The organism is Cupriavidus sp. FW306-01-F10A (genome assembly GCF_058782785.1).
This window is the reverse complement of the sequence record NZ_JBYSYA010000003.1, coordinates 336,730-384,557: the sequence shown is the minus strand read 5'-3', so window position 1 is coordinate 384,557 and position 47,828 is coordinate 336,730. Positions and strand designations below refer to the sequence as shown.

The window sequence follows — 47,828 nt, the reverse complement described above, 5'->3', positions numbered from 1 at the left end:
AAAAGACACTGCCAGCCAGTCTAGTTGTGTTACCCATGTCCCCGAACAGGTGTTACCTATGTCCCCGGTCTATACACCGCAAGCGGGAGAGGGAGCAAACCACCGGCAAGCTGATTCTGCAGCAGCAAAGGCGCGCGGAACAAATGGCTGCAATTGCCCTCCACTGACTTGCCTGCAACAAGGGCAGGTAAGGAGCACAATGCATGGGATTGCCGCAGCATGTGTATCCAGCCACCTGCCCCATGACCTTTGATCTTTTCGACAGCCTCGACGGCCCGAACCCCGCTACACCAACCATCGAGCCCCTCGCCGACGGCGCCGTAGTCCTGCGCGGCCTGGCCCGTGCGGATGCCGAAGTGCTGCTGGCCGATGTCCAGGCCATCATCGCGCTTGCGCCCTGGCGGCACATGATCACCCCCGGCGGGCTGACAATGTCGGTGGCAATGGTCAACTGCGGCACGGTCGGCTGGGTCTCCGATGCGCGCGGCTATCGCTATGACCCCATCGATCCGCTGAACGGAAAGCCGTGGCCGGAGATGCCTGCGAGTTTCCGGCAGCTGGCCACCACCGCCGCTGCGCAAGCGGGCTTTGCCGGTTTCGAACCGGATGCCTGCCTCATCAATCGCTACGAGCCGGGCACCCGGCTCTCGCTGCACCAGGACCGCGACGAGCGCGATTTCAGCGCGCCCATCGTTTCGGTCTCGCTGGGACTGCCCGCGGTGTTCCTGTTCGGCGGCATGCGCCGCGCCGACCGCCCGCAGCGGGTGCGGCTGGCGCATGGCGACGTGGTGGTGTGGGGCGGGCCGTCGCGGCTGGCCTTCCACGGCGTGGCGCCGCTGGCCGACGGCGACCATCCGCTGCTGGGGCGGCTGCGCATCAACCTGACATTCCGCAAGGCGCGTTAGCCATCACCGCCGCCTTGGCACTTTGCCGGGGGTTTTCTACAGTCAATGGACTGTCCTGAACGCCACCGTGCAAAGGCCCATACCATGCATCTCGACGGCTCCTGCCATTGCGGCGCGGTCCACTTCTCGCTTGAATCCGATTCACCCAGTCCGTATATGCATTGCCATTGCTCGATCTGCCGCAAGACGGCCGGCGGTGGCGGCTACGCGATCAACATCGGCGGCGACGCGGCCACGCTGCGCGTGCGCGGGCGCAAGCACCTGGGCATTTACCACGCCGTGCTGCGCGAACCCGGCAAGCGCGCGCGGCGCTCGCCGGCGCAGCGGCATTTCTGCGTGAAATGCGGCAGCGCGCTGTGGCTTTGGGACCCGCGCTGGCCGGAGCTGGTATATCCGCATGCATCGGCCATCGACACGCCGCTGCCGCGCCCGCCGGAGGTGGTGGAAGCCTCGCTGGAATCGGTCGCGCCCTGGGTCGACGTGCCCAAGGGCAAAGGCCATGTGCACTGCGACACCTGGCCGGAGGAATCGCTGGCGGACTGGCACAAGCGGCACGGCCTGTCGTCGCGCTGAAAGGCTCCCGTTCGGCGTCAATGTGCGGCTCGATGCCGGCTTCGGGCGGCGCACGCGCGGGGTCTACTTCCAGATCAATGAAGCGTTCTGAGCGCCCGGGCCGCAAAGGCCGGGCGCTTGCGTCTGCTTAGGCGGGCAGGAACCCCTCGACGGTCAGGTAGCGCTCGCCGGTGTCGTAGTTGAAGCCCAGCACGCGCGCGTTGGCCGGCAGCTCGGGCAGCTTCTGCGCGATCGCGGCCAGCGTGGCGCCGGACGAGATGCCGACCAGGATGCCTTCCTCGCGCGCGCAGCGGCGTGCCATCTCGCGCGCGGGCTCGGCATCGACCTGGATCACGCCGTCGAGCAACGAGGTATCGAGGTTCTTCGGGATAAAGCCCGCGCCGATGCCCTGGATCGGGTGCGGCGCCGGCGCGCCGCCGGAGATCACCGGCGAGGCCACCGGCTCGACGCCAAAGACCTTGAGCTGCGGCCACTTGTCCTTGAGCACGCGGGCGCAGCCCGTCAGGTGGCCGCCGGTGCCGACGCCGGTGATCAGCACATCCAGCCCCTCGGGGAAGTCATTCAGGATTTCCTGCGCGGTGGTGCGCGCGTGCACGTCGACATTGGCCGGGTTCTCGAACTGCTGCGGCATCCATGCGCCCGGCGTGGCCGCAACCAGTTCCTCGGCGCGAGCGATCGAGCCCTTCATGCCCTTCTCGCGCGGGGTCAGGTCAAAGGTGGCGCCATATGCCAGCATCAGGCGGCGGCGTTCCACCGACATGCTGTCGGGCATCACCAGCACCAGCTTGTAGCCCTTGACCGCGGCCACCATGGCCAGGCCGATGCCGGTATTGCCCGAGGTCGGCTCGATGATGGTGCCGCCCGGCTTGAGCACGCCACGGCGTTCGGCGTCTTCCACCATCGACAGCGCGATGCGGTCCTTGATCGAGGCGCCGGGGTTGCTGCGCTCTGACTTGATCCAGACCTCGTGGCCGTTGCCGAACACGCGGTTGATGCGGATATGCGGGGTATTGCCGATCGTCTGCAGGATGTTCTGGACCTTCATGGTGTTCTCCGTGGCGGGCGCGATGCCGCAGGCCTGTAAGGCGCTGGTATCGCAGGATCGAATGACGGGACGATTCTAGAGCAAAGCGCCGTGCAGGCCGAATGCTGGCCAGTGACCGAAATCCCTCGCCCCTGCCTTAAATGGTCTTCATATCAGAAATAAACAACAACCGCCCGATGCGACATCGGGTCGTCAAAGAACTCCCTCTTATGGCACCATGCGGACTAGTCGGATGACTATGCCGACATGCTCTCCGCTTGTAGCTCGACGGGCACCGCGCCCAATGGAAGCCAACATGAAGACAGAGCAGCCCAAACGCTATATCGCCTGGCTAGTGGCCGTCTATGTGTCTTGCGGATTCGCGTATCTCGCCTGGCGCGTAGGAACCGTCAACATGGACGCGCCGTGGCTGTCTCTGCCGCTGTATGCCGCTGAAGTCTACGGATATCTGAGCGGCCTTCTGTTCGTGCTGATGACCTTCCGGCTCAGCGTGCGGGAGGTAGTACCGCCGCCAGCGGGACTGAAGGTCGATGTGTTCGTGCCCACTTATAACGAGTCCGTGGAGCTGCTGCGTCGTACGCTGCTGGCGGCCACGCGGATGGAGTACCCGCATGTTACCTGGCTACTGGATGACGGCCGGCGGCCAGACATGCGCAAGCTGGCCGAGGATCTTGGCTGCCGCTACCTCGCCCGCGATAACAACTCCCACGCCAAGGCCGGCAACCTGAACCACGCGCTGCAGTTCTGCGAAGGCGACTTCATTGCGATCTTCGACGCCGACCATGCTCCTCGCAAGGATTTCCTGGTGAAGACACTGGGATTCTTCCTCGATGCAGACGTTGCGTTCGTGCAGACACCGCAAGACTTCTTCAATATCGACTCGTTCAACCACCGCATCGGAAAGAAGCGGGTCTGGGATGAGCAGGCGCTCTTCTTCAAAGTCATACAGCGCGGCAAGGACGCACTGAATGCGGCCTTTTTCTGCGGCAGTTGTGCGGTTATCCGACGTTCCGCGGTGGAGAGAATCGGCGGCTTCGCCACCGAGACCGTTACGGAGGATGTCCATACGGCAGTCAAGCTGCACAAGCTGGGATTCAAGTCTGTGTACTACGCCGAATCACTTGCCTTTGGCCTGGCGCCGCACAGCATTGACACCTACCTGAAGCAGCGCATGCGTTGGGGAATGGGATCGATGCAGGTATTCCGGCGCGAAAGAATTCTTTTCAGCCGGGGCCTGACGCTGGGCCAGCGACTCAATTATTTCGCCTCGGCACTTTTCTTCTTCGAAGGTTGGCAGAAGCTTGTTTTCTTTCTGACACCGCCGGCAGTATTTCTCTCGGGCGACCTACCCATAGTCTCATCGCTCAACACCTTCCTGCTGCTGTTCTGCCTGTACTACCTGCTGTCGATGTTGGTTCACCTTGAGCTGGGACGCGGCTACAACTCGCTGCTTCTCAGCGAGCAGTACGCCATGACTCGATTCTTTGCCTTCATGTCAACGAGCGTTGGACTGTTTCGTCGCAACATCCCGTTTGCCGTGACCGACAAGCAGCTTTCCGATACAGGCAGGATGTGGCTCTGGATGTCGCCGGTGCTGGCGCTGGCGGGGATTACGGCAATCAGCGTGCCGATAGGCCTGTACCGGATGCATACAGGGAGCATTCCGGTCGGTGCAGGCGTCGTCACGCTCATATGGACCTGCGTGACCCTTCTCACGGCAGCGATGGTGACCGTCTACGCTCACCGCCATGCAAGCAACCGCCGCACCGAGTACCGCTTCCCGCTGCGGCTGCCGATCACGCTGACCCTTGATGGCAATTCATACCTCGGCTTGACATCGGACCTTTCCCCCAACGGCGCGCTTTACGTCGGGGAACCAATTCCAACGTTATCCCGCGGCGACACGGTAAACATGGCCATCCACCTGCCCAATCTGATCGTGTGCGATGCGGCCGTGGCGACCTTCGTCAACCGAGCTGCGGCGTGGGCGGGAAAGGCCGCGGCGGGCGTCGCCGGGGAGGCCACAGTGGGACTGCGCTTTAACTGGGATGCGCAGGGCAACACCGGCGCACTCGAGACGTTCCTGTACGGTAGTCGGCTGCAGCTCGAAATGGGCAACCTTTCTGAAACCGAGACTCCGCCTCTGACTCGCCTGGCTGAATTGCTGAGCCGCGACGAGGGCGCGCCACTGCTGACGCAGAACTGGGCGCCGGGACTGCTGATGCAGCCGCTGCGCGCCGGCGTGTTGCCGGTGGTCATCGCCACGATCGAGGGCGCGGCGCCGCTGCTGTTCAGCAGCATCGAACTCGATCTGGACACTGGTGCCACGTTGCGTCGTACCACGAAAGGCATGGCCACGGAACATACGGTCAGGCTGACGCCCACGGGCAGGCTAGCGACGCCAACCGGCGATTTCCACCTTTACAACATTACGCCGCACGCGACGACGGTATGAGAGAAAAAAGCCGAATGACGCAGGACACGCGCAAGAATATTCGGGCCGACCGTGCTCTCGCCATCGTGACCCTCTGTGGCGCGGCCATGGTCCCGTTGCCGGCCATGGCGGGCACGTTGTTCGGCGGGGCAAGCTTCGCCGGTGGAGGTGAGCGTAGCGAATACGCTGGTGTCACCGGCAATTGGCTGCCGGTGTCCTTCCTCACCCAGAAGCTCGTCGTCAGCGACTACCACTACAAGTACGGCTCGAACGGCACGACGGTGTCAGTGAACGGACAGTCGGCCGAGGCGGCGCTTGGCGTACAGAAAGGCTGGGAGACCGGCTGGGTTGAAGCCACGGCCGGTGCGCGCTATCGCTACAATCGCGTGTCGCCAGAAGGCGCCGATAACCGTGTCGACGGCGGCGAATGGGGCCTGGCATTGACAGTCCTCGGCCAGCAGGAGTTCGCGAAACACTGGGCCGTCAACGGGATCGCGAGCTACAACATCGGGCCCAAGGCGTATTGGGCGCGCGGCCGGATTCTCTACAAGATTTTCGGCGATGCGTGGGCCGGCGCGGAGATCATCAAGCACGGCGACCCGTTTTACCACTCCACGCAGGGCGGTCTGGTGCTGACCGGCATCTCGCTCGGCCAGACCGTGAAGCTTGGCTTCTACGGCGGTATCAAGAAGACCGGTGGGCAGCCGCGCGCATTCTATGGCGGGCTGGAAATCAGCAAGGCGTTCTGATGGCGCTGGTGCCGCACACATACGGCTGCGGGTGCGGCGCACGGCGTTGCTGCTGAAGAGAACGAGGGGCGCCGCTGAATCCGGGGAAGATCGTCGCAGGTGCCCCAAAGTGGCCCAACAATACGCTAACTATTTGATTCCATTGACATGGAACGTTAGGCTGAAGTTGTTGGCGGGCATTGGCACCGGCTCGTCGCAGCGCATGCCCTGCGCCTCGCCCAGCGCGATCACGGCTTCCATGTCGCGCACGCCCCAGTCGGCATCGGTGGCGCGCAGCTGCGCGTCGAAGGCGGCGTTGCTGGGCGCCGTATGCGCGCCGCCGCGGCGATAGGGGCCATACAGGAACAGCACGCCGCCCGGGCCCAGCAGCTTGCCGGCGCCTGCGAAGAGCGCCTCGGCCGCGGCCCACGGGGCGATATGGATCATGTTGATGCAGACCACCGCATCCGCGGCGTCGATGCCCCACGGCTGGCGGCAGACATCCAGCGCCAGCGGCGCGCGCACATTGGCCAGGCCCGCATGCGCGGTCCACGCGGCGATCGACGCGCGCGCGGCGGCTTCCGGATCGCTTGGCTGCCAGGTCAGTCCCGGCAACGCTGCCGCGAAGTGCACGGCATGCTGGCCGGTGCCGCTGGCAATTTCCAGCACCGTGCCGCTGGCGGGCAGCACTTTGCGCAATACCGCAAGGATCGGCTCGCGGTTGCGCTCGGTGGCGGGCGCCATGCGGCGTGCATCGGGGTCTTGGGTCGAGCCGGTCATGATGGCATGCTCAGCGGGGGAAAGCGCCTAGCGTAGCAGAATCGGCGCGCCGGGGGGCGCGCTGCCGCAGTGCGTCAACGGCGCCCCGGAATCCGGTAGATCAAGCGCTCGAACTTGCGCGTCGTGGCCTGGCCCACGACCGTGCCGCCAAGCGACTCTGCGATCCGGCGGCTGGGCCAGTTCGGTTCGGCCACGGGATAGACCAGGTGCGCCGGCGACAGGTTGTCCTGCGCCCATTGCGCCAGCGCAGTGACCGCTTCCAGGCCGAAGGCATGGCCGTGGCAGTCCTCGCGGATCCAGATGCCGAGTTCCGGCGCGGGCGTGTCGGCATGGTGCAATCCCGCCAGCCCCAGGAACAGCCCGTCGTCGGCACGCCGGATGGTGAGCACGAATTCCGAGCCTCGCGCCATGCCTGCCAGCCAGCCTTGCCACACGGCCTCGAAAGCCGCCGGCGAGGGCGACGGCTCCCAGTCCATGAATCGCGCAAGCGTCGGGGTGATGCAGGCAAACGCCTCGGCTGCATCGTCGCCACGAAAGGGCAGCAGGCTGAGGCGCGCGGAGCGGATGTGCGGAAGCTGGTCAGGCATGACGGGCGGGAGGCTGGGCGTGAACCGGAGTTGCCATGTTAGACGATCGCGCCCCAATAAAAAACGGCGGGCCGAAGCCCGCCGCCCTCATCCTGGCACTGCGCGACGCGTCAGGCCTTGGCCAGCCTGACGCCGGTCGGGTCGCCCGTCAGGTAACCCACGGCGGCACCGAAGCGGTCCTTGTAGTTGGCCATCACCTTGGCTTCAAGCGCCGGCCGCACCTTGTCGTGCAGCGGCGACTCCCAGTCGCCAACGTGCTGGAAGTTGCTCATCACATAAGTCCAGCCGTTGATCTCGTCCACCGCGTGCAGGCCGGTGGATTCGGCGCCGACCGGGCACGACAGCACGCGGCTGAGCACCTTGGTATCGACGTTGTACGCCCACAGGAAGTTGTTGACGTGGGTGTTGCTGTCCTCGCCGACAAACAGCGTGCGCAGCTTTTCCGAGAACTTCAGGTTGTCGGGCGTGGCCACCTTGTCCGGGTTGGCAAAGTTGCCCAGCGCATCCTGCTGCTTCATCTTGCCGCCGCCCAGGTCTTCGCTGACCAGCGCGGGCACCGCCGCCATGTCGACCGGCACCCATTCGCTGTTGATGGCCGTGCCGGTCTTGTCGGCCTGGCCGCCCTTCAGGTTCAGCTCATAGACCGCGCCGGAGTACGGGCCTTCCACCTGGATATCACCGGCGTTGGCGGCATTGCCCGTGAGCATGCTCGACTCGATGCGGGACATGGCCGAGTAGGCCTTCTTGTCCTTGATGTTGACCGTGGTGCCTTCCATCTTGGTAAAGCCCAGGCTGCCGCCGACCAGGGCGGCGTAGCGGTGCGTTTCCAGGAACGCCGCGGCCTTTTCCATGCCCGGCATCAGCTTCACCCAGTTCGGCTTGCCGTTGTAGATGATGCGGGTGTAGCTGACGTCAGCGGGATCGGTGGTCCTGACATCCATGATGTCGGCCAGCCTGATGCCGCCGTCGACCAGCGCGCGGATTTCGGCACTGGTGGCGCTGCCCAGCCTGATCCACGACAGCGTGGCGCTGCCCGGCCCCACGCCCGAGGTCTGGTGCCACTTGGCCACGTACAGCGTGCCGGACGACAGGTCGCGGGCGCGGTCGGCGATAAACAGGAACAGGCCGCCGTTGGTGGCATCGTCGCCCATCAGCACGGTGCGTTCGTCGGGCATGACCTGCACCAGCTCATGCGAGATGCGGCCCAGGCAGTAGTGCTTCTTGATGGTGCCGGTGCCGTCCGGGTTGACCGTGACTTCCGGCAGGTGGCCGTAGTTGTAGGCGTTGGCGCGGGCCGGGTCGCCGTACAGGTTCTGGCTGTAGCCCTGCAACTGCGTGACCGCGCTGGCGTTCAGCAGGTCGGTCTCGTACTCTTCGCTCGACAGGTGGGTGTTCCACGGCGACAGGCTGGCGCCGCAGGTGATCCACAGGCCGTTGACGCCCGAGGTATCGACATTGTGGTACTTGACCGGGGTCAGCTTGCCGGTGGCCGGGTCCTGGTCCAGCGTCACCACCGCGATCGGCGACGGCAGCAGGCCGTACATGCTGACATTGCCCTGGTTGCGCGTGGTGTACTCGAACTGCACCACCGCAAACACCGTCTTGCCCTTGATGCCGGGCACGGTCGGGTTGGCCAGGGTCAGCAGCGAGCTGCCGTCCGGCGCGTCGGAGAAGAACTGGCGTTCCTTGCCGGCCACGGAGGTGTCCATGATCGGCTTGTTGTTGATGTCGTAGTAGCCGCCGGCCAGGATGGTGCCGCCCTTGCCGTCGGGCAGGGTGTCGCCGGTGATGAAGAACGGCTGGTAGGCCAGCTTGTAGGTCTGGCTGCTGCCGTCGCTGAACGACACCTTGAGGCTGGAGCCCACCGTGGTGGTCGCCATGGCGTCGGGCGTTGCCAGCGTCGGCGCGCTCATGCCAACGAATTCGGCCGTGGTGAACGTGGCCGCCTGGGCCGGCGGAAGCGGCGCGGCGACAGCGTCGTCGCCACCGCCGCAACCTGCCAGCAGGCTGGTGGAGGCAAGGCCAAGCGGCAGCATCGGCGCGCCGGCCAGGAGCTTCAGGGCCTTGCGGCGGCCTGCATTGGGTTGTTCAAGCATGTTCTCGATCCGGGGAAAAGGAAGGGATATGTTGTTCACTGCGTATTTGCGCCGGTCCTGCGGGCGGGGCCGGGCACCAGTTGGCACAGGCGGGCGGCGGGCGGCATTGCGCATGGCCGTAGCGGATCGTAGGCGCCGTTTGTGACACCAAGTTGACGATACAACACAAAAGCGGTGCTATCGCCCTGGTCCCGGATGCCGCTGCGGTACACTTGCCCTTTGCATCCGCGGCTCCACAGGCGCGGATCCGTTGAATGCCGGCAGCCGCCGTTTCTGCCTCCTTCCGCCCTTCCGCTTGCCCACCTACACGCTAGCCAACCCCGTCCGGGCCGAGATCGAAATCCGCAAGAGCCGCTTCCTGGCGCTGGCGCTGCCCGTTGCCGACCGTGACGCCGCCATGGCGACGCTGCAGGCGCTTCGCGCCGAGCACCCCACTGCCACCCACGTGTGCTGGGCCTTGCTGGCTGGCGGCGCCTCGGGCATGTCCGACGATGGCGAACCTTCCGGCACCGCCGGCCGGCCCATCCTGGAAGTGCTGCGCCACCATGACCTGGACGGCGTGCTGGCGGCGGTGGTGCGCTATTACGGTGGCGTCAAGCTGGGGGCCGGCGGGTTGGTACGCGCTTACACCGATGCCATCGCGGCCGCGCTGAAAACGGCCGAGCGCGTGGAACGCATCGCCTACGGCACCCTGACGGTGTCAGTCGACTACGCCGACGAGCCGCGCGTGCGCCGGTGGCTCGACTACGATGCGCAGCCGGGATGCACGCTGGCCGACACCGCCTATGGCGCGCTGGCCACGCTGGTCCTGCGCATGCCCGCAACCCAGCTCGACGCCGCGCGCGACGCCCTGCGCGACGCGACCCACGGACGCGCCCAATTCCCGGAAGCGGAGGATGAGGACCATGGCTGAACGCGAGCCGGTGGCGCCCGACGACCGCGCGGAATTCACCGCAAGCGTCCTGCCAGGCAATACCCGCTTCGCCGCGCCGGCGGCGCTGAGCCTGCTGGAAGCTGCCTTGCTCGAAGGCGTGGCGCTGCCCAACTCCTGCCGCAACGGCACCTGCCGCGCCTGCGCCAGCCGGCTGCATGCGGGGACGATCCGCTATCGGATCGAATGGCCGGGGTTGAGTCTGGATGAGAGGGATGAGGGGCTGATCTTGCCGTGCGTGGCTTGTCCGGCCAGTGATGTGGTGATTGAGCCTGTCAGTTTGGGATAGGGCTCAGGCCTGAAGAGAGCCTTAATCACCGTTTGGCAGCGTCAAGACTACGCTCTCACCCCTCAACCGCCAGAAAAAACCGCAACGCCAGCTTCAACCCATCCGGCCCCGCCGGATCGGAAAACGCCTGCCCGCCTGCCCCGCCACTCCAGGCGTGACCCAGCCCCTCGATCCGCACCAGGCGCACGTAAGGCGACTTTCCGTCCATCCAGTCGAACACATCCATCGCATGGCGCATGCCGCGCTGGATGCGCCGTGCCGGCACCGCGGACAGCGCGTGCGCACCCTCCGGCTGCAGGTGCATCCACATGCCCGCCGCGGCGGTGGCGTTGCTGAAGTCGACCACGTGGTCGGCATCGCCATGCAGCAATAGCAACGGCGGCGGGCGGCGCCCTGCCAGCCCGAACCGCAGCGCCTGCATGGCCTTGGCATCGGCCCCACGCCCCCCGCGCATGGCGCGCGCTGCCTGGGCGGCATTGGTGGCGCTCCATGGCACCGCGCCGGAGTGCGACCCCACTGCGGCAAAGCGTTCCGGATAGCGCAGCCCCAGCATCAGCGCCATCGCGCCGCCCGCGGACAGCCCCAGCACGCTGATGCGGTCCGCGGCAACCGGATGGCGGCGGCAAGCCTGGTCGACCAGCGCCATCAGCAGCCCGGCTTCGACGCCGCCCTGCGCGGCGGGCCGGAACCAGTTCCAGCAGCGCTGTGCATTGGCCTGCGAGGTCTGCTCAGGCAGCAACACCACCCAGCCGGCTTCGCGCGCCACCGCGGCGGCGCGCGTGACCGCGGCAAAGCTGGCGGCGTCCTGGCCGCAGCCATGCAGCAGCACCAGCATTGGCGCGCGCCGCGACGCCGTGACGCCGGCCGGCACGAAGATGCGGTAGCGGCGCGGTGCCACTGGCGCGCCCCATGCGCATTCTTCCCAGCGCCCGCTGCCGCGGCTCTGCGGCGCCTGCACCGGCGATACCACGCCCGACAGTGCGCGCTGCGTAGCGGCCGTGACTGCAGCCGATTGCTTCACCGCGTTGCGCACGATGGCCTCGGTCATCGGCCTGGTCAGGTTCTGGTTGACGGCGCGCTGCATGCGGCGCGCATTGCGGGCAGCAGCCTTGTTCAGCGTGGACCAGAGTTTTGCACCGGATGAGCGGGGCATGCGGCGTCCTGTCGGCCTGGGTAACCCGTACATCATATGCGCAAGCCCAGGCCCACCTTGCATGCAACGCGTGCCGGATGACTGCCTACAATGCAAGGGCCGTGTCGCCCCGAGACATGGACAGGAGGCAAGCATGAGCGATGTGACAAACGAGTTCAGGCCTTTGGATCCTGGCCGCATCAACCTGATGGATCCGCTTGAAGTGCAGTACTGGTGCCGGGAGCTCGGCTGCAGCACCAGTGACCTGGAGAACGCCGTCGATGCCGCGGGCGACCATATCTCCGCGGTACGCGCGCAACTGGAATCGAACCAGGCCGGCGCGCGGCCTGGCTGAAATCCCGAGACAAACGGTGGCAGGCAGGCATCCCCGGCTGAGCGGGGATGCCTGTGGCGGCCTGCGCCTTCAGCGGCCACGTGAGATGTCGGCGCCGTCCATGACGGCATGCGCGGCACGCATCAATCGCATGCGTGCATGCAGTCCATACTCTTGTTAAGCGCTGTGCAGACCGGAATTCAGCAATACCTTATTCGCTGGACGGCGGTTTTGCTGCATGATTTCCGGCCCGGGCAAAAGACCCGGCACTCAAGACTGGGACAGCTTGATTACACCATGTCGGAAAACAAGGGGTTACCAACACTAGGACGCATCGACAATGAACACCAGGCTGCCGATTTTCACGGTTTGCACCGCCTTGCTTGCACCTGCCGCGTGGGCCGGCAATGACCCGCACTGGAGCTACACCGGACCGACCGGCGCCAGCCACTGGGCCAAGCTCGACCAGGACTACAAGACCTGTGCGCTGGGCAAGCACCAGTCGCCCATCGATATCCGCACCGGCAAGGCCCAACCTGCCGACCTGAAGCCGATCGGCTTTGGCTATGCCGCGGCGCCCGCCACCGTGGTCAACAACGGCCACACCGTACAGGTCAACCTGCCCGCAGCGGGGCAGATCGAACTCGACGGCGTGCCCTACAGGCTGCTGCAGTTCCACTTCCATACGCCCAGCGAAGAGAAGATCAACGGCAAGAGCTATCCGCTGGTCGCGCACCTGGTGCACCAGAATGCAGAAGGCAAGCTGGCGGTGGTGGCGGTGCTGTTCAAGTCCGGGCGGGAGAATGCGGCGCTGAAACCGGTCTTCGCGAGCCTGCCGGCCAAGGCCGGCGAGTCGCGCGAACTGACGGCGCCGCTGGATGTGGCGGCGTTGCTGCCGGCCCGGCAGTCGTACTGGGCCTTCTCCGGCTCGCTGACCACGCCGCCGTGCAGCGAGGACGTGCGCTGGCAGGTGCTGAAGACCCCGGTGGAAGTGTCGCCGGCGCAGTTGGCCGCATTCCGCCGGCTTTATCCGATGAACGCCCGTCCGGTGCAGCCGCTGAACGGCCGCACGGTGCAGGCCAGCCGCTAACTGCGCACTGTTTGCTCCCTCTTCCGCTTGCGGGAGAGGGAGCAAACCGGCAGCGTGCTTAGGACAGCCCGCGCAGCGCCAGCTCGCCGCCCAACACCAGCAGCCCGCAGAAGAACAGCTTGCGGAAGCGCTCGGCGCTGATCCGGTGGCGCAGCCACTGGCCCAGGAACATGCCGCCGAGCGCCGGCACCAGCGCCAGCGCCGAGGCGCCCAGCACCGGCATATGCAGCAGCGACCCGCCCATGGCCAGACTCACCGCCAGCGCAATGGTCGATACCGTGAACGACAGCCCGAGCGCCTGCACCAGGCTTTCCTTGTCCAGGCCGAGTCCCTGCAGGTAAGGCACGGCGGGAATCACGAACACACCGGTCACCGCCGTAATGCCACCCGTGACCAGCCCGGTCAACGGCCCCAGCCACCGCTCCGCCCCCGCCGGCACCACCAGCTTCACCGCTGCCAGCCCGACCACCGCGTACAGCACCAGCGCCACACCCAAGGCCGAGGTCGCGTGCGTCATCATGCCGGCCGGCACCCATGCCGCGCACAGCCAGGTGCCGGCGCAGATCGCCACCAGCATCGGCCACAGCCGTTGCATCAGTTGCCCGAAGCGCGGGCCGCTGAACAGCTGCACCACGTTGGTCACCATCGACGGCGCCACCAGCAGCGCCGCTGCCTGCGCGGGCGGCATCACCAGCCCCAGCATGCCCACCGCGACCGTGGGCAAGCCCAGGCCCACCACCCCTTTGACAAAGCCTGCCAGCAAGAATGTCAGGCCGATAAAGGCGGCTTGGGTGGCGATTGCTTCCATCGTCATCGCTGCTCCCCCTCAGCCCGCCTTGTGGTCATGCACCGCGCGGCTGTCCGCCGGCGCCTGGTCGCGCTCGTTCAGCCCGTAGTCGCGCAGCACCTGCGCCACGCGCAGCCGGTAGCCGGCAAACACGCCGCCGCGACCGGACGCCTGCGCCTGGCGATGCGCCAGCGTATTGCGCCAGGCGATCACCGCGGCCTCGTCGCGGAAGAACGACAGCGACAGCAGCTTGTTGGGGTTGGTCAGGCTCTGGAAGCGCTCCACCGAGATAAAGCCGTCGATGGCCTCCAGCTGCGGGCGCAGGTGCGCGGCGATGTCGAGGTAGTTGTCCTGCCGGCCCGGCGCGGGCTCGACTTCGAAGATGACTGCGATCATGTTGTCTCCTGGGGGCAATGGCGGGAATCAAAGGAAATGCGGAATGCGTGCGTTCAGCGACGGACGATAGCGGAATGCCTGCGCCAGCGCGGCCGGGTCGGCCCCACGCGCACGCAGCGCCGCCACCATGGCGGCAGCCAGCGCCTGCGCCAGGCGGTCGCCGGGACAGGCATGGCGGCCGTGGCCGAAGGTCCATGGCCGTTCGCCGGCCGCGGCACCACTGCACGACGCCGCGGCCAGCAGCACCAGCACCGCGTCGCCGGCCTTGACGGCGTGGCCGCACAGTTGCGCATCGGCGGCCAGGAAGCGCCGCGTATTCTGCACCGGCGGATCCTCCCGGGCGACCCGTGCCACCACGGCATCGAGCGGCAGCTCTGACTGCGTCGTGTCGCGACCCAGCCGCAGCAGCGTATTCCCGGCCAGCGCCGCGGTAGCTTCGCAGGCTTGCACCAGCAGGCCGATGATGTTGGCGGCGACCGCCTGCGCGTCGATGCCGGCGGCACGGGCTGCCTGCCGCAGCGCCGGCAGCGGCCCTGCGCCGTCCGCCGCATCGGCAAGCCAGTGCCCCAGCCATTGAGCGGCCTCGGCGCCTGCGCGCACGGCCGGTGCATCGGCCAATGGCGACTGCGCGCCGGCGAAGGCCGCAACCCGTTGTGCGGCTTCGGCCGCGCTGCTGCCTTCGTTGGCAGCCGGCAGGCCGAGCAGGTCGGCGACCGTGATGACCGGCAGCGTGAACAGCCAGCGATTGATGCACTCGCCGGACATGGCGGCCCAGGACGCTTCGCCGGCATCGAGCACCGCCGCCAGCACCGTCGCGCGCTGCGCCGCGGCGGCCGGGTCGATACCCGCCAGCATCGGCATCAGCAGGGCCTTGAGCGGCGCGTGCGCGGCGCCGTCGTTCATCCGGATCAGCCGGCCGAACAGCTCGCCGGCGGCGGTGCCGGCCAGCGCGGGCGGCACCGGCTGTGCGGGCGGCCGCACGCGGCAGTCGGGGTGGGCAAGCACGTCGGCCACTTCCCGCGCGCCGGCGGCAACCCACAGGCGCAGGCGGTCATCGCGGAAGAATGGCTGGCTGGCGGCCAGCTCCCGGTAGTACGGGTACGGGTCGGGATGGGTGACGGCGCTGAGCGGATCGATATTGGTATCGGGCATGGCGGCACAGTGGATGGAAGTGCTGAGTCCTTGCAGCGAACCCAGCGCCCGGGGGCGGGCGGACAGTCGCATCATGCCCCTGCGGCGCAGGCCGAAGGTTCATGGTGACATGAACTATCGAATGCAATGGCGCAACACCGCCGCACCCTGGCTCACGCATCCATTCGCGCCAGCTCCCCTTCCCCTTGCGCCGCTTGCGTCGCCGCCTCGTCGTTCCGGTGCGCCAGCCGGTACAGCACCGGCAACACCAGCAAGGTCAGCGCCGTCGACGACAGGATGCCGCCGATGACGACCGTCGCCAGCGGGCGCTGCACCTCGGCACCCGTGCCCGTGGCCAGGGCCATCGGCACGAAGCCCAGCGAAGCCACCAGCGCCGTCATCAGCACGGGGCGCAGGCGCGTCAGCGCGCCGTTGCGAATGGCATCGTCAAGGCCATGGCCTTCCTCGCGCAGCGAGCGGATAAACGACAGCATCACCAGCCCGTTGAGCACCGCAACGCCGCACAGGGCGATAAAGCCCACTGCCGCCGAGATCGACAGCGGGATACCGCGCAGCCATAGCGCCAGGATGCCGCCGGTCAGCGCGAACGGGATACCGGTGAAGACCAGCAAGCCGTCCTTGACGTTGCCGAACATGGCGAACAGCAGCACGAACACCAGCCCCAGCGCCAGCGGCACCACTACGCGCAGCCGCGCGGTGGCCGACTGCAGCTGCTCGAAGGTGCCGCCCCAGCTGGTCCAGTAGCCCGCCGGGATCTGCACGCGCGCGCGCATGGCGGCCTCAGCCTCGGGCACGAAGCTGCCGATATCGCGCCCGCGCACGTTGGCGCTGACCACGATGCGGCGCTTGCCGTTCTCGCGCGAGACCTGGTTGGGGCCCGGCGCGATCTCCACGCTGGCGACTTCGCTCAGCGGGATATAGCTGGTGCGCGCCGCGGCTTCCTTCGGCAGCGGCACCGGCAGCCGCCGCAGCGCTTCCACGTCCTCGCGCACGGCATCGGGCAGGCGCACCACGATGTCGAAGCGCCGGTCGCCGCTGAAGAAGGTGCCCGACACCTTGCCACCGATGCCGATCGCCACCGCATCCTGGATATCGCTGAGGTTCAGGCCGTAGCGTGCCGCCTTGTTGCGGTCGATCTGCACCGTCAGCATCGGCAGGCCGGTGGTCTGCTCGACCTTCACCTCGGCCGCGCCGGGGATGCCCTGCAGCACTGCCGCGATGCGATTGGCGGTCTGCTCCAGCACCGCGTTGTCGTCGCCGAACACCTTGACCGCCACGTCGGAGCGCACGCCCGAGATCAGCTCATTGAAGCGCAGCTGGATCGGTTGCGAGAATTCATAGTTGTTGCCCGGCAGCTTGCCCACCTCGTCGCGTATCGCGGCGATCAGCTCGTCGCGCGTGCGGCGCGGCTCGGGCCATTGCGACATGGGCTTGAGCATGATGTAGCCGTCGGAGATATTCGGCGGCATCGGGTCGGAGGCGATCTCCGCGGTGCCGGTGCGCGCAAAGATGCGCTCGATCTCCGGGAACTTGGCCTTCAGCGCGGTTTCCACCTGCTGCTGCATCGCCACGGATTGCGTCAGGCTGGTGCCGGGGATGCGCAAGGCCTGGATCGCCAGGTCGCCTTCGTTGAGGCTGGGCACGAACTCACTGCCCAGCCGCGTGGCAATGGCCAGGCACAATGCCACCGCCACGCCGGCAAACGTCAGCACCACTGGCGTCGCGGCCAGCGAGCGCTCCAGCAGCACCGCGTAGCGGCGGCTCGCCCAGGCCATCAGCCGGTTCTCGCGCTCGGCCACGCGGTTGCCGATGAACAGCGCCACCGCGGCCGGCACGAAGGTCACCGACAGCACCATCGCGCCCAGCAGCGCCAGCACCACGGTGAAGGCCATCGGGTGGAACATCTTGCCCTCGACCCCGGTCAGCGCAAAGATCGGCAAGTACACCACCATGATGATGAGCTGGCCGTACAGCAGCGGCCGGCGTGCCTCGCGCGCCGCGGCAAAGACTTCATGCAGGCGTTCGCCGCGCGTGAGGGGCCGGCCGTGGCGCTCCTGCGCATGCGCCAGCCGGCGCACGCAGTTCTCGACGATCACCACCGCGCCGTCGACGATGATGCCGAAGTCCAGCGCCCCGAGGCTCATCAGGTTGGCGCTGATGCGGTAATGCACCATGCCCGTGAAGGTGAACAGCATCGACAGCGGGATCACCAGCGCGGTGATCAGCGCCGCACGCAGGTTGCCAAGGAACAGGAACAGGATGGCGATCACCAGCACCGCGCCTTCCAGCAGGTTCTTCTTGACCGTGGCAATGGCCTTGTCGACCAGCGTGGTGCGGTCGTACACCGTGACGGCCTGCACGCCCTTGGGCAGGGTGCGGTTGATCTCGGCCATCTTGCGGTCCACCGCCTGCGACACCGTGCGGCTGTTCTCGCCGATCAGCATGAACACGGTGCCCAGCACCACCTCGCGGCCGTTCTCGGTGGCCGCGCCGGTGCGCAGCTCGCCGCCGGTCTGCACGGTGGCCACGTCGCGCACGCGGATCGGCTGGCCCTGCGCGGTGCCGACGATCACGTCGCGGATATCCTCAAGCGAGCGCACCTGCCCCGGCACGCGAACCAGGTACTGCTCGCCGCGGCGCTCGATATAGCCGGCGCCGACGTTGTCGTTGTTCTTCTCCAGCGCGCTCACCACATCGGCCAGCGACAAGCCGTACGACGCCATGCGCTCCAGGCTGGGCGCGACCACATAGGCGCGCGCATGGCCGCCGATGGCATTGACCTCGGTCACGCCGGGCACGTTGCGCAGCTGCGGGCGGATCACCCAGTCCTGGATCTCGCGCAAGTCCGCGAGCGTGTAGGGCGTGCCGTCAGGCTTGCGCGCACCGGGGTCGGCCTCGACCGTCCACAGGTAGATCTCGCCCAGCCCGGTCGAGATCGGGCCCATCGCGGGCGTGATGCCGGCAGGCAGCTTGTCGCGCGCTTCCTGGATGCGCTGGTTGACCAGCTGGCGCGCAAAGTGGATATCGGTGCCGTCGCGGAAGATCACCGTCACCTGCGACAGCCCGTAGCGCGACAGCGAGCGCGTCTGCTCCAGCCCGGGCAGGCCCGCCATCACGGTCTCGACCGGATAGGTGATGCGCTGCTCGGTCTCCAGCGGCGAATAGCCCGGCGCGGCGGTGTTGATCTGCACCTGCACGTTGGTGATATCGGGCACCGCATCGATCGGCAGCCGGGTGTAGCTGTACAGGCCCAGCGCGGCCATGCCCAGCACCGCCAGCAGGACCAGCCAGCGTTGCTCGATGGCAAAGCGGATCAGGCGTTCAAACATGTGTGCCTCCCGCTCAGTGCTCATGCCCGGCGCTGGCTTTGCCCAGCTCGGACTTGAGGATGAAGCTGTTGGCCGCGGCGTAGCGCGCGCCGGCCTGCAGGCCCTCGGTCACCTCCACCAGCTTGCCGCCGGCGCGCCCGGTCTTGACCGGCTGCACCGCAAACCCGCCCGGCACGGCGATGAACACCACGCTCTGGCCGTCGACCTGCTGCACCGCGTCGGCCGCCACCGTCACCGGCACCTGCGCCGGCGCGCCCAGCACGCTGACCGTGACGAACAAACCCGGGCGCCACGCCATGCCGGGATTGGCCAGCGTCACGCGCGCCTTGGCCGTGCGCGTCTGCTCGCCCAGCAGCGCGCCGACGTAGGACACCTTGCCCTCGGCCTGCGTGTCCGAGGCGCTCGAGCGCACCGTGACCGCTTCGCCCACGCGCACCTGGTCCAGGTCACGCGCGGACACCACGAACTCCGCCCACACCGAACTCAGGTCCGAGACCGTGAACACGCTGGTGGCTTCCTGGACCGCTTCGCCCAGCGCCAGGTGCTTCTCGACCACGATGCCATCGAACGGGGCACGCAGCGCAAACTGGTTCAGGCCGCCGCCCTTGCCCGCGCTGTTCTCCGTGGCGCCGATCGCGGTCAGCTTCTGGCGCGCGTTCTGCACCGCGATCTGCGCTTCCTCCAGCGCCGTGCGGGCCTGCTGGTAATCCTGCTCGGCGGAGATCTTCTCCTGCCACAGCGTCTTCTCGCGCGCGTAGGTGGCACGCGCCAGCGCCTCGCGCTTCTGCGCCGCCAGCAGTTCGCTGCGCTGTTCGGCCAGGGCCATGCTGGCGAGCAGCGCCAGCACTTCGCCCTTGCGCACCTGCTGGCCAAGGTTGGCCGGCACCGCCTGCGCCACGCCCGCCACGCGCGGCACCACGTGCGCGGTGCGGTCTTCATTGAAGCGGATCTCGCCGGGGAAATCGACGCTGCTGCGCAGCGGCGCAGCGGCGGCGGCGGCAATGCCGATGCCGGCCTGCTGGATCTGCGCGGGCGTCAGCGCGATCAGGTGCGGCTTGCCTTCGCCTTCCGGTTTCGCCGCGGGGACGCTGGCGTCAGCGTGCGCGGCCGCCTTGTCTCCCTCCTTGTCATGTTCATGCTCCTCGCCATGCTCGGCATGCCCGTGCCCGGCCTCGCCGGTAGTGCTGCCGCCCTTGCCGGTGAACAGGATCGCCGCGCCGCCCAGCAGCCCCGCGACCAGGATGGCCACCACGGCGGCCCGTTGTTGCTTGCTCATTGCCATGTCTGCAGCTTCCGTATCAGTGTCCGAGGATGCGGTCGATGCTGGCCGCCGCGTCATAGGTGCGGGCCAGCACGTCCAGGTAGCGGATGCGCGCCTGGAACAGCGTGCGCTGGGCATCCAGCACATCGAGGAAATTGAATTTGCCGGCCTCGAACCCGCGCGAGGCGGCGGCATAGGCCTGCTCCGCCGCGGGCAGCACCGAGGCCTGCAGCGTCTGCGCCGCGGCGCGCGATACCGACAGCTGCGTCGAGGCCTGCTGCAGCTCACCGACCAGGCGGATGCGCGTGGCCGCGTGCGTGTCCTGCGCCTTGTCGGCGCGGCGCAATGCGGCGTAGAGGTTGCCCTGGTTGCGGTCAAACAGCGGCAGCGGGATCGCCACGCCCAGCACGGCCATATTGCGGTTGGCCTCGTTGTCGCGCTTGGCGCCCAGGCTCACGGTCACGTCGGGGTACTGGCGGCTGCGCGCCACGGCGACTTCGGCGCGGCTGCGCTCGGCCAGGAGGCGGCTTGCCGCCAGCTGCGGCGAGTCTTCCAGCGCCGCTTGCAGCGCTGCCGGCGCGGGGCGCGAGGGCAGTGCATCAAGGTCGCCCTGCGCCTGCGCAAAGTGCGGCACGGCATTGCCCCACAGCGCGGCCAGCGACTGCCGTGCGGATTGCAGCGCGCCGGTGGCCTCGGCCAGTTCCAGCTCGGCATTGGCCTGTTCGACCCTGGCGCGCGCTTCTTCCAGCGGCGCGACCTTGCCGGCGGCCACGCGCCGCCCGGCCGCCGCGGCCGCCTTGCTGGCGATGCCGACCGAGCCTTCGGCGAGCTTGACGCGCTCCTGCGCCACCAGCACGCCAAAGAAGCGCGCGATCACCGCGGCGCGCAGCTCGGCGCGTGCGCCGCCCAGCTCGGCCTGCGCCAGTTCGCGCCCGCGCTCGGCCACGCCGATGCGCGCGGCGCGCTTGCCGCCGAGTTCGATCGGCAGGTTGATCTGGCCGGTGGTGGAGCGCGTGGCCTTGCGCGTGTCTTCCATCGACACGGCCAGTTCGGGATTGGGCAGCACGCGCGCCTGCGTGACATCGCCCTCGGTGGCGTCAAGCTCCTTGCCCGCCGCGGACAGCACGAAGTTGCCGGCTTCGGCCAGCGCCAGCGCGGCGTCGAGCGTGAGCGTGCCGGCAGGCTCTTGGCCCGGGGCCGGCGAGGATGCCGATGGCTGCGCCATGGCAGGGGGCGGCGTCTGCGCGACGCCATGGATCGGGCTGGATAGGACGGCCGCCAGCCCAAGCGGCAGCAAAAGTCTTCGCATCGAATTGCACCAGGAAAGAAACCGGGAGAATTCGGCGAGACGCCTGACGTCAGGGACTCAGGAAGACCAGGAAATGGAAGCGTCGTCTCGCCGGCTAGGCAAGACGCGGCCACTGGGGACGGTCTGGCGCCCGCGCACTGTGCGAAGAGAAGCTGGGCTGCGGCGCCGGTGGCGCCAGTTCCACCCGGCGCATGGCGTGCACGTCGGGCGCGTCGGCCCGTGCAAACGGCAGCGAAGCGATATGGCAGACGCCGCAGTCGGGATCGGGCTGGCCGAGCTTGGCCTTGTCCTGGGCCTTCTGCGCGGGCTGGTCCTGCTTGCCGCTGTCGGCCTTGTGCTGGTGCTCGTGGTGCCCGAAATGGGCCTTGGCCGAAGCCGCCACCTCATGCCGGCAATACGCGGCGGCTCCCGCCCAGGCGAACTGGAGCGGCAGGACGAGCGCAAGAAGGATGAGGATGAGCCGTTGCATAGGGGAAGTGGCAGTTGCCCTGGGCGCCTGGCATCAGGCGACGGGGGATTGCAGCGAGCCGCAAGTTTAACCGAGCCGCGACGGGCATTCCGGCGACGGGGTCATTACATTTGCGTCATGCCACGGGTGGTTTCCGCCCTCGCCCGTTAATTCAATTTTTTTGAATAACTTGTCCGGCAACTGGCCTGCTTCCGTGTCGATGGCGCTCCTATAGTTCTGTACATGAACGGCACGCACACAACGCAAAGCCTTCTGACAAATTCAACGAGCTTAAGGAGAACCATCATGACCAAGACCACCCGCCTCGCTACCGCCCTGCTCCTGTCGCTGGCCGCCCTGGGCGCCGCGCAAGCCGCCACCGCCGCCGAGCAACTGCCCGGCGACAAGTACGGCTACAGCTTCCGCAGCACCGTGCCCGGCGACAAGTATGGTTATGAGTTCCGCAGCCATGATGTGTTCACGGAAGGCGCCCGCGCCGGCAAGGCCGATCCGTTTGTCGACGGCGCCCGCACGGTGGCCGGGCTGGACCGCAGCGGCGTGTCGACCGCCCCCGCGCGCAGCTTCGACACCTATACCGAAGGCAGCCGCGCTGGCCGCTTCGACCCCTACGGGGAAGGCGCTCGCGCCTGAGCGATGCCGGCACCCAGCCAGCAAGAAGGCCAGCGGCTCCGCTGGCCTTTTGTCATTCGTCGCGCCCGAGCCTGTGCATGGCCTCGCGCAGGGTCCGCATCTGGGCGCTGAAGCTGGTGCAGGCGTCGCAGATCGCCAGGTGGGCGCGCATGCGCAGCCGCTCGCCCCATGACAGCGGCCGGTCCAGGCCCTTCATGGTGAGGTGGTGGACCTCTTCGCAGTTCGGCAGCAGGCGGCGGGAGGGGCGCGGATCTGGCATGTAGGTCAGGGACTTGTCCGTTGCATGGGCGGTATGAGGCTCAACTGGCTTTGCCCGGCCGGCCGCGCTGGCCGAACCAGTGCAGTTCCAGGCATTCGCGCAGGCGCATGCGGGCGCGGTACAGCATCGCCCAGGCATTGGTCGCGCTGATCTGCAAATGCTGACAGATTTCTTCGGTGTCCAGCTCCAGCCACTCACGCATCATGAAGATCCGGCCGGTGCGCTCCGGCAGGCGGTCAACGCAAAGCTGCAGGATCTCGAAGAACTCGCGGCGCTCAAAGGCGCGTTCCGGGTTGCCCCAGTCGGACGGCGGGTCCTGGTAGTGGCCGTTGCGCGTGAACAGCGCGTCGAAGGCGTCGTCGTCGGATTGCGGCTGGCCCTCGGCATCGGTGGCCAGCGCCAGCCTGACCTCGCGCTTGCCGCTGCGCAGGATGTCGATGATCTTGTGCTTGAGGATGCCAACCAGGTAGGTGCGCAGCGTTGACTGGCCGGCGAAGCGCTCAGGGTGCTCCAGCGCCGCCAGCAGCGTTTCCGAGACGGCATCCTCGGCCAGCGCCTCATCGCGCAGCTGCAGGCGGGCAAAGCGCAGCAGGTAGGGGCGTATGGCCTGGAGTTCGGCGGGGTCGAGGCTCATCGGGGATCGGGGCGCGGTTGCCTGGACGGATGCCCCATGATACCCGCGCGCCGGCGCCTTACCCTATCCCGCGGAACTGCCCGCACAGCCGGAACACGTCTTCCGACAGCGGGATCCCCTTGGCCTTGCCGTAGCGCGTCGCCAGCTTCAGCAGCTCCTTGATGTCGCGCCCGCTCGCCTTGGGGTAGGCGGCGGTCAGCGCATCGATCAGCCCGTCGCCCAGGTCCGCGCCGAACTGCCCGGCCTGCAGGCGCCACAGGCGCATGGCGTCTTGCTTGCACGGCGTTTCGTAATGGATGGTGGCGATACAGCGCGACAGGATGGCATCGTCGACGTCGCCGATGCGGTTGGTGGTCATGAACAGCAGGCCGTTGAAGTACTCCAGCGTGCGCAGGAATTCCGCGACGATGGCGTTGTGCTCCAGGTCGTTGTCGCGGCAGCGGATATAGACGTCTGCCTCGTCCAGCAGCAGGATCGCGTTCCAGCGCATGGCGCGGCGCAGGATCGTCATCAGCGTGGCACCGACCGACGCGGCGGTGGTGCCCAGCTGCCCGGAGTGCACGCGGTAGAGCGGCTTGCCCACCACCTCGGCGTAGACCTCCGCGGTCAGCGTCTTGCCGAGGCCTGGCGCGCCCTGGCACAGGATGGTGGTGCCGCCCGACTTGCCGGGCACGAAATCCGGCACCAGCATGTCCATGTGCGAGGTCAGGATATCGATCAGGTCGCGGTGATGCGCGGGCAGGACGAGCTTGTCACGCAGGGCGGGCTGGTAGCGATACTCGGACAGGTGCTGCACATGCACCCAGATATTGCGATGCCATTCCAGGTGGAACAGGTGCACGTAGCAATGCAGCGGCACGCGCTCAAAGCCCTCCATGACCCCGGCATCGCGCCAGAACGCCGGGTCGCAGGTCATCTCGAAGCGGCGCTCCAGCCGCTCCTCATCATTCACGCAGCGCGCGCCCGTGGCGTCGGCGATCGGCGTCAGCTCGGCGGGTCCCTTGGCATCGAGCGAGAACGCCGCGCGGGTGGCGACGAACTGCGCGCCGAAGCGGCGCTGGTAGCGCACGAAGCGCTGCGCATGCTGCTCGTATTCGTGCCGGAATTCCGCGCACTCCTTGTAGAAGCCGAACTCGGCCAGCAACTCCGGGATGGTGCGGTTGGCGATGTCGTCGTGGGTAATCACCATCGACGTGGTCATGCCGGAGCGGCGCAGGTGGTGGTCGGTCAGCGTGGAGTTGGCCGACTGCATGGTGTTGGCCAGCATGTCCACCACCACATAATGCATGCCCTGCTCGGGCGACACATAGCGCATCCGGCGCACCAGCCACGGCAGCAGCACGCCGTCGCGGCTGCGCTGGTACAGCCAGCCGTCGATGGCATCGCGCGACAGGTAGGCGGCCAGCCCCGCCACCAGCTGGTCCAGCCCCGGAATCAAGCGCGCCTGCGGTGCGTTGTAAACATTGTCCAGCGCCAGCATCTGGAACATCAGCGCGCGCTCGTTTTGCGTCTTGCTCAGCGTGTAGAGCGAGTTCAGCGACTGCGCGTCGAACAGCTTGCTCGACACCAGCATATTGCCGTGGCAGACGCCGTGCTCCTGCAGCTGCCGCGCCAGCGGCGACCCGGTTTCGATCATCGCCAGCAGGGGATGGATCAGCGCCTCCGGAATCTCGAAATCCATGTACCGCACTCCCGTTGAATGGCATGGCCGCGCCGGCCAGCGGCCGGGGTTTCACTGCAGGAAGAAATCGATCGCGCGCTCGACCACGGGCGGATGGATGACATGCAGGCCATCGAACTCCACGTATTGCACGTCGTAGCCCGCGGCCTTCAGCCTGGCCGCATGGGCGCGGCCGCTGGTGGCGACCGGCAGTTGCTCGTCGGCCAGCCCGTGCGCGACAAACACTCTGGGCGCGCCCTCCTGCATGAACACCGACATGAAGCCGCCGGAGAACGCAATCACATGGCTGGCAATGTCGCCGTTGGTGATGCCGACCGAGAGCGCGTAGCTGGCCCCGTCCGAGAAGCCGGCAAAGGCAAGCCGGCCCGGGTCGACCCGGTAGCGCGAAGTCACCGCGGTCAGCGCCTGGTGCAGCCGCTGCAGGTCGGGGCCGTTGCCGCCGATCACGATGTCCCAGGTCGGGAAGAGCGAATGCGGCGCCAGCACCAGGAACTTGTGGCGCTGCGCATGCGGTTCGATATGCGGCAGCACCTTTTCCGGAAACCCGCCCGCGCCGTGGAATATCACCAGCAGCGGCACCGGCCCGCGGTCCGGCAGGCCGTCCGGAACGAACAGCACGGCATCGCGCTCCGCAGCCACGCCGAGCGGGTTACGCCCGGGTGGCAGCGGGCCGTCGACGGGATCAGCGTGGGTGAACGACAAGCGACCGAACAGCGAGGGATCGAGCATGGCGGCAGGAGACGTTATACACACTTAATATATTGTATATCACATATCTAAGTGTGGCGATGGGCTCCGGACGACCGACAGCGAGCTCCCTCTCACGCTTGCGGGAGAGGGATCAAACCTGCACCTGCCCTAATCCTGGTTCTCCAGCAGCGAGAAATACCGCCCGATATCCCCATCCTCGCGCAGGATGTCCTGCATCAGGTCCGCCAGCGGCATCTGCCCCCAGCGCACCGCGCGCCGCAGCAGGTAAGGCGTGGGGCTGTGCGGCTCATGGCGCGCCAGGTAGTCGGCCACGTCGCGGATCAACTGGTAGGCGTGAGCACGGTTCTCGATGCGGCCGTGCGCCAGCATGACGGTCTGCCCCGGTCCCGCGGCCGGCAAGACCGGCAGCGGCTCGGGATCGTCCACGCGATCGTTGCTACCGGCCGGTTCGCCTCTGTGGGCGCTGCCCGCTGCGTCGCCGCGCAGCGCGGCCACCGCCCGCACCAGCCGCGCCAGCGTGTCCGACACGCGCGCCAGGCTCGGCGCTTGCGCCCCCAGCAGCGCGTCGATGCGCCGGTCAAAACCAGCCCATTCGGCGCTGGCACCGTGCAGGTCGCGCCACAACGCATCCAGCCGGGTCCGGTCGGGCGCGTGATGCGCGCGCTGCAGCAGCGCCTCGCGGCCCAGGCTGTCGTCGTCATCGACCGGCGCCAGGCTGCGTTCCCACAGGTCCAGCGTGATGTGCAGGGGTTTCTCGTCGGCCAGCGACAACAGCGGGACATGCAACGCCAGCACCGCCGGCAAGGTCTCGTTGAGCCATGCGATCGGGGCGCAGCGTGCCTCCGCATCGTCGGCTTCCATGCGCGGCCAGGCGCTATCCCAATACGCGTCCGCCAACGCCCCCAGCAAGCGCACCCCGGCGCAAAAGCCGGCCGCGCCGTGCAGATGGGTCCACGCCTCGCACAGCCATGCCGCCAGCTGGAAGTCCTTGCTGCGCGTGGCCAGCGCCTCGCTGGCGAGCGCGGCCACGCGTTTCCAGTCAGCCTTGACCAGCGGGCGCTCCCATTCCCGCATCGGCAAGGACTCGTCGTCGTGCTGGCGCGCTTCGGCGATGGCGCGATAGACCGGCTCGTAGCGCAGCGAAGCGCCCGCGGGATCGTCGCCCGGCACCGGCGCAAGCAGTGCCTGCGCGTCCGGGATGCGGTCTTGCGTTGGCGTCGTCATAGGTTGGTCCATTCAGGAGCCCGGGTGGGAAAGCTTTGCGGCCACGGCAGCGGCATCTTCCTGCCCGCGGCCGTCAGCACCAGGCGCAGGAACACGCGGCCGCGCACCGGCCTGGGCGCCGCCGTGAGATCCGGCGCGGCGCTGCCCAGCGGAAAGTCGAAGCGCAGCAGTTGCGCCGTGCCGTCGGCGCGTCCGCCCGGATCCGCGATGCGATGGCGCGCAATGAACGACAGCAGCGACCACGGGTCGGCAAAGCGCCAGGTCATGGTCTTGCCGTCGGCGGCCAGCGCGCGCTGTTCGGCGTCAGGCAACGCGACCATCGGTGAGTCCTTGGCAAAGCGCAGCGTCAGCGTCACCGGACTGCCGTAGTCCCAGTGCAGCGAGCGCGGCGCATCGCGCATCGACAGGCTCTGCGCGCCGAGCGTCAGGGTCCAGTCGATGATCTGGTTGCCGGCCAGTTCCGCGCCACGGTTGACGCGGAACTCCGCGCTCACGTCATAGCCCGCCGGCGCGCCCTCCTCGACCGGATACAGTGGCGCGAGCAGGGTCCTGACCTGGTCGAAGCTGTCGATGAACTGGTGCACCGGCACGCCGGACGCGATATTCCTGAGCGGCCCGTCGCCACGCGCGGCCCGGTACGTCGCCGAGAGCGGTTCATAGCGCTTGAGCACGCGGCCAAGCTCGGCATAGTCCGCCGTGCGCACCTCGCCGGCGTTGGCGCCGCCGCCAAACGGCGCACGCCCGGCCAGCCGTTCATTGAACGTGGCCGAGAACCCGTCCCACTGCCGCTGCAGGTCGGCAAAGTAGCCTTGCGCACAGCGCGCGAGCAGGCCGTCGTACAGGCGCACGTGCAGCGCGGCAAAGTAGTCATCCCCGCCGGCCGGCCGCGCCGCAAAGCGCGCCAGGCACACGCCCTGGCCGGACTCGGCCGCCGCGGCCTGCACGAACTGCTCCAGCATCAGCAGCCGGCTGTTCGGGTTCTTGAGCCGATAGCGTTCCAGGTCGCGGTTCAGCGCCTGCCAGCGCAATGCCAGGCCGGAGCCGGCGTCGGCGGGCGAGAGCGCGGCAAGATACACCGCGGCCTCGCGGCCCAGCGCCTGCGCACGCGCCGACTGCTGGTCCAGGTACGGCCCCAGCGCCGCCGCGTCGTTCAGCCCGAACGCCGTCAGCAGCGGCGCGCGCGGCGCACGGGCCCCGTCGCCGGCGCTGCCCTGCCGGATCGCGTACAGCTCGGACTGCTGCAGGAGCTCGTCCACCGCGCGCAGCCGTGCCAGCGCATCGCGCGAAACCAGCGCATCGAGATCATCCACGCGCGACATGGCATGCATCTCGCCCAGCATGGTCTTGATGCGCGCGATCCGGCCCAGTGCAGCCTCGAAGCCGGCGCTGCCGCCATCGGCCTGCAGCGGCGCCAGGATTGCCGCGGTCGCGACCTGGTCGGTCACCAGCCGCGCAAACTGCTGGTCCACGCTTTGCGCAATCGCATCGCGCCAGGGGCCTGGCAGGCCCGTCAGCCCCTCGTCAAGAAAGCGCTTGCGCATGTCGCCCAGGGCGATGGCCTGGTCAAGCTGCTGGCGATCCCACAGCACCGCCGACCCGGCCGGCACCGACGGCAGCGCCAGGTCGCGCGGCGGCGCCATGAACGGCTGGTTCAGCAGGGCGGCGAGCCGGTCGCGCAAGGCCAGCCGCTCGGGCGTGACCACGAAGCGGCCGTCCTTGTCCTGCCACGCGATCCCGCTGTCGGGTCCGCTGAAGCGCTGCGCCAGCTCGCCGGTGAAGGCCTGGAAGCCGCTTTCAGCGCGTGCGCGCGCGGCGGCCACCAGGTCTTCGCCGAGCAGCCGGTTCTGCGCGGCCTGCGCCAGCGTGCGCGCGTAGACGGTGCCCGCGGCGAACTGGGGCTGCCTGATCCAGCCGCCCTTGCCGGACGCCAGCAGTTCCTGCTGCGTGCCGATCGCCGCGACAATGCCGCGGTAGTCGGCCAGGACCCGGTTGACGCCACTGCCGGCATTGGCCCCGCCGGCCAGTTCATCGAGGCTGGACCTGACGGCGCGCTCGGCCACCAGCAGCGGGTTGTTGTTGAAGAGCCGCTCGTCGAGCTGGCGCGCGCCCTTGTCGAAGGTGCAGCGCAAGGGCGGCACCAGCGCGGTCAGTGCCCTGCCGCCGGTTGCCAGGCTTGCGGCACCACGCCCCTTGCCAGGGTCGCGCTGGAAATACGGCAGGCTGCCCGAGACCTCGCCCTGCAACTCCGCCCCCAGCGCATAGCGCACCACCAGCCGCAGCGCATCGGCGTTGCCAGGCTGCGGCGTTTCCAGCCGGTGCAGCGCTTGCAGCGCAGCGTCGAACTGGTCGACCGCGGCAACGTACTGCTGCAGCGCGCGCATCTCCGGCATGTCTTCCAGCGCCAGGCTGCGTGGCGGCAGGGCCTCGCCCCGTGCGCCCGGCGGCGCCAGGCAGCTGTCGCCGATAATCAGCTGGCCGGTGCTCGGGTCGCGCCCCACGCCTGTCAGCGTGTCGACGCGTGCCAGCAGTTCGCGATCGATGGTGTCGAGCGCGATCTCGCCGAAGGCGCGCTGGAAGCGATCGTGCACGCGGCCGTCCAGGTCGTCGATAAAGGCCCACGAGCCCGGCATGAACCAGGACGAGACCGACTGCGCGCTCAGGCGCTGGTTCATCGCGATCAGCCCCAACGCCTGGCGCCGGTACCAGTCCGGCGGCAGGTCCTGGCCGCGCTGCGCGGCCAGCGCGCGCTGCTGCGCGCCGGCACGCAGTTCGCCAAGCGCGGCCAGCAGTTCGGTATGGCGATGTCCCATCTGCCATGCCGCGACCAGCAGTCCCCCGCCCCACGCGCACAGCACGGCCATGCCGCCCCAGCGCAGCGCACGGTGTACCAGCGGCCGCGCCAGCTGCTGCGAGCGCGATGGCCGCGTCAGCCCGTACTCAAGGAAGATCTTCTTCTCGAACAGGTCGCGCAGGAACGCCGGTTGCCGCATCAGCTCGTTGAGCAGGTCGGCGGACGAGCTGGCACTGGCTGCCGGCGCCAGCTCCGGCGCATGCGCATCCTCTGGCGCCAGTGCGTCAGGCTGCGCCGCACGCAGGCGCGGCGCGGCGAAGGCCGGCGCATGCGCCGCCAGCTCGCCGCTGTCGCCGGTCAGGTAGACGCCGCGCAGATAGAAGGGCTCGTGATAGGCGCTGGGCCGCAGCAGTTCGTCGACATAGCGCGTGAGCTGCCCGCGCATGGCTTCGATGCGCGCCGGCAGCAGCAGCGACTGGCAGGCATCCACCTCCTGCGCCCCTATCGCCAGCAGCTCGGCCACACCGTCCGACACCGCGCGCACCACGCCCGACATGGCGGCATCGATCCAGCCCGACTGGTAGGTGGCCGACAGGTCGTACGGCGAGGACCAGCCCAGCATGCCGGCGCGCATCGGCTCTGGCAGCGCGCGCGCAAAGTGCGCGAAGCCCGGCAGCGACTCACAGCCCGTCACCACCACATAGACCGCGAAACGCACCGCAAAGCGGTTCTGCGCCAGCCATAGCCGCCGGTGGGCCAGCTTGGCCCGGCGCACCAGCTCAAGCTGTGCGTCGGTGTCGTCGGCCAGCAGCATCGCCGCCGGCACCGTCACCACCACGCTGTCGAAGGGCCGTTGCGGGCGATAGCCGCGGCACAGGCCGAGGAACTCGTCCCAGGGCTTTTCATCGGTATCGTCGTCAGGCGAGCCCAGATAGGCCGCATTGATGTCGATGACCACGCCGCGGTCAAAGAAGTGCCATGAAATCCCCTGCGTGGCGGCCGCATTGGCAGCGTCGGAGCTCAGCACGCTGGCCACGCCGGACTGCGCGATCGGCAGCGGCCGCGCATCCTCGCCCTCATTCAGGACCAGGATCCACGGAATGTTGTAGCGCTCGGCGCGCGAGGCGATATTGCCCTCGACCAGCTCGATCGCCTGGCGGAACGCGGTGCGCAGCGAATCGGTGCGCAGGCGCACGATCTTGCGCTCGGCCGCCGGCTTGGCGCGGGCCCGCTGCGCAGCGAAATACAGCACCGCGCCGAGCACGGCCAGCGCCACCAGCGTCAGCACGCCGATCGAAATCAGAAACAGGTTGCTGGTCAGCATGCGCCTGCCTCCCGGGCGCGGATGGGCTGCCGGCGCGTCATGGCGTGCCTCCGGCCACGGTATCGGCTCGCAGCGCTTCGCGCACCGGCCAGGATTGCCACAGCCACGTCACCTCGGACAGCGCCAGCAGGGTAGCCAGGCCCAGCAGGAACACCACGGTCCAGCGCGTCATCGTGGGCAGCTTGCGCGGCGCGATATGCGAGAGCGTGTGGGCGTAGGCGGGCTCGCTGAGCACGCGCTCGCGTCCGCCCAGGTCTGGCCGGCGTTGGTAGATGAACTCATACAGTTCCTCGCGCAGGCTGCGCAGCCGCGCTTCGGCATCGGCGCCGCGAAAGCGCCCCTGGAAACCAAGCCCGAGCGTGAACAGGTACAGCCGTGCCAGGTTGCGGCGCGACGGCTCGCGGTCCAGCAGCAGCTGCTCGATACGGCGAAACACCTGGTCGCCGGCCACGTTGGTGCGAAACAGCGTCGATTCGAGCAGATGCCCGTGCCACGCGGCGCGGCCGGCCCAATCGGCGTTCAACAAGATTTCATCGGCGAGCACCGCCTTCAGGTAGCGGGCATCGGCCACGTCCTCCATCTCGAAGCGCGAGCTGTCGCGCCGCGATTGCAGGGTCTGCACTTCCAGCAGGTTCAGCAGCTGGCGGTTCATGCCTTGCGCGGCAGCTTCGCCGCTGAGGTCGGGTTGTTCGGAGAACCGCTCCTGCAGCTTGACGAGTTCATCCAGGAACGCCCGGAACTGCCCGGTGGCAAGATCGTCTTCCTCGGTTTCCGGTCGGTAGCGCGCCATAGTCTGTTTGCCTTGATAGTCTGCCGTCAGCCCTTGACGAACAGCAGCATTTCCTGCGGCCGCTGCACGCTGGCGCCTTCATTGGGATTGCCAATCACCATCGCCTCGCTGGCATGGACCAGCGCGGGATCGGCTTCGATCTCGAACAACAGGTAACCCGAGCCGGAACGCACCCCAAGGTCCTCGGCATGCTCGACCACACGGCGCACCGCGCCCAGTACGCGCCGCGTGCGCAGCGACGGGTAGACCGACTGCGAGCCCACCACAGCGCCCGACATCCACGCCAGCAGGTCGCGCTCTGATTGCCCGCGCAGGCCCACCACCAGGCGCTCGCCGATCCAGTCCGGCTGCAGCACGATGTCGAACGCGCCGTGGCGGAACTCGAACTTGTGCTCGCGGTACTCTTCGCTGACCTCGGCCAGGGTCTCGCGCAGCGCGCGCAGCAGCGGCGTGAACACGGCCATGGGGTCGGCGTGGTCATAGTCGTCCGGCACCGGCGGCAGGCCGCCCGGCTTGAGCAGGCTGAGCGAGCCCAGCACCGAGGCCAGCGCCAGGTAGAGTGCAAGCGGGTGCAGATGCGGCGTGCGCAACACCGCCTCCAGCAGCGGCAGCGCGCTGACCAGGCTGCGCAAGCGGTCCTTCAGTTCCAGCTGGGTCAGGCGGTCGTCCGCCCGGGACGACGGGATCGCGGTCTGCTTGGCCACGAACGCGGCCTTGCCGCGCAGCTGGGCCACCAGCGACGCCACCGCCGTCCACAGCGCGCTGCCGCATGCCACCTCCAGCAACGGCGGCAGGCGGTCGCCGAGCCGCACGATCTCGTTGTCCTTGTAGACCGCGCCCAGGCACAGCGACACATGGAGCGGCGACGGCCTGGCGCCGGCATCGAGTGCCAGGCCTGGCAGCAGGCGCGGGATGTCGGCGGGCGGCGCCTCGGACACTTCGTCCTCCACCGGGGCGCCCGCCACCGAGCGGAACCGCCGCACCTGCCCGTCCTTGCGGTTTGCGGCCGCCACCGGCAGGGTCAGGTAAAGCGCCAGCATGCCGCCGGCAAGCGCGTCGGCAAACGGTTCGAGCGCCAGCTCCAGCGGCGGCTGGCGGGCATCGTCGCGCGCGTAGGATACGGCCGTGCCGTCCGGCATGATGGCTTCGAGCTGCAGCACGCGCACCACGCCCGCCGGCAGCAGCCCGGCGTCGAACTCCAGCCGGCGCACGCCCCAGCCAAACGGTGCGGCCGCCAGCGTCTGCCACGCCACCAGCGAATCGAGCCGCCCGGCCAGCAGCTGGAGATGCTGGGGCGCCAGCAGCATGCCCTCATGCCATTCAACCCGATCGACCGGCAGCGCGCGCTCAGACATGGGGGGCTCCCGGGCCGTACGCGGCCGTGGCAGGAAAAAACAGGTTCATTTGGTCACAAGCACGGTAAAGGCGGCGCTGTCGAGCTGCACGGCAAGCGTGCCGTTGAATTGCTCGACGCGGGCGCGATGCGCGCCCGGCGCCTGGTAGTTGGCGAACACATAGGCCGCGGCGACGCGCGGCCCCTCCAGGTCTTCGGCCGGCACGTCCAGCCGCTGGCCGGGCACCAGTTCCCAACTGCGATAACGCAGCCCGCTCGGATAGGTGCTGCCCAGGTCGCTGCGCCCGGCAAACCACTTGGCCGCGGGCAGTTCTGCCAGCCGGGCCTGCAGGGCCTCGTCGCTGACCAGCACCACGTCGACGGCCACCGGGCTGTTGCCGTTGGCATCCGCCGCCGCCGTCAGCGTGACTTGCTTCCATTTGACCTTGTCCCCCTTGAAGCCCGGCCATGAAGAGGCCGCGCAGCCCCCGAGCAGGCCAGCGAGCGCAGCCGCCGCCAGCAGCGTGCCGGCGCGGCGCAGGAACAAGAGATGCACGGGCGTCGTCATCATCAGACTCCTTCGTGGTTGCGGATGCGGCATCATTTCGCACCCACCCCGATGCCCATCAGCACGATCAGCAGCGCGGCCAGCAGCGCGCTGGCGCTGGCCAGCGCCAGTTGCGCGCGCGTCAGCACCAGCCGCACCGCCGCGGCCTGTGCGGCGGGCAGCCGTGGGCCCGGCACGCCGGCGCGCCCATCCACGCCCTCCGTCCGCTGCGCCGCGACGCGCTCCATCGGCAGGCCCACCGACACCAGCGCAATCACCGCGCAGGTGCAGACCAGGCTCAAGGCATTGCGCGGGCCGTCGCAGATCGGGTCGATCGCCAGCAGCAACACCGCGGCTGCCTCCGCCGGCAACTGCAGCACCGAGAGCGCAACGCCCGCATAGGCGATCGTTCCCAGGCCGCCCTGCCCGGCCGAGAGCCAGGCCGCGATGGTGGCGGCCATCGCGATCCATGCCACGTCGCCGGCGCCCACGGGGCGCCCGTACAGGTTGGCGACGAACACCGTGACCAGCGCGAAGTACAGCGCCGAGCCCCCGCGCACGAACACCGCGCCCAGGGGCACCACCAGCTCCACCAGCCCGCGCGGAAAACCCAGCCGCGCGCTCATGGCCTCGATCGTGTGCGGGATCGGCGCGGTGGCACTGCCTGAGGCCAGGCCGACCAGCATGGAGCCATTCAGCTCGGTCACCACCTGCGAGAACGGCAGCCGCGCGCAGGCGGCAATCGCGGCCGCGGCCACGCCGCTGAGCAGCAGGCAGAGCATCAGGAACGTGACCAGCACCCCGGCCATCGCGCCCATGGTGGCGCGGTCGGCATGCATCGACAGATGGGCCGCAAGCCCGAATGCCAGCACCGGGATCAGCAAGTTGGCATGGGCGATGATCTGCTCGAAGGTGCGGTAGATCCCTTCGAACACATTGCTCAGCATGCCGGTCTGCTCGCGCGACAGCGCCGCGAAGGCAAGCCCGAACAGCAGCGTCCCGGTGAGCACGCCCAGCGTCTGGCCATGCGCCAGTGCGCGGTAGAAGTTGTCGGGAATGATGTCCCCGAGCGCGTGCGGCGGCTTGTCCGTATCCGCCTCGGCCCCGGCCTTGCCATGCAGGTCCACGCGCACCTCGCCGCCATCGGCCACGCCGCTGAGGATCAGCGCGCCAAGCTTTTCGCTGGCCCGGGCAGAGAGTTCCGCGCCCGGCGCGGCCAGCACCCCCGCCAGCGCGCCGGCCAGCGCGCACACCCCCACCACCCCGGCAGCCGTGCCGAAGATGGCGCCGAAACGCGCCCCGGCGCGCGGCAGCGCCAGCACCTGGCGCAGGCCGAAGAAGGTGGCCACCACCAGCAGCGGCACCGCGGCCATGTTCACCACCGACAGGTAGAGCTGTCCTACCAGCCATGCAAAGCGGCCCAGCGGCCCAGCCACCGTGCCGGCGAGCGCGCCCGCCACCAGGCACAAGAGCAGCCCGGGCACGCTGTGCGAGAGCCAGTTCAGGGCTTTCATGCGGCCTTGTTCCAGCCGCGCGCCAGCGCGAACGCCACTGTCGCCCGTGCCAGCTCGTTGGTGCTGTCGACCAGCATGAGCGGCGGCGCGGCCAGGCCGCGCGCCGCCACCGGGATTTCCGTGCAGCCCATGATCGCGGCGCCGACGCCGAGCGCCGCGAGCCGCGCCAGCGCGCTGCCGAGCGCCTCGCCGGCCTGGTCCAGGGCGCCGGCCTTGACCGCCCGGATGCAGGCATCGACCTGCAGCTGCACCGGCTCCGGCGGCACCACCGCCCCGATCCCGCGCGCGCCGAGCGCTTCCTGGTAGATGCCCGAGGCCAGCGCACCGCGCGTGGCCAGGATGGCCACGCTGCCGGTATCGGCAGGCAGGGCCGCCACGCAGGTCCGCGCGATATGCAGGATCGGCGCCGCGCTGTGCGCGCTCAGTTGCGCATACCAGTGGTGCGAGGTATTGCAGGGGATCACCACCAGCCCCACCTGGTTGCGGTTGAGCAGCTCGATGCCGCGCAGCAGGTAGGGCAGCGGCAAGGCATCGCCAGCCAGGATCGAGCGCGAGCGGTCCGGGGTCTGCGGCAGGTGCGCCACCACCATCGGCAGGTGGTCCTGGTCACGCGCGGCATCGGTGAGCCGCACCACGCGATCAAGGAAATCCACCGTCGCCAGCGGCCCCATGCCGCCCAGCACCCCGATCATGGTCATGCCAGTACTTCCGTTGTTCATATGAACCGACCCTAAAGCTTCAGCGGCCGCGGGCAGATCACCGACACCGCCGCGGTATTGCCGACCACCAGGATCAGCGTGCGCAGCATGTCGCAGACCGGGTCGACGGCAAGGAAAAGAATGAATGCGGCCTCGAACGGCAGGCCAAGATAGGCACAGGTCATGCCGACCAGCGAAACGATCACCAGGCCCGTCATGCCGGCCGAGGCAAAGCCCGCCAGCACCGAGGCCAGCAGCACCGTGGCGATATCGACCAGGCCCAGCGGGTGGCCGTAGAGCTGCGCGATGAACAGCGTGGCGCAGACGTAATAGACCATCGGCCCCACGCGCAGCAGCGAGATCGCCAGCGGCACCAGCAGTTCCACGCGCACCCGGGCAAAGCCGAGCCGGTCGACCAGGCACTCGATCATGCTGGGCATGCAGGCTGCGCTGTTGCGTGTGGCCAGCGCCAGCGCAAACGGCGAGCGCAGCGCGTCCAGCGTCGCGCCCAGGCTCTGGTTGGAGCGCTTCCAGATGATCCCGACCGCCAGCGCCAGCAGCAGCACCGACGCAATGGAGAACGCCAGCACGAACTGCATCATTGCCTGCAGCGGTTCCAGGCCGGACTTGCCCAGCTGCGCCGCGCTCATGCAGAACAGGATCACGGGCAGCGGATAGCTGAGCCAGTGCATCAGCTTCTGGCAGGCGTGGTAGACCGTCTCCAGCGACAGGCTCAGCCCGATCGAAATGCGCTCGGGCACGCGCCCCACGGCCAGGCCGAACATCAGCGCGAACACCAGGGCCTTGAGGGCGTCGCCATTGGCGAGCGCGGCAAAGATGTTGGTCGGGATCAGGCTGGTCAGGACTTCGGACAGGCTCAGCGACTTCTCCTGGATATCCTCGCCGTAGAGGTTCATCACCGTATCGCTGGACCTGGCATCGCTGCCCACCATCGCGCCGAAGGTCTCCATGGTGGCGCTCGACAGGTTGCTGCCCGGGCGCATCACGATCAGCACCAGTGCCGACACCAGCGCCACCAGCAGCGACGCGCCGACGAACACCGTCACCACGCGGATCATCAGCCGCGAGGCCCCGCCGTCGCGGAACAGCCGCTGCAGGCTGAAGATCACCGCCGATACCATGAACGGCAGCGTGGTCATCTTGAGCAGGTCCACGTAGACATCGCCCACCACGCCCAGATGCCGGGCCAGCGCGGGCCAGAGCAGCCCGGTGGCGCCGCCCAGCGCCAGGCTGCCGATCACCACCCACGGATTGAGGGCAATGGCGTAGAGCTTGCCGGCATCCAGCTTCATGGACGCTGCGCGCTGTGCCTGGGCTGCGCCCGGCTTCATGGCGGGCGCGCTCATCGCGTGGCCGCCTGCAGCACGTCCGCCACCTCGAGCCGCTTGGGCCGCTCGGCGAGGAACTGGTTGACAAAGCCCAGCAGCGCCGGCGCCGACACATTGACGGCGATGCCCAGCGTGTCCTCAAGATCCTGCAGCGTCACCACGCGCAGGCGCAGCGCCGCGGTCGGATCCGCCTTGAGCACGCGCTTGACCTCGAACTCGTCGCGGTACACCGCGGCGACGCGGCCGTCGTTCAGCGCCTTCAGGGCTTCATCCCAGGTTGGATAAGCCGTCACGTAGGCCTTGGGGAAATTGTTCACCACATACTCCGAGTACGACGAATTGCCGACCACGCCAATCGAGCTGTCATAGGCGCGGATCACCTCCGGCACCGGCCGGCCGCGTGCCATCTGAGCGAACTTGACGCGATTGAGCAGCAGCGCGCGGTTCAGCCGCAGGTAAGGTGTGCTGAAGCTGATGATCTGCATGCGCGGCAGCGTGCGCGACAGCTTGCTGATGGCCACGTCGGCCTGCCCCTGCGCCAGCAGCTTGACCACCCCGTCGAAGGTGGTGGCGTCGCGGTTGAAGCGCACCCGCACGTTGAGCTTGCGCGCAAGCTCGCGCGCGAGGTCGATATCGAGCCCGCTCAGCTCGCCGTTGCGCTCCTGGAAGAACGGGGGCTGGTCCACCTTCAGCACCGCGACCACCAGTTCCCCGCGGCTGGCGATGCGGGCGAACTCCGGCGCCATCAGGCGTCCGTCCGGCATCAGCACCAGTCCGTTCGGCGTGGTGACTGGCGCAGGGGCGCCTTCCGGCATCCCGCCCTGCACGGCAAACGATGCCGCCGGGTGGGCCGGTGCCGGCGTGTAGGTGGCCTGCGCATGGCCAGCGGCCGGCAGGGCAAGCGCGGCGCCCGCGAGGGCGCGCGCCAGCCAGCGCCACGCGCGTGTTGCCGCGCGGCGGGAATCAGGGACGGGAGTCAGCGACATGGCGTCAATCGGTTCATGTTTCAGGGAGTCGAGGGCGCGCCCGGAGCCGCGCCAAGGCCAGCGGCAATGGCGGGCGCCTGGGTGGCGGCGGGCTGCGTGGCAGTGGCCGGGGCCGCGGGCGCCACGGCCATGGGTGCGGTGTCCGCACGCTGGGGTACGCCAGGCCGCCCCAGGCGGGCGCCGATCTCCACGCCCATCAGGAACAGCAGCGCACACAGCAGCACCGCGCAGGTCACGGCGATGGTCACCATGCGCGAGCTCATCGAGAATACGTAGGTCATGCTTGCCTCGGCGGTCATCAGGGGGTCATCACGGTGGCCTGCGCCGGCGCGACGATCTGGATCACGCCGCCCCATGCGCACATCAGTTTCGAGCTGTCCTGCAGCGCCGGCGCGCCGCCGATCTGCACGGTCGGCGCGCCCGGCAGCCACGGCGCCGACGTCGCCGGCACGCACGGCATCGGTGTCAGCACGCCCTGCGCTGCGGCGGTGGCCGCGGCCACCTGCGGGTTGCCGAGGCAGTTGCACATGCCGAAGGGCGGGATATTCACCATCGGCAGGTGGTCCATCACGCTGGCCGCACCGCTGCCGGCCAGCACGCGGCCCAGCGGCAGCACGACCAGGCTGGACGGCGCCAGCCCGAAGCTGCACTGCATGGTCGCGCCCATGGTGACCTGCAAGGCCATGCCTAACCCCTCAGCCAGCGTTCGAGACGCTGTGCAAAGCCGGCGGGCATTGCCGCGCCATCGTCGCCATCGGCGGGTGCGATCGCCTGCCAGTCGCCCCGGGGCTTGCCGTCGGCATAGCTGCGCACTGCGATGACCTCGCCTTCCGGGTCGAACCTGCGCGCCATGCCGTGCAGCAGGTCGTTGCGGTACGGCAGCGACTGCGCCAGCGTGCCGCCAGCGCCGTACTCACGGGTCTCGCCCTCGAGCCTGCCGGCGCGGTAGCGGCTGCGGCGCACCACCGCGCCCTCATGCGCATAGACGGCCTCGTCCTCGAGCCGGCCCTGCCGGTAGACGCAGCGCGCGGTCACCTCGCCGGACGGCGCGTAGCACACGCTCTCTCCCGCGAGCTGCCCGTCGGCGTACAGCTGGCGCGTCTCCAGCCGGCCGTTGCGGTAGGTGGCGCTGATGCCGTGCAGGCGGCCGCCGGCATAATGCGCTTCGTATTCGAGGCTGCCATCGGCGGCATAGGCACGCAGCAGCCCCGCCAGTTCGCCATGCTCGTATTCCGCATCCAGGCGCAGCGAGCCATCCGGATGGAAGCACTCGAACCTGCCGTGGGGGCGCCCGCCGGCCAGCGGCACGCGCGACACCAGGCGGCCATCGCCGTCATAAGCTTCGGCCATGGCGGGTCCTGGATCGGGCGGCGTCGGGGCAGTTAAAGTCATGGCTCTGTTCCGCGGGTCAGTTCAGTTTCACCAGGGCGCCCTTGAGCTCGAGCATGCCGCCGCTTTCCACCGTCTGCGCGGCCGACGCCTTCTGCCGGACCATCATGGCTTCGTTGCTCAGGGTGGTGCCGGCCTTGCTGCTCAGCGTGGTGCCGGCCTCGCACTGCAGCGAGGTTCCCGCCTTGAACGCGATCGATCCGCCGACCTCGATCACCAGGTTGCCGGCCACCGTGAGCTTGTAGTTGCCGCCAACGTCGTGCGCGAACGCCGCGCCGCTGGTGTGGGTCTCGTCGCCATCCGCCTTGACCTGGCGCGTGCCGCTCACCTTGTGCGTTTCATTGCCGGACCGCACTTCCAGCGCAAGGTCGCCGGCCTTGACCAGGTGCGATTCGCCGCCCGCCTCCACCGTGGTGGACAAGGTGTCTGCCACCGAAACCGTCATGGCGCGCTGGGCGCGCAGGAACAGCTCCTCGGCACCAGCCTTGTCTTCCATGCGCAGCTCATTGCCGGCCGACCCGCCCTTCGATGCGCGCGAACGGATCACGCTCTGCGTCTGCATGGCCGGCAGCGGCACCGGTACGCCGGACTGGCCGTTGTAGACGCTGCCGGTCACCAGCGGCCGGTCCGGGTCGCCATCGACATAGCCGACCACCACCTCCTGCCCTACGCGCGGCAGGAACAGGTGGCCCCAGCCGGCGCCGGCCCAGGCCTGCGCCACGCGGACCCAGCATGAGCTGTCCTGGTTAGCGCCGGGCGCACGGTCCCAGTGGAACTTCAGCTTGATGCGGCCATGCGCATCGGTCCAGATCTCTTCGCCCTGGGACCCGGCCACGGTCGCGGTGTGCGTGCCGGCGACCAGCGGCCGCGGCGTGCTGAGCGGCGCGCGGAATGGCACCGACAGCGGCAACACCGACACGGTATTGCCATAGGCATCACCGCTCCAGGCATGCTCCACCGCGCGCACCACGTAGGCGATATCGAGCGCGGGATCGACGTGGCCGTGCAGCGTGAAGCGGATGCCCGCGGCCAGGTGGTGGCACGCGCTCTCGCCCATGCCCGTCTGCGCCTGGGCCTGCTGCGCGCCGACCCGGATCGCGGCCTTGCGGCTGGCGTCGGCGGCATCCTTGTGCCGGCCGGGAAACACGTACTGCTGCGCCACCGGCGCCGCGCCGGCCTGGGCGGTGCCCTCCGAAGTCCGGGCCTGCAGGTAATCGTAGTCGGCCAGCACCTGCGTCGCGGCGCCAAGCTGGCGCGCCATGCCGAAGGCGAGCATCCGTGCCGCGCCGGCCTGCGGGCGCTCCATGTCATGCATCGCCAGGTCGGCGCAGTGCGCGCCGGGCGGGTGGGCCGACGGGCTGTCGGCCAGCACCATGGTGTGCGCGCCGTCCGCGAAGGTGAAGAAGTAGAAGATGCCTTCCTCCTCCATCAGCCGCGAGATGAAGTCGAACGGGCTTTCGTCGTACTGCACGCAGTACTCGCGCACCGGGTAGCGCGTTTCGGTGATGCAGGCCTCGAACGCCACGTCGAAGGACTGCAGCACGCGGCGGATGATCTGCGGCGCGGACAGGTTCTGGTAGATGGCGCGGTCGCGCCCGAGGGTCAGCAGCCACAGCCGCGGCGCCAGTTCCGCGGTGTAGAAGCCATGGTTGTGGTCGACGCCGGCGTGGGCAAAGCGCGTGACGATGCCGTTCAGGTAGCGGGGCGCGCCGCCCGGGTGCTGCAGCGTGACGGTAAGGCGCTGGCCCACGATGCGGCCCGGGTCGAGCGCCTTGTCCGCCGAGCGCATGCGCAGGCTGAAGCGGAACAGCTCGGATATTGCCTCGCGCCCGGCAAAGCCATCGAGCAGCAGCACGTCGCCGCCAAACGGCGTGGCCAGTGTCGCGAAGCTGCCGGCCTGGGTGGCCTGTGTCGGGATCATGCGTCAGCGCCCCTCTTGCGGCAGGAAGCGGAACGCCACGCCGCCGCCGGTGTCGAGCGAGAGATGCACGCCGCCGAACGGCTCCGAGATCGACAGCTGCTCCAGCACGCGCCGCGCCAGTTCCGGCAGCACCGACTGGGTCAGGATATGGTCGACATTGCGCGCGCCGCTGTCGACCTCGGTGCAGCGCTGCGTGATCGCCTGCGCCAGTGCCTCGTCCCAGCTCAGGCGCGCGTTGTGGTTGCGCGCGAAGCGTTGCGCCAGCCGGGTGAGCTTGAGGTCGACGATATTGCGGATCTGCGCATCGCCCAGGTGGTAGTACGGCACCAGCACCAGGCGCGCCAGGAACGCCGGGCTGAACTGCCTGAGCAGCGCGGGGCGCAGCTTCTCGACCAGTTCCTGCGGCGGCGGGCGCCGGCCGCCGCGCGACGCCTCGGTGATCACGTCCTGCGCCGCGTTCGAGGTCAGCAGGATCACCGTGTTGCGGAAATCGATCGGCACGCCTTCGCCGTCTTCCATCACGCCCTTGTCGAAGACCTGGAAGAACAGCTCCAGCACGTCGGGATGCGCCTTCTCCATCTCGTCGAGCAGCACCACACTGTACGGGCGGCGGCGCACCGCCTCGGTGAGCACGCCACCCCGGCCGTAACCGACGTAGCCCGGCGGCGCGCCCTTCAGGCCCGACACGCTGTGGGCCTCCTGGAACTCCGACATGTTGACCGTGATCATGTTGCGCTCGCCGCCGTAGAGCAGGTCGGCCAGCGCATGCGCGGTCTCGGTCTTGCCGACGCCGCTCGGTCCGACCAGCAGGAACACGCCGACCGGCTTGCCCGGGTCATCGAGATCGGCGCGGAACGTGCGGATGCGGCGCGCGATCGCGTCGAGGGCCTCGTCCTGGCCCACCACGCGCTCGCCGAGCTTGTCCTGCAGGTACAGCACCGTGTGCAGTTCGTCGGCCAGCATGCGGCCGACCGGGACACCGGTCCAGCCTGAAATGACCTCGGCCACCGCGGCCGAGTCCACGCATACCGGCACCATCGGCTCATCGTTCTGCACCGCCTCCAGGCCTTTTTCCAGGCGCGCGAGACTGGCGCCAAGCGACTCCGCGCTGTCGGCGTTGTCGTCGTCCTCATGCCTCGCCGCACCGTCGGCTCCGGCCTCGGCCTGGCTCTCCTGCTCAAGGAACGCCGCGATCCTGCGGCGCCAGGCCAGGATTTCCTCGACGGCCAGCTTCTCGGTGGCGAGCTTGTCGCTGAGCCGCGCGTGCTGCGCCCGGGCTTCGTCGCGCTGGCGCGTGACGGCAGCGATTTCGTCGGCGCGCCCGCTGCCGGTGGCGGCCTCATGGCGCAGGATGCGCAGTTGGTTCTCGGCGCTTTCGATCGAGCGCCCAAGCGCTTCGATCGCCTCGGGCACGCCGCTCTGCGCGGCCGCCACGCGGGCGCAGGCGGTGTCGAGCACGCTGATGGCCTTGTCGGGCAACTGCCGGCCCGAGACATAGCGGTGCGACAGCTTGACCGCGTCGCGCACGGCGTCGTCGAGGATCTCCACGCCGTGGTGCGCTTCAAGCTTGCGCACCATGCCGCGCAGCATGTCCACGGCCGCGGCCTCGGCCGGCTCGTCCACCTTGACGATCTGGAAACGGCGCGCGAGCGCTGGGTCACGCTCGATGTACTTCTTGTACTCGGCCCAGGTGGTCGCGGCAATGGTGCGCAACTCGCCGCGCGCCAGCGCAGGCTTGAGCAGGTTGGCGGCATCGCCCTGCCCTTCGCTGCCGCCGGCGCCGATCAGCTGGTGCGCTTCGTCGATAAACAGGATCACCGGCACCGGCGAGGCCGCCACCTCGGCGATCACGGACTTGAGCCGGTTCTCGAACTCGCCCTTGACGCCGGCGCCGGCCTGCAGCAACGCCAGGTCCAGCGAGCGCACCGACACCTGGCGCAGCGCCGGCGGCACGTCGCCGGAGACGATGCGCTGGGCAAAGCCTTCGACCACTGCGGTCTTGCCCACGCCGGCCTCGCCGGTCAGGATCGGGTTGTTCTGGCGGCGGCGCAGCAGCACATCGACCAGTTGCCGGATTTCACTGTCGCGCCCGCGCACCGGATCGATCGCGCCGGCTCGCGCCAGCGCAGTCAGGTCGACAGTGAACTGCTCCAGCGCCGATGCCTGCCCGCTGCCGGGTCCGCGCTGCGGCATGCCGAACGCTGCCGTGGCCGCCGCTGCCGGGATTGCATCGGTTCCGGACCCGCCGCCAATGGCGGATGCCCCCAGCAGCGCTGGCAGGGCCTCGCGCAGCGCCGCACGCGGAATCCGCAGCAGCGCCGGCGCCGATTCCAGCAGCATGCCGCGCAGGCTTTCCACCTCCAGCAGTGCCAGCAGCAGCGTGCCGGCGCGCACTTGCTGTTCGCCGAGCAGCATCGAACTGAGCAGCCAGGCTTCCTGGAACAGCGGCGAGAAGTTGGGCGACAGCGCCGGCGTGCGGCCGTTGCCGCGCTTGAAGCCGTCGATCGCCTTCTGCAACTGCGACACCACCTGCGCGGGCGCGAGGTCGAAATGCGCGAGGATCGCCTGCAGGTCCGTGGCGCCGCCTTCCAGCAATTGCAGCAGCAGGTGCTCGACGTCGACGCTGTAGTGCGTTTGCCGGACGCAAAGCTGGGCGGCCTGCTCCATCGCGTGCCGGCACTCGGGATTGAGGCGGCTGAGCAGCGTGCGGATATCGATGTCCATGTTTGTGCCGGTCAGGATGCGTGCGCTCGCAACGCCAGTTGCACCGGCGCGGGCCGTGCCTGGGCGCCGCCGGCTAGCCAGGCGGTCCAGCCCAGGCGCGCACCCAGCCCCAGCCCCGCGGGCTGGCGCGTGCCGAGATGGAGCGCGAGCCGCACGTCGAGCGGTTGCGGCACATAGGCGCGTACCAGCGCCGCGACCAGCGCGTGGTCGCGCCCGCCAGGCAGCAGGGCGCGCAGGCGCTCGGCCCCGGGCACCTGCACATCAAGCCTGATGCCGGCGGCCTGGTCCCACGTGCGCCGCCCCAGCACCGCGCCGCCGCCGAGCGTGATCCCCCCGGCTGCACCGCGTCCGCCGAGCCGCACGGCATCGCTGGCTTCAACCGGCAGCCAGCCGCCGAGACACTGCGTCCCGCTCACGCGCAAGCCGAGACGGTCCCCCAGCATGGCCAGCAACCCCGCCATCGAACGCGGCGCCGCACCCAGCAGCCCGGCATGGCGCAGCCACGGCGCCGCGCCGGCGGGTGCATTGGCGGTTGAGGGCCCACGCTGCAAGCCGAGGTTGCTGAGCGCATCCAGGCACGCCGCCAGCGTGCCGCCGGTCGGGCGCTGGCCGCCCAGTGCGGGCGAGTGCTTGCGCCGGCCGCGACACAGGAAGGACAGGAAGCGGTGATTGAAGCTGTCGAGCAGGTCGCCCATCGCGGGGTCGCGCGCGGCGCGGCGCTCAAGCAGCATCTCGGTGTAGGCCAGCGGCAGCGGCCCGCCTGCCCCCGCCAGCGACATCACGGGGGTCGTCAGCGTGAACGGGCGCCCGCCCCGGCCAGCACCTTCGGTGGACGCGTGCACCGCGCCGATATCGCGCGGCTGGAAGGCCAGCGAGACCAGTCCGCGCAGGCGCACCGCCTCCCCGGCGCCGTTGCCGCGGCCGACCGGCTGTGCCCCCGGCACCGCGCGTTCAATCAGGCTGATGGCCTGGAACAGGTCGAAACCGGCCGGGTTGGACGCCAGGCAGTCGATCAAAGCAGCTGCTGGCTGCCCGTCATCGCGGGCCATTGCTTCCATATCTCGTCTCCGCGGCGCACGACCAGCCGCACGAAGGAATTGACTGAGGCATATAGCGCAAGGAAGCGCGCCAGCACCGCTCCCAGCAGCAGCGGCGAGCCGCCGACAAAGGCATCCGGATCGAACTCGATCGAGACCTCGGTGCCACGGCAGTAGCCGCGCCAGGCCTCGGTGCCCACGTGCGCGGCCGCGCCGCGCGCGCGCACGCTGCGGATGCCCCGCACCTGGTCCTGCTGGCGGTGGCCGTTGCCCGCGAACAGGCGCAGCATCTGCTGCACCTCATGGCGCCCGGTGCCACCGCCGGCCAGGGTGCCGTGGTGCAGCGTCAGCAGCGAGATCAGCGGCCACAAGGTCTCGCTGCCCATGGGCGGATTGCGCTGCACGGTCGGCTCATAGAGGCAGCGCACCTGCGCGTACTGCGACACATCCTCCAGCACCATGCGCGCCCCCACCGGCACCTGCTCCGCGAGCCGGCGATTGGTGCACAGCACGTTGGCATAGACCACGGGTGCCGCCGGCAGGCGCTGCACGTTGCCCGCATCGACAAAGCTGAGATACATGTCGGTGCCGGACAGGTTGGCCCGCAAGGTCGGCTCGCGGCGCGCGTGCCAGAACAGCTCGCCTTCGGCCGGGTCGTCGGTGGCCGCCGCAAACGGCGGCACCGCCAGCGAGCGGTCGCTGGCCGGATCCGACAGCACCACCGACCGGATCGAATGGATCTCGGTCATCGCCTCGCGGCGCTGGTCCGCCACCAGCCGGTACTCATAGTGCCGGTGGTCGAGCATGATGGGCTCGCTGGTCTGCGAGAACAGGTTGATCGCCGGCACGCAGCCAAGCCGGAACATGCCGGCATGCAGCCGGTCCAGCCCGGGCGCGCTGCGCTGCAGGCGCAGCACCACGTCGCAGCTGCGGCCCTTGCCAAGCCGGCCGGCGGGCAGGTCCAGGTCGAAGAAGTGAAACTTGCGCGCGAAGGCGAAGTACTCCTGCATCAGCCCGTAGGCCGGCTGCGCATGCGGCGGCTGCGGCAGCACGTTCTCGCCGGGGCCGTAGCCGGCCTCGCGCCACGCGCTGGCGGGCAGCCACGCCGGCGGGCCATCTGGCGGTTCGACGCTGACGCCGGCCACGCTGGTGACCAGCAGTTCATACAACGGCACGGTCACCATCCAGTCGCCGTGCAGATGGATGCGCAGCGTTCCCAGTCCGAGCTCGGAGAAATCGACGCCGTCGGCGCATTCAAGCGTCAGCCGCAGGCCGTTGTCGTCGGTCATGCGCGCGTGCGTGACCGCCAGCGGCCACAGCGTCGTGTCCCATGCCGTGCGGAAGCGGCACATCTCGCCGCCCTCGGTGCGTGCATGCAGGCCGGTGTGGCGCGGCACGGCGTAGCCGGTGGTCACCTTGCCCTGGGCCGCGTCGAGATCGAACTGCACCACCGTCATCGACGGCACCGGCTGCACCAGCGACGGGCACACGTTCTCCAGCAGCGCTGCGGCAACTTGCGGGAACACCTGGTCCAGGTCGCGATGCACACGCGCCGCCAGGAAGGCGGTGGCTTCGATCAGGCGCTCGGTATGCGGGTCGAGCGATTCGGTGCCATGCAGCGCAATGCGCGCGGCCACGTTGGGATAGCGCTCGGCAAACGCGGCGCCTTCCGTGCGCAGGTAGGCAAGCTCGCGCTTGTAGTACGGCAGGATGCCGCCGTCGCCGGCACCGTCTGCGATGCCCTCAGCCATGATCGCCCCAGCGCGGGTCAGCGGGCTGGCCTGCCGCGGCGAGCTCGAACGCCACGCGCACCGGCGCGGCGCCCAGCGGCAACTCGCCGTCGATCACCAGGACCGGGCGCGGGGTGTCGCGCTCGGCAAAGCGTACGCGCGCCTGGCGCAGGCGCGGCTCGAACATCGCGATCGCATGGGCAACCAGCGCCGCAATCGCGTCGCAGTCCGGCACCGACTGGAACGAGCGGAAGGAGAAGTCCGGCACACCGTAGTCGAGCACGGTCCCGTCCGACTCCAGGAACTGCGCCGCCGTCAGCCGCGAGCGCGTATTGAGCAGCCGGGCAAGCTCGCGCGCCACCGACTGGCGCAGCGGCTCGCCCTGGAGCAACTGCGCCGAGGGGGCGTTCGCACCCGCCGACAGCCGCTCGAACAGCGGCATCGGCGACCCGGTGACGATGACGGACATGTGCAGCCCCGCTTACGCCGCCTTCTTCTGCGGCTCCGGCGGCGCGGACACTGCGCAGGCCATGTTCTCCACCAGGTCCCAGCCGAACGCTGCCGTGCCTTCCTTCTGCGCGTCGCCCTTCTGTTGCGTGAAGAACGCGGTGATGCGGGTGAAGTCGAGCGTGAACGTGTCGGAGGAATCGCCCATGCCGCCAGCGGTCTGGATGGACTCGACGATCGCGTCGCTCAGCGTGTAGGTCATCTCCGAGCGGAACGCACCGTCTTCGGTTCGTCCGATCTCGAGTTTCACATCGCCGAGCGACTTGCCGGCGGCGCACGCGGCGTACAGACCGGGCGTGGCCTGGTCGGTCTTCTTTGACATCGTCATGCTCTGGAACTGCGCCTTGCCCGAGGTGCGCTTCGAGTTGGCCGGGTCATTGGTCACGGCCATCGCCACGCCGTGCGAGAACGAATAGATCTGG

Annotated in this window: 43 protein-coding genes (1 of these 43 running past the window's edge); 9 read left to right on the top strand and 34 right to left on the bottom strand. The window is 68.8% G+C overall.

The genetic code is table 11. The features are described 5' to 3' along the window. Window positions 1–242: 242 nt before the first annotated feature. Both alkB and AC3WLF_RS07265 read left to right on the top strand, forming a co-directional pair. Window positions 243–905 (top strand): DNA oxidative demethylase AlkB, encoded by a 663-nt coding sequence (alkB, locus tag AC3WLF_RS07270; RefSeq protein ID WP_492355959.1) that lies wholly within the window; start codon window positions 243–245, stop codon window positions 903–905. Window positions 906–989: 84 nt separating this feature from the next. Next, window positions 990–1,478 (top strand): GFA family protein, encoded by a 489-nt coding sequence (locus AC3WLF_RS07265; protein ID WP_492350800.1) that lies wholly within the window; start codon window positions 990–992, stop codon window positions 1,476–1,478. A 127-nt stretch (window positions 1,479–1,605) separates the two neighbouring features. Here the strand turns inward: AC3WLF_RS07265 and cysK are convergent, their stop codons facing one another. After that, complete coding sequence (cysK, locus tag AC3WLF_RS07260) at window positions 1,606–2,523, bottom strand: cysteine synthase A (protein WP_492355958.1); 918 nt, start codon at window positions 2,521–2,523, stop codon at window positions 1,606–1,608. Between the two features lie 295 nt (window positions 2,524–2,818). On the opposite strand from cysK, the gene AC3WLF_RS07255 reads away from it, so the two are divergent. Further along, the gene (locus tag AC3WLF_RS07255) at window positions 2,819–4,978 is read left to right on the top strand and encodes a glycosyltransferase (RefSeq protein WP_492355957.1); all 2,160 of its coding nucleotides are present in this window, start codon (window positions 2,819–2,821) and stop codon (window positions 4,976–4,978) included. 14 nt (window positions 4,979–4,992) lie between these two features. Then, the gene (gene bcsS, locus AC3WLF_RS07250) at window positions 4,993–5,706 is read left to right on the top strand and encodes a cellulose biosynthesis protein BcsS (protein WP_492355956.1); all 714 of its coding nucleotides are present in this window, start codon (window positions 4,993–4,995) and stop codon (window positions 5,704–5,706) included. Between the two features lie 129 nt (window positions 5,707–5,835). On the opposite strand, the gene AC3WLF_RS07245 is transcribed toward bcsS, so the two are convergent. The 3 genes from AC3WLF_RS07245 to AC3WLF_RS07235 all read right to left on the bottom strand — a co-directional run bounded on the left by AC3WLF_RS07245 (window position 5,836) and on the right by AC3WLF_RS07235 (window position 9,148). After that, window positions 5,836–6,465 carry a DUF938 domain-containing protein gene (locus AC3WLF_RS07245; protein WP_035827207.1) on the bottom strand — a complete coding sequence of 210 codons (630 nt, stop codon included), beginning with the start codon at window positions 6,463–6,465 and terminating at the stop codon, window positions 5,836–5,838. Between the two features lie 74 nt (window positions 6,466–6,539). Beyond that, the gene (locus AC3WLF_RS07240) at window positions 6,540–7,052 is read right to left on the bottom strand and encodes a GNAT family N-acetyltransferase (RefSeq protein ID WP_492318306.1); all 513 of its coding nucleotides are present in this window, start codon (window positions 7,050–7,052) and stop codon (window positions 6,540–6,542) included. A gap of 110 nt (window positions 7,053–7,162) precedes the next feature. Beyond that, window positions 7,163–9,148, bottom strand: a complete 1,986-nt coding sequence (locus AC3WLF_RS07235) for a PhoX family protein (protein ID WP_492318305.1) — start codon at window positions 9,146–9,148, stop codon at window positions 7,163–7,165. A gap of 295 nt (window positions 9,149–9,443) precedes the next feature. On the opposite strand from AC3WLF_RS07235, the gene AC3WLF_RS07230 reads away from it, so the two are divergent. Together AC3WLF_RS07230 and AC3WLF_RS07225 are read left to right on the top strand one after the other, a co-directional pair. Continuing rightward, window positions 9,444–10,061: an IMPACT family protein gene (locus AC3WLF_RS07230; protein ID WP_492318304.1), complete on the top strand. Its 618-nt coding sequence runs from the start codon at window positions 9,444–9,446 to the stop codon at window positions 10,059–10,061. Continuing rightward, window positions 10,054–10,368, top strand: a complete 315-nt coding sequence (locus AC3WLF_RS07225) for a 2Fe-2S iron-sulfur cluster-binding protein (RefSeq protein WP_492355955.1) — start codon at window positions 10,054–10,056, stop codon at window positions 10,366–10,368. The genes AC3WLF_RS07230 and AC3WLF_RS07225 overlap by 8 nt, the downstream gene beginning before the upstream one ends. 55 nt (window positions 10,369–10,423) lie before the next feature. Here the strand turns inward: AC3WLF_RS07225 and AC3WLF_RS07220 are convergent, their stop codons facing one another. After that, window positions 10,424–11,521 (bottom strand): extracellular catalytic domain type 1 short-chain-length polyhydroxyalkanoate depolymerase, encoded by a 1,098-nt coding sequence (locus tag AC3WLF_RS07220; RefSeq protein ID WP_492355954.1) that lies wholly within the window; start codon window positions 11,519–11,521, stop codon window positions 10,424–10,426. Window positions 11,522–11,654: 133 nt separating this feature from the next. Between AC3WLF_RS07220 and AC3WLF_RS07215 the strand changes: the two genes are divergently transcribed. Then, window positions 11,655–11,855, top strand: a complete 201-nt coding sequence (locus AC3WLF_RS07215) for a DUF3606 domain-containing protein (RefSeq protein ID WP_010810704.1) — start codon at window positions 11,655–11,657, stop codon at window positions 11,853–11,855. A 319-nt stretch (window positions 11,856–12,174) separates the two neighbouring features. Next, window positions 12,175–12,924: a carbonic anhydrase gene (locus tag AC3WLF_RS07210; RefSeq protein ID WP_492350805.1), complete on the top strand. Its 750-nt coding sequence runs from the start codon at window positions 12,175–12,177 to the stop codon at window positions 12,922–12,924. Between the two features lie 58 nt (window positions 12,925–12,982). Here the strand turns inward: AC3WLF_RS07210 and AC3WLF_RS07205 are convergent, their stop codons facing one another. From AC3WLF_RS07205 to czcI, 7 genes are all read right to left on the bottom strand, one after another. Continuing rightward, window positions 12,983–13,738, bottom strand: a complete 756-nt coding sequence (locus AC3WLF_RS07205; RefSeq protein WP_492318300.1) for a sulfite exporter TauE/SafE family protein — start codon at window positions 13,736–13,738, stop codon at window positions 12,983–12,985. Between the two features lie 12 nt (window positions 13,739–13,750). Continuing rightward, a complete protein-coding gene (locus tag AC3WLF_RS07200) occupies window positions 13,751–14,107 on the bottom strand; it encodes an antibiotic biosynthesis monooxygenase family protein (protein ID WP_492318299.1) in 357 nt (118 codons plus the stop codon). Between the two features lie 27 nt (window positions 14,108–14,134). Beyond that, complete coding sequence (locus AC3WLF_RS07195) at window positions 14,135–15,259, bottom strand: cytochrome P450 (RefSeq protein WP_492355963.1); 1,125 nt, start codon at window positions 15,257–15,259, stop codon at window positions 14,135–14,137. A gap of 152 nt (window positions 15,260–15,411) precedes the next feature. Continuing rightward, complete coding sequence (locus tag AC3WLF_RS07190) at window positions 15,412–18,588, bottom strand: CusA/CzcA family heavy metal efflux RND transporter (protein ID WP_492357999.1); 3,177 nt, start codon at window positions 18,586–18,588, stop codon at window positions 15,412–15,414. 13 nt (window positions 18,589–18,601) lie between these two features. Further along, window positions 18,602–19,870, bottom strand: a complete 1,269-nt coding sequence (locus AC3WLF_RS07185; protein WP_492350809.1) for an efflux RND transporter periplasmic adaptor subunit — start codon at window positions 19,868–19,870, stop codon at window positions 18,602–18,604. Between the two features lie 16 nt (window positions 19,871–19,886). Continuing rightward, window positions 19,887–21,158: a TolC family protein gene (locus AC3WLF_RS07180; protein WP_492355951.1), complete on the bottom strand. Its 1,272-nt coding sequence runs from the start codon at window positions 21,156–21,158 to the stop codon at window positions 19,887–19,889. A gap of 94 nt (window positions 21,159–21,252) precedes the next feature. Continuing rightward, a complete protein-coding gene (gene czcI, locus AC3WLF_RS07175; protein ID WP_492355950.1) occupies window positions 21,253–21,627 on the bottom strand; it encodes a cation efflux protein, CzcI family in 375 nt (124 codons plus the stop codon). A 285-nt stretch (window positions 21,628–21,912) separates the two neighbouring features. On the opposite strand from czcI, the gene AC3WLF_RS07170 reads away from it, so the two are divergent. Then, a complete protein-coding gene (locus AC3WLF_RS07170) occupies window positions 21,913–22,257 on the top strand; it encodes a hypothetical protein (RefSeq protein WP_492350811.1) in 345 nt (114 codons plus the stop codon). 52 nt (window positions 22,258–22,309) lie between these two features. Here the strand turns inward: AC3WLF_RS07170 and AC3WLF_RS07165 are convergent, their stop codons facing one another. The 22 genes from AC3WLF_RS07165 to AC3WLF_RS07060 all read right to left on the bottom strand — a co-directional run. Then, window positions 22,310–22,516: a zf-HC2 domain-containing protein gene (locus AC3WLF_RS07165; protein WP_492318294.1), complete on the bottom strand. Its 207-nt coding sequence runs from the start codon at window positions 22,514–22,516 to the stop codon at window positions 22,310–22,312. 40 nt (window positions 22,517–22,556) lie between these two features. Then, the gene (locus AC3WLF_RS07160) at window positions 22,557–23,150 is read right to left on the bottom strand and encodes a sigma-70 family RNA polymerase sigma factor (protein ID WP_492355949.1); all 594 of its coding nucleotides are present in this window, start codon (window positions 23,148–23,150) and stop codon (window positions 22,557–22,559) included. 58 nt (window positions 23,151–23,208) lie between these two features. After that, window positions 23,209–24,831 carry an AAA family ATPase gene (locus AC3WLF_RS07155; protein WP_492318292.1) on the bottom strand — a complete coding sequence of 541 codons (1,623 nt, stop codon included), beginning with the start codon at window positions 24,829–24,831 and terminating at the stop codon, window positions 23,209–23,211. Between the two features lie 51 nt (window positions 24,832–24,882). Continuing rightward, entirely contained in the window at window positions 24,883–25,560 is a 678-nt protein-coding gene (locus tag AC3WLF_RS07150; RefSeq protein WP_492355948.1) for an alpha/beta hydrolase, read from the bottom strand. Between the two features lie 129 nt (window positions 25,561–25,689). After that, on the bottom strand, window positions 25,690–26,766 hold the full coding sequence (gene tssA, locus AC3WLF_RS07145) for a type VI secretion system protein TssA (RefSeq protein ID WP_492357998.1): 1,077 nt from the start codon (window positions 26,764–26,766) through the stop codon (window positions 25,690–25,692). After that, window positions 26,763–30,881 (bottom strand): type VI secretion protein IcmF/TssM N-terminal domain-containing protein, encoded by a 4,119-nt coding sequence (locus AC3WLF_RS07140; protein ID WP_492318289.1) that lies wholly within the window; start codon window positions 30,879–30,881, stop codon window positions 26,763–26,765. Before AC3WLF_RS07140 ends, tssA begins: the two co-directional genes overlap by 4 nt. A gap of 37 nt (window positions 30,882–30,918) precedes the next feature. After that, window positions 30,919–31,671: a DotU family type IV/VI secretion system protein gene (locus AC3WLF_RS07135; protein ID WP_492350816.1), complete on the bottom strand. Its 753-nt coding sequence runs from the start codon at window positions 31,669–31,671 to the stop codon at window positions 30,919–30,921. A gap of 26 nt (window positions 31,672–31,697) precedes the next feature. After that, window positions 31,698–33,026 (bottom strand): type VI secretion system baseplate subunit TssK, encoded by a 1,329-nt coding sequence (gene tssK, locus AC3WLF_RS07130; protein ID WP_492355945.1) that lies wholly within the window; start codon window positions 33,024–33,026, stop codon window positions 31,698–31,700. 45 nt (window positions 33,027–33,071) lie between these two features. Then, a complete protein-coding gene (locus tag AC3WLF_RS07125) occupies window positions 33,072–33,575 on the bottom strand; it encodes a hypothetical protein (RefSeq protein ID WP_492357997.1) in 504 nt (167 codons plus the stop codon). Between the two features lie 29 nt (window positions 33,576–33,604). Continuing rightward, window positions 33,605–35,065: a dicarboxylate/amino acid:cation symporter gene (locus AC3WLF_RS07120; RefSeq protein ID WP_492357996.1), complete on the bottom strand. Its 1,461-nt coding sequence runs from the start codon at window positions 35,063–35,065 to the stop codon at window positions 33,605–33,607. Then, window positions 35,062–35,763: a cysteate racemase gene (cuyB, locus tag AC3WLF_RS07115; protein WP_492318284.1), complete on the bottom strand. Its 702-nt coding sequence runs from the start codon at window positions 35,761–35,763 to the stop codon at window positions 35,062–35,064. The genes AC3WLF_RS07120 and cuyB overlap by 4 nt, the downstream gene beginning before the upstream one ends. A gap of 32 nt (window positions 35,764–35,795) precedes the next feature. After that, window positions 35,796–37,076 carry a dicarboxylate/amino acid:cation symporter gene (locus tag AC3WLF_RS07110; protein ID WP_369798934.1) on the bottom strand — a complete coding sequence of 427 codons (1,281 nt, stop codon included), beginning with the start codon at window positions 37,074–37,076 and terminating at the stop codon, window positions 35,796–35,798. Window positions 37,077–37,126: 50 nt separating this feature from the next. Next, window positions 37,127–38,098 (bottom strand): substrate-binding periplasmic protein, encoded by a 972-nt coding sequence (locus AC3WLF_RS07105; protein ID WP_492355944.1) that lies wholly within the window; start codon window positions 38,096–38,098, stop codon window positions 37,127–37,129. Window positions 38,099–38,118: 20 nt separating this feature from the next. Further along, a complete protein-coding gene (locus AC3WLF_RS07100) occupies window positions 38,119–38,379 on the bottom strand; it encodes a hypothetical protein (RefSeq protein WP_492318282.1) in 261 nt (86 codons plus the stop codon). 17 nt (window positions 38,380–38,396) lie between these two features. After that, window positions 38,397–38,783, bottom strand: coding sequence for a DUF4280 domain-containing protein (locus AC3WLF_RS07095; RefSeq protein ID WP_492318281.1), 387 nt, complete (start codon window positions 38,781–38,783; stop codon window positions 38,397–38,399). 2 nt (window positions 38,784–38,785) lie between these two features. Continuing rightward, window positions 38,786–39,448 (bottom strand): toxin-antitoxin system YwqK family antitoxin, encoded by a 663-nt coding sequence (locus tag AC3WLF_RS07090; RefSeq protein ID WP_492350820.1) that lies wholly within the window; start codon window positions 39,446–39,448, stop codon window positions 38,786–38,788. Window positions 39,449–39,506: 58 nt separating this feature from the next. Further along, on the bottom strand, window positions 39,507–41,408 hold the full coding sequence (gene tssI / locus AC3WLF_RS07085) for a type VI secretion system tip protein TssI/VgrG (protein ID WP_492357995.1): 1,902 nt from the start codon (window positions 41,406–41,408) through the stop codon (window positions 39,507–39,509). Between the two features lie 3 nt (window positions 41,409–41,411). Continuing rightward, window positions 41,412–44,132 carry a type VI secretion system ATPase TssH gene (gene tssH / locus AC3WLF_RS07080; protein WP_492355942.1) on the bottom strand — a complete coding sequence of 907 codons (2,721 nt, stop codon included), beginning with the start codon at window positions 44,130–44,132 and terminating at the stop codon, window positions 41,412–41,414. Between the two features lie 11 nt (window positions 44,133–44,143). Further along, the gene (tssG, locus tag AC3WLF_RS07075) at window positions 44,144–45,190 is read right to left on the bottom strand and encodes a type VI secretion system baseplate subunit TssG (RefSeq protein ID WP_492355941.1); all 1,047 of its coding nucleotides are present in this window, start codon (window positions 45,188–45,190) and stop codon (window positions 44,144–44,146) included. After that, window positions 45,145–46,920, bottom strand: a complete 1,776-nt coding sequence (tssF, locus tag AC3WLF_RS07070; protein ID WP_492355940.1) for a type VI secretion system baseplate subunit TssF — start codon at window positions 46,918–46,920, stop codon at window positions 45,145–45,147. Before tssF ends, tssG begins: the two co-directional genes overlap by 46 nt. Then, complete coding sequence (tssE, locus tag AC3WLF_RS07065; RefSeq protein ID WP_492318275.1) at window positions 46,913–47,368, bottom strand: type VI secretion system baseplate subunit TssE; 456 nt, start codon at window positions 47,366–47,368, stop codon at window positions 46,913–46,915. Before tssE ends, tssF begins: the two co-directional genes overlap by 8 nt. A gap of 12 nt (window positions 47,369–47,380) precedes the next feature. Beyond that, on the bottom strand, window positions 47,381–47,828 hold the 3' portion of the coding sequence (locus AC3WLF_RS07060; RefSeq protein WP_010810734.1) for an Hcp family type VI secretion system effector. It continues 77 nt past the right edge of the window; only the last 448 of its 525 coding nucleotides appear in the window; its start codon lies beyond the right edge, outside the window; the stop codon is at window positions 47,381–47,383.

Bases quoted from the DNA above. Each gene is read 5' to 3' on its own strand.
- bcsS (WP_492355956.1), top strand. From the start codon at position 4,993: ATGACGCAGGACACGCGCAAGAATATTCGGGCCGACCGTGCTCTCGCC.
- AC3WLF_RS07265 (WP_492350800.1), top strand. From the start codon at position 990: ATGCATCTCGACGGCTCCTGCCATTGCGGCGCGGTCCACTTCTCGCTT.
- AC3WLF_RS07225 (WP_492355955.1), top strand. From the start codon at position 10,054: ATGGCTGAACGCGAGCCGGTGGCGCCCGACGACCGCGCGGAATTCACC.
- AC3WLF_RS07100 (WP_492318282.1), bottom strand. From the start codon at position 38,379: ATGACCTACGTATTCTCGATGAGCTCGCGCATGGTGACCATCGCCGTG.
- AC3WLF_RS07140 (WP_492318289.1), bottom strand. From the start codon at position 30,881: ATGCTGACCAGCAACCTGTTTCTGATTTCGATCGGCGTGCTGACGCTG.
- AC3WLF_RS07200 (WP_492318299.1), bottom strand. From the start codon at position 14,107: ATGATCGCAGTCATCTTCGAAGTCGAGCCCGCGCCGGGCCGGCAGGAC.
- AC3WLF_RS07210 (WP_492350805.1), top strand. From the start codon at position 12,175: ATGAACACCAGGCTGCCGATTTTCACGGTTTGCACCGCCTTGCTTGCA.
- AC3WLF_RS07190 (WP_492357999.1), bottom strand. From the start codon at position 18,588: ATGTTTGAACGCCTGATCCGCTTTGCCATCGAGCAACGCTGGCTGGTC.
- AC3WLF_RS07255 (WP_492355957.1), top strand. From the start codon at position 2,819: ATGAAGACAGAGCAGCCCAAACGCTATATCGCCTGGCTAGTGGCCGTC.
- AC3WLF_RS07165 (WP_492318294.1), bottom strand. From the start codon at position 22,516: ATGCCAGATCCGCGCCCCTCCCGCCGCCTGCTGCCGAACTGCGAAGAG.
- AC3WLF_RS07120 (WP_492357996.1), bottom strand. From the start codon at position 35,065: ATGAAAGCCCTGAACTGGCTCTCGCACAGCGTGCCCGGGCTGCTCTTG.
- tssI (WP_492357995.1), bottom strand. From the start codon at position 41,408: ATGATCCCGACACAGGCCACCCAGGCCGGCAGCTTCGCGACACTGGCC.
- AC3WLF_RS07245 (WP_035827207.1), bottom strand. From the start codon at position 6,465: ATGACCGGCTCGACCCAAGACCCCGATGCACGCCGCATGGCGCCCGCC.
- AC3WLF_RS07220 (WP_492355954.1), bottom strand. From the start codon at position 11,521: ATGCCCCGCTCATCCGGTGCAAAACTCTGGTCCACGCTGAACAAGGCT.
- cuyB (WP_492318284.1), bottom strand. From the start codon at position 35,763: ATGACCATGATCGGGGTGCTGGGCGGCATGGGGCCGCTGGCGACGGTG.
- AC3WLF_RS07105 (WP_492355944.1), bottom strand. From the start codon at position 38,098: ATGTCGCTGACTCCCGTCCCTGATTCCCGCCGCGCGGCAACACGCGCG.
- AC3WLF_RS07160 (WP_492355949.1), bottom strand. From the start codon at position 23,150: ATGAGCCTCGACCCCGCCGAACTCCAGGCCATACGCCCCTACCTGCTG.
- AC3WLF_RS07110 (WP_369798934.1), bottom strand. From the start codon at position 37,076: ATGAAGCTGGATGCCGGCAAGCTCTACGCCATTGCCCTCAATCCGTGG.
- tssH (WP_492355942.1), bottom strand. From the start codon at position 44,132: ATGGACATCGATATCCGCACGCTGCTCAGCCGCCTCAATCCCGAGTGC.
- alkB (WP_492355959.1), top strand. From the start codon at position 243: ATGACCTTTGATCTTTTCGACAGCCTCGACGGCCCGAACCCCGCTACA.
- AC3WLF_RS07215 (WP_010810704.1), top strand. From the start codon at position 11,655: ATGAGCGATGTGACAAACGAGTTCAGGCCTTTGGATCCTGGCCGCATC.
- AC3WLF_RS07135 (WP_492350816.1), bottom strand. From the start codon at position 31,671: ATGGCGCGCTACCGACCGGAAACCGAGGAAGACGATCTTGCCACCGGG.
- AC3WLF_RS07125 (WP_492357997.1), bottom strand. From the start codon at position 33,575: ATGATGACGACGCCCGTGCATCTCTTGTTCCTGCGCCGCGCCGGCACG.
- cysK (WP_492355958.1), bottom strand. From the start codon at position 2,523: ATGAAGGTCCAGAACATCCTGCAGACGATCGGCAATACCCCGCATATC.
- AC3WLF_RS07180 (WP_492355951.1), bottom strand. From the start codon at position 21,158: ATGCGAAGACTTTTGCTGCCGCTTGGGCTGGCGGCCGTCCTATCCAGC.
- AC3WLF_RS07185 (WP_492350809.1), bottom strand. From the start codon at position 19,870: ATGGCAATGAGCAAGCAACAACGGGCCGCCGTGGTGGCCATCCTGGTC.
- tssG (WP_492355941.1), bottom strand. From the start codon at position 45,190: ATGGAAGCAATGGCCCGCGATGACGGGCAGCCAGCAGCTGCTTTGATC.
- tssF (WP_492355940.1), bottom strand. From the start codon at position 46,920: ATGGCTGAGGGCATCGCAGACGGTGCCGGCGACGGCGGCATCCTGCCG.
- AC3WLF_RS07095 (WP_492318281.1), bottom strand. From the start codon at position 38,783: ATGGCCTTGCAGGTCACCATGGGCGCGACCATGCAGTGCAGCTTCGGG.
- tssK (WP_492355945.1), bottom strand. From the start codon at position 33,026: ATGTCTGAGCGCGCGCTGCCGGTCGATCGGGTTGAATGGCATGAGGGC.
- czcI (WP_492355950.1), bottom strand. From the start codon at position 21,627: ATGCAACGGCTCATCCTCATCCTTCTTGCGCTCGTCCTGCCGCTCCAG.
- AC3WLF_RS07090 (WP_492350820.1), bottom strand. From the start codon at position 39,448: ATGGCCGAAGCTTATGACGGCGATGGCCGCCTGGTGTCGCGCGTGCCG.
- tssE (WP_492318275.1), bottom strand. From the start codon at position 47,368: ATGTCCGTCATCGTCACCGGGTCGCCGATGCCGCTGTTCGAGCGGCTG.
- AC3WLF_RS07205 (WP_492318300.1), bottom strand. From the start codon at position 13,738: ATGACGATGGAAGCAATCGCCACCCAAGCCGCCTTTATCGGCCTGACA.
- AC3WLF_RS07155 (WP_492318292.1), bottom strand. From the start codon at position 24,831: ATGGATTTCGAGATTCCGGAGGCGCTGATCCATCCCCTGCTGGCGATG.
- AC3WLF_RS07150 (WP_492355948.1), bottom strand. From the start codon at position 25,560: ATGCTCGATCCCTCGCTGTTCGGTCGCTTGTCGTTCACCCACGCTGAT.
- AC3WLF_RS07170 (WP_492350811.1), top strand. From the start codon at position 21,913: ATGACCAAGACCACCCGCCTCGCTACCGCCCTGCTCCTGTCGCTGGCC.
- AC3WLF_RS07195 (WP_492355963.1), bottom strand. From the start codon at position 15,259: ATGCCCGATACCAATATCGATCCGCTCAGCGCCGTCACCCATCCCGAC.
- AC3WLF_RS07235 (WP_492318305.1), bottom strand. From the start codon at position 9,148: ATGCTTGAACAACCCAATGCAGGCCGCCGCAAGGCCCTGAAGCTCCTG.
- AC3WLF_RS07240 (WP_492318306.1), bottom strand. From the start codon at position 7,052: ATGCCTGACCAGCTTCCGCACATCCGCTCCGCGCGCCTCAGCCTGCTG.
- tssA (WP_492357998.1), bottom strand. From the start codon at position 26,766: ATGACGACGCCAACGCAAGACCGCATCCCGGACGCGCAGGCACTGCTT.